Below are 57,671 nucleotides of genomic sequence, written 5' to 3' on the forward strand. Positions count from 1 at the left end.
TCCAGGTCACCCCGGTGCCCTGGGACCGGGAGGCCGCCGTAAGGCTGCCGGTGCGGGTGTGGCGGGAGATGATCGAGCAGCACTTCCCCGGGTGCGGCTGGCTGCGGCTGCCGGGCGATCTGATGGACGAACTGCTGGCCTTCCGCGAGCGGCGGGCGCTGCCGTCCTGGGAGGCCACGGTCTGCGCGCTGCTGGAGGCCGCGGACTCGCAGGAGGAGGCCGGGGCGGCGGGGGTGCGGGAGATCGCGGAGGGCGTGCGGTGACGCACGTCGGCACGCGCACCGAAGCCGGTGCCGGTTCCTTCGCCGTGGTGGACTTCCCGCCGGAGTTGGCCGAGCGGTTCTCCACGGCCCGGCAGGTCGCCGACGCCGTGCTCTTCGAGGGCTATGTGCTCTACCCGTACCGGGCGTCCGCCGCCAAGAACCGGTTGCGCTGGCAGTTCGGGGTCCTGGTGCCGCCCGCGTACGCGGCGGACGCCGCGGAGCCCGTGCACCAGCGGACCGAGTGCCTGGTCGAGCCGCGGTCCGGCGACCGGCTCGCGGTCGAGGTGCGGTTCCTGCGCGTCCAGCACCGGACGGTGCAGCGGGCCGCGGGCGAAGGGTCGGACCGGACGTTTCAGACCGTGCCGGAGCTGGAGCTGCCCGACCGGATCCTCGTGCCCTGGGACGAGGGCGTGGAGGAGCGCGTACGCCTGGTGGTGCCGGTGGCGGAACTGGCCGCCGGGGACGGGGTGCACCACCCCTTCGTCCTTCCCGCGTCCCACAGCGAGCAGGACGTCACCGACGGCGCGGGCCGCGTCGTGGGCAGGCTGACGCGCGAGCGCCAGGAGGTGCGCGGCACGGTCCTGCTGACCGCCCGGCCGCTCCCCGGGCCGTACGGCGCACTGCATCTGACCGCCGTGGTGGAGAACGTCTCGGGATGGCGCCCCGAAGCCGGCGCCCGCCGGGAGGACGCCCTGCCGTACGCGTTGGTGTCGGCGCACCTCCTGCTCGCCGTGGACCGGGGCTCCTTCCTCTCGGTGACCGATCCGCCGCGGTGGGCGGCCGGCGCGGTGGCCGAGTTGCGCAACGAACACGTCTGGCCGGTGCTGGCGGGCGACGACGGCCGCGCCGATGCCGTGCTCTCCTCGCCCATCGTCCTCGCGGACCATCCGCGGCTGGCGCCGGAGAGCCCGGGCGCCCTGTACGACGCGACGGAGATCGACGAGATCCTGGCGCTGCGCACCACCGCCCTCACCGACCGGGAGAAGCGGGAGGCCCGCGGCACCGACGAGCGGGCGGGCGCGGCGGTCGACCTCGCGGACTCGCTCCCGGCGGAGGTGTGGGAGCGGCTGCACGGGGCGGTGCGGGCGCTGCGCGAGGTCACCGGGGAGGACGCGGCGGCCGACGGCGAAGGAGGGGCGCTGCCGTGGTGGGACCCGGGCGGCGACCGGGACGTGGACCCGGCGCGGGACCGCGTGGTGATCGACGGACAGTCGGTCGGCGCGGGCAGCCGGGTGCGGCTCGGCCCCGGGCGGCGCCGCACGGACGCCCAGGACCTGTTCCTGCACGGCCGTACGGGCGTGGTGGAGGCGGTGCTGCACGACGTGGACGGCTCGGTGCACCTGGCGGTCACCGTGGACGACGACCCGGGCGCCGACCTGTGGCGCATCCAGGGCCGGTTCCGCTACTTCCAGCCCGATGAGCTGACCCCGCTGGGGGAGGCGTGACGCCCCGTCCGGTGCTGGTCGCCGGGGTCGGCAACATCTTCCTCGGCGACGACGGGTTCGGGGTGGAGACCGTACGGCACCTGCTGCGGCTGGGGCTGCCCGGGGGCGTCGACGGCACGGCGGACGTGGAGGTCGTCGACTTCGGGGTGCGCGGGGTCCATCTGGCGTACCAACTCCTGGACGGTTACCGCACCTTGGTGCTGGTCGACGCGGTCTCGCGCGGGGGTCAGCCGGGCACGGTGTACCTCATCGAGCCGTACGCGGACGGGGGCGACGGCGCCCCGGTGGAGCCGGGCGGGCCGATGGCCCTGGACGGACACGGCATGGGGCCGGACGCGGTGCTGGCGCTGCTGGGCGCCCTGAGCGCGGGCACGGGAGGCACGGCGCCGGAGCGGGTGGTCGTGGTGGGGTGCGAGCCGGCGTCGCTCGCGGAGGGCATCGGACTGTCCCCGCCGGTGGCGTCCGCCGTGCCGGAGGCGGCCCGGCTGGTGCTGAGCGTCCTGGCCGAAGGGCCCCCGTCGAACGCGCCGCAGGAGCCGGCCGGGTCGGCGAAGTCGGCCGACACCCGGGCGAGTTCCCGGGATGTCGAGCGCCATGAAAGTCACGAGAGCTTCAAGGGAAGGGCGACGTCATGTTGAAGACCCTGCTCGTCACGGCCGCCGGGGCGGCCGTCGGCGTGGTGCTCTGGCAGACCCTGCCGGACCTCAAGCGCTATCTGCGCATCTCCCGCATGTGACCGTGCGCATCGGACTGCTGCGAACGGGGTGCGCTCCGGTGCCGCGCCGGCGTGGCACCCCGTCCGGGCCGGCGCCACCGCGTCCAATGGAGCCGCGCCCGCGCCGCCGCCGCGCCGGCCGGACCCGCCCCGGCACCACGACCGCCGGGGAACTGCCGTACAACCGCCGTCGAACTGCCGTGGAATGAGGCGCGCCGATGCACGAGATGTCGATCGCGGCGGCCGTGGTCGAGCAGGTGGCGCGGGCGGCCGAGGAGCACGGCGCGACGGCGGTCCGCACGGTGCGCCTGGACGTCGGCGAACTCGCCGGCGTGGTGCCGAAGGCCCTGGACTTCTGCTTCGCACTCGCCTGCGAGGGCACCGTGCTCGCGGGCTCCGCCCTGCGGACGCGGACGGTGCCGGCGCGGGCCCGGTGTGCGCCCTGCGACGTCGAGTGGTCCCCCGGCATACCGCCCGACCTGGGCTGCCCGCGGTGTGCGGGCGGCACCCGGGTCACCCTGCTGACGGGGCGTGAGCTGCACATCCGCGGTGTCGAGTGGGCCGAGCGCCCCAAGGGCGCCGGCGGCTGATCGACGAGGCTTCAAGGAACGGGTCCCATGTGCCGTACGGCCGATCTCCGACGGGCGGTCCTCGCCCACAACGACGACAGCGCCCGGGCGCTGCGGGCCGCGCTGGCCGCCCGCGGAACGGTCGCCGTGAATCTGCTCTCCAGTCCGGGCAGCGGGAAGACCGCGCTGCTGGAGGGCGAGTTGGCGCTGGCCCGTGAGCGGGGCGTGCCGGTGGCCGCCCTCACCGCGGACCTGGCGACCGAGAACGACGCCCGACGGCTGGCCCGCTCGGGGGCCCCGGTGCAGCAGGTGCTCACCGACGGCCTGTGCCATCTGGAGGCCGTGATGCTGCGCGGCTATCTGGCGGGCTGGCTGCCGAAGGACACCCAGGTGCTGTTCGTGGAGAACGTGGGCAACCTGGTCTGTCCGGCCGCGTACGACCTCGGCGAGTCGCTGCGGGTGACCCTGGCGTCGGTGACGGAGGGCGAGGACAAGCCGCTGAAGTACCCGACGGCCTTCGGCCTCGCCCAACTGGTGCTGGTGACGAAGGCGGACATCGCCGAGGCCGTCGGTTTCGACGAGGTCGCCTTCCTGGCGAACGTGGCGCAGGTCAATCCGGGCGTGGAGGTGGTGTTCACCTCGGCCCGCAGCGGCTTGGGCACGGGCGTGCTGCTGGAGCGGGCCCTCGCCGTGCGCGACGGCCGCGAGGCGCACCGGCCGGTGATGGCCACTGCGCCCACCGCTTTCGACGACCCGGCCCCGGACGAGGCGTCCGACCACGGCCACCACCGGCACGAGGTCCCGCACGAGAACTCCCCCGTACCGGAGCCGGGTCGGGACCGCGACCACGGGCACGCGCGCGATCTGCTCGGTGCGGGTGCCCACGAGCATCCGGCCGTGGACTGTCCATGACGGTCCACCAGGGCCCGGCGCCCCTGCTGCGGCGTCGGGTCTCGGTCCGCGGGCTCGTGCAGGGCGTCGGCTTCCGGCCGTTCGTCCACGCGCTCGCCGCCGAGTTGGCCCTGTCCGGCCACGTCACCAACACCGGGGACGGCGTCCTCGTGGAGGTGGAGGGCGCACCGACCGCGGTGGACGGCTTCTGCCGCCGGCTGGCCGCCGAGGCTCCCCCGCTCGCGGACGTGGCCGGCGTCCACCAGGAGGACATCGCCACGACCGGGGCGACCGGCTTCGCCATCGCGCCGTCGGGCCCCGGGGCCGGCGCGTCATCGGGCGGCGGGGCGATGATCCCGCCCGACGTCGCGACCTGTGCCCGGTGTCTGGCCGAACTCGTGGACCCGACGGACCGCCGCTATCGCCACCCCTTCATCACCTGCACCGACTGCGGTCCGCGCTTCACCATCGTCACGGCCCTGCCGTACGACCGGGCGCACACCACCATGGCGCACTTCCCGATGTGCGACGACTGCGCCCGGGAGTACGCCGACCCGGCCGACCGCAGGTTCCACGCACAACCCGTCTCCTGTCACGCCTGCGGCCCGCAGCTCGCCCTGGTCGCCCCCGGAGCCCCCGCGCTCGACGGCGCCGCGGCCCTGGCGCGTACCCGGAGCCTGCTGGCCCAGGGCGCGGTCGTCGCGGTGAAGGGCATCGGCGGCTACCACCTGGTGTGCGACGCGCTGAACGCGGCGGCCGTGTCGTTGCTGCGCCGCCGCAAGAACCGGGGCGACAAGCCCTTCGCGGTGATGGCCCGGGACGTGGCGGGCGCGGCGGAGCTGGTGCACCTCGACGCGGCGGAGCGGGAGGTGTTGACGGGGTCGGCCCGCCCGATCGTGCTGCTCCGGCGCCGGGCGTCAGGCGACGACGGACCTTCGCAACAGGTCGCCGCCGCCCTCGACGCGGTCGCCCCGAAAGCGCCCGACCTCGGCGTGCTGCTGCCGTACGCCCCGCTGCACCATCTGCTGTTCGGGCTGGCCGGCGATCCCCCGGGGCCCGCGCTGCTCGTGATGACCAGTGCGAACCTCGCCGGCGAGCCGATCGTCACCGACGACGCCGAAGCGCTGGTGCGGCTCGCGGGCCTGGTGGACGCCTGGCTGACGCACGACCGGCCGATCCGGGTGCCGTGCGACGACTCGGTGGTGCGCGTCGTGGACGGTGCGCCGCTACCGCTGCGGCGCTCGCGCGGGCTCGTGCCCACGCCCGTACCGCTGCCGACGTCCGTGCCGCCGGTGCTCGCGGCCGGTGGCGACCTCAAGAACGCGTTCGCGATCGCCGAGGGCCGCCGCGCCTGGCTCTCCGGCCACGTCGGCGACATGGACGACCTGGCGACGCTCGACGCCTTCGACCGGGCGGTGGACCATCTGCGGACGGTCTGCGGAGTGCGCCCCCGGCTGGTGGCCGGCGACCGGCACCCCGGCTACCGGTCCGCGCGCCGCGCCGCCGCCCTCGGCGACGGACAGGGCCCGATCCGCGTCCAACACCACCACGCGCACGTCGCCGCGGCCATGGCGGAGCACCGGCGCGACGGCTCCCGGCCGGTCATCGGGGTCGCCTTCGACGGCACGGGGTACGGCGACGACGGCGCCGTGTGGGGCGGCGAGGTGCTGCTCGCCGACTACGCCGGCTACGAGCGCTTCGCCCGGCTGGCGTACGTGCCGCTGCCCGGCGGGGACGCGGCGGTGGCCCGCCCGTACCGGATGGCCCTGGCGCACCTGCGGGCCGCGGGCCTCGCCTGGTCGCCCCGGCTGGCCTGCGTCACGGCGTGCCCGGCAAACGAACGCCGCGCGCTGGAGCACCAGTTGGCGTCGGGGCTGCACTGCGTGCCGACGTCCAGCATGGGGCGCCTCTTCGACGCGGTCTCCTCGCTCGTCGGGATCTGTCACCGGGCCGGTTACGAGGCGCAGGCGGCCGTCGAGTTGGAGGGCGCGGCACGGGCCCACGGCCCGGTCGCCGAGGGCTACCGCTTCGCGCTGCACACCGAAGGCGGTGCCGCGCGTGAGGGCAGTGCGGGCACCGTGTGCGCCGACCCCGGTCCGGTGTTCGCGGCGGCCGTGGCCGACCTGCGGGCCGGGGCGGACGCCGGCCTGGTCGCGGCCCGATTCCACGCCGCGGTCGCCGACCTCGTACGACGGCTGTGCGCACTCGCCCGCGAACGGCACGGGCTGGCCGAGGTCGCCCTGACGGGCGGCGTCTTCACCAACGCCGTGCTGCTGTCCGGCTGTGCCCGCGGGCTCGCGGCGGACGGCTTCACCGTGCTGCGGCACCACCGGGTGCCGCCCAACGACGGAGGGCTGGCCCTCGGCCAGCTGATGGTGGCCGCGCACGCCGCGGGCCGAGAGGAGGGCGCACCATGTGCCTGGCAGTGCCCGGCAGGGTGATGGAGATCGCCGAGCGGGACGGCACCCGGATGGCCGTCGTGGACTTCGGCGGGGTGGTGAAGGACGTGTGCCTGGAGTACCTGCCGGACCTGCGGGTCGGCGAGTACGCCATCGTGCACGTCGGCTTCGCCCTCCAGCGGCTGGACGAGGAGTCGGCCCGCAAGACGCTCGAACTCTTCGGTGAACTCGGGCTGTTGCAGGAGGAGTTCGGGGATCCGTGGGAAGCGGCGGCGGCCGAGGCGGGCGTCCCGGATCCGCAGTCGGGATCGGAGGCGCAGCGGTGAAGTACTTGGAGGAGTTCCGGGATCCGGCGCTGGCGCGCCGGCTGCTGGACGACATCCGGGCGACGGTGACCCGGCCCTGGGCGCTGATGGAGGTGTGCGGCGGCCAGACGCACACCATCATCAGGCACGGCATCGACCAACTGCTGCCCGAGGGCGTCGAGCTGATCCACGGCCCGGGGTGCCCGGTGTGCGTCACCCCGTTGGAGGTCATCGACAAGGCGCTGGAGATCGCCGCCCGCCCCGGGGTGGTCTTCTGCTCGTTCGGGGACATGCTGCGGGTGCCCGGCAGCGACCGCGACCTGTTCCGGGTCCGCAGCGAGGGCGGTGACGTCCGGGTGGTGTACTCACCGCTGGACGCGCTGCGGATCGCCCGGCAGAACCCGGACCGCGAGGTGGTGTTCTTCGGCATCGGCTTCGAGACCACCGCGCCGCCCAACGCGATGGCGGTCCACCTCGCCCGCCGGCAGGGGGTGCGCAACTTCAGCATGCTGGTGTCGCACGTGCGGGTGCCGCCGGCGATCGAGGCCATCATGACCGCGCCGGACTGCCGGGTGCAGGGCTTCTTGGCCGCCGGGCACGTGTGCAGCGTGATGGGCATCGACGAGTACCCGCCGCTGGCGGCGCGGCACCGGGTCCCGATCGTGGTGACCGGCTTCGAGCCGCTGGACATCCTGGAGGGGATCCGGCGCACGGTGCGGCAGTTGGAGCGCGGCGAGCACGTCGTCGACAACGCGTACCCGCGTGCGGTGCGGCCGGAGGGCAACCCGGCCGCGCGCGCCGTGCTGGCGGACGTCTTCGAGGTCGGTGACCGGGCCTGGCGCGGGATCGGGGTGATCCCGGGCAGCGGCTGGCACCTGTCCGAGCGCTACCGGGAGCACGACGCCGAACACCGCTTCTCCGTCACCGGCATCACCACCCGGGAGCCCGCCGAGTGCCGCAGCGGCGAGGTGCTCCAGGGCCTGATCAAACCCCACGAGTGCGCGGCCTTCGGCACCTCGTGCACCCCGCGCACCCCGCTCGGCGCCACGATGGTCTCCACCGAGGGCGCCTGTGCCGCGTACTACCTCTACCGCCGTCTCGGCGCACCGGCCGCTCCCCTGGAGGCGAACCCCGTTGGCTGACACCCTCACCGGCGCCGCGCCGGACTTCTCCAACTGGAGCTGCCCCCTGCCGCTGCGCGACCACCCGCGGGTGGTGATGGGGCACGGCGGCGGCGGCGCGATCTCCGCCGAGCTGATCGAGAACGTCTTCCTCCCGGCGTTCGGCGGCGGCGCGCTCGCCGGCCTCGGGGACTCGGCCGTGCTCCGCGTCGGCGGGGCGCGGATCGCCTTCTCCACGGACTCCTTCGTGGTCCGTCCGCTGTTCTTCCCCGGGGGCAGCATCGGGGACCTCGCCGTCAACGGCACCGTCAACGACCTGGCGATGAGCGGGGCCCGGGCGGCGTACCTGTCCTGCGGGTTCATCTTGGAGGAGGGCGTCGAGACCGCCGTCGTCGGCCTGATCGCCGACGCGCTGGGGGCCGCGGCGCGCACCGCCGGGGTGGAGGTGGTGACCGGGGACACCAAGGTGGTGGAGGCGGGCCACGGCGACGGCGTCTATCTCAACACCGCGGGCATCGGGCTGGTCCCGGACGGGGTGGACGTCCGGCCGCAGCGGGCCCGGCCGGGCGACGTGGTCATCGTCAGCGGCGGCATCGGGCTGCACGGCGTGGCGATCATGAGCATGCGCGAGGGCCTGGAGTTCGGCGTCGAGGTGGAGAGCGACTGCGCCGCGCTCGGCGGGCTGGTGGCGGCGATGCTCGCGGTCGCCCCCGATCTGCACGCGCTGCGCGACCCGACGCGCGGCGGTCTCGCGGCCTCGCTCAACGAGATCGCGGCGGCGTCCGGTACCGGGGTCGTGGTGCAGGAGTCCGCCGTTCCGGTGCCGCCGCAGGTCGCGAATGCGTGCGCGGTCCTCGGCCTCGACCCGATGTACGTGGCGAACGAGGGCAAGCTGGTGGCGTTCGTCGCCCGCGAGGACGCCGATGCGGTGCTGGCGGCGATGCGGGCGCACCCGCTGGGCGCGGACGCCGCCGTGATCGGCGCGTGCGTGGCGGAGCACCCCGGCATGGTGGTCGCCCGCACCCCGCTCGGGGGGACGCGGGTGGTGGACCTGCCGCTCGGCGAACAGCTCCCCCGCATCTGCTGACGGCGCCCGGGCCGGGGCCGCGCAGCCCCGGTCGGGGCGGAGTACGGTGAAGGGAGCCGGGGTCGCCCCGGGCGCCCCGGGTGAAGGAGGTGCGCCCGGTCATGGACCAGGACCGCGCCCGCCGTCTGGTGGCGGCGCTGCGCAGCCGTCGGGTGATGGCCCACGTCGTCGAGGCGGGGGTGTACGAGTTCGGCATCCGGGTCGTCCTGGACCAGGACGTCGAAGCGCTGTGGGACGTCGACGGCGCGGCGGGGCTGGATGCGGAGATCGTCAGCGACGGAGTGCTGATCGGCTTCGTACCGCACGTCCCCGGGTCGGAGGGGTTCGGCGACGACCAGCTCGTGGAGGCCATCGCGACGACGCGCTACGACGCGGCGGGGCTGCATCCGCCCGCCGACGCGACGACGCCCCCGTCCCCTGCTCCGCCGACGGCTCCCCAGCCGCCGATCGCCCGGTACCAGCGCCGGGCCCACTGGTTGAAGCGGGGCGGGGGATGACGCGTCCGCCCGCGCCGTACGTCGCGGACGGCCCTCGCGACGCGGTCGACGTCATCCGCACCTCGGGCCTGCGCAAGGTGTACCCGGGCGCGGACTTCGCCGCGGTGGACGGGATCGACCTACGGGTGCGGCGCGGCGAGATCTTCGGCCTGCTCGGCCCCAACGGCGCCGGCAAGACCACCACGGTGGGCATGCTGACGGGGCGTGTGGTGCCCACCTCCGGCACGGCGCTGATCGGTGCGGTCGACGTGGTGGCGCAGCCGGCGCGGGCCAAGCAGATCATCGCCGCGGTCACCCAGGAGAACACCCTGGACCGTGCGTTGAACGTGCGGGAGAACCTGTACTTCCACGGGCTGCTGTTCGGGATCCCCGCCCGTGCCTCGCGCGAGCGGGCCGACGCGCTCCTCGACGAGTTCCGGCTGGCGCGCTGGGCGCGGTCCTCGGTGTACGCGCTGTCGGGCGGCATGGCGCAGCGGTTGATGCTGGCGCGCGCCGTCTTCCACCGGCCCGCGGTCCTCTTCCTCGACGAGCCGACGGCCGGGCTCGACCCGCAGGGCCGGCTGGCGCTGTGGGAGTCGTTGGCGCAGTTGATGGCCGACGGCCAGACCATCTTGCTGACCACCCACAACATGGAGGAGGCGGACCGCCTCTGCGACCGGGTCGCGATCATCGACCACGGCCGGATCCTGGCGCTGGACACCCCGGCCGCCCTGAAGCGGGGGCTGGGCGCCGACACCACGGTCACGGTCGTCGCGAAGGGGCCGGCGGCCGATCTGGCGGCGGCGCTGCGCCGGGACGTGCCGGGGGTGGTGCGCAGCCGGCTCACCGACGGCGGGGTGGAGCTCCAGGTCAAGGGCGGTGACCGGCTGCTCGCCCGGGTGGTGGCGAGTGCGGAGGCCGGCGGATTCGACCTGGTGGACCTGTCGTTGGCGCAGAGCAGCCTGGAGACCGTCTTCATCAGCCTCACGGGCAAGGAGCTGAGGGAGTGAAGCCGTGGTGATCGACGTCGTGCCGCCGCGGTCCACCGCTGCGGCGGCCCGCAGCGCGCTCTCCGCGCTGATCCGGCGTGACCTGCTGGTCCTGCGGAAGAACTTCGGCGAGTTCGTGGGCCGGACCGTGATGCAGCCGTTCCTGCTCGTCTTCGTCTTCCTGTACGTCTTCCCCGTCATCGGGCAGGGCGTCGGCTCGGCGGGCGGCACGGCCGGGGAGTCGGCGTTCGCGACCGTGCTGGTGCCGGGCGTGGTGTCCATCGCGGTGATGTTCCAGGGCATCCAGTCGGTGGCGATCCAGATGTCCCAGGAGTTCGGCTACACCCGGGAGATCGAGGACCGGGTCCAGGCGCCCTGCCCCATCTGGCTGGTGGCGGTCGCCCGGGTGCTGTCAGGGGCGGTGCAGGGCGTGATCTCGGCGGTGATCGTGCTGCCGATCGCGGCCGTGGTGCACGCGCCGGGAGTCCGTCCGGACCTGCACGTCCACTGGTGGATCGTGCTGACCCTGATCCCGCTGGCGTGCGTGGCGATGACCTCGCTGGGGCTGTTGCTGGGCACGACGTTCGAGCCGCGGAACATCGGGGTGATGTTCGGCTTCGTGATCCTGCCGCTGGTCTTCCTCGGCGGCACGTACTACCAGTGGACCGCGCTCGCGCCGGTACACATCGGAGGATTCCCCTGGTTGCAGTCGCTGGTGCTGCTGAATCCGCTGATCTACATCAGTGAGGGCATGCGGGCCGGGTTCACCGATCTGTCCCATCTGCCGCTGTACGTCATCTACCCCGTGCTGTTGGCCTTCTGCGGGCTCTTCCTGGGGCTCGGGCTGCGCAACTTCCGTCGTCGCGTGCTGTCCTGAGCCACGCCCCGGGGGCCGGTCCCCGACCTCCGTCATGACGATTGACGCCACGTCAGATGTCCCATGCGTGAAGCCTCGTGGGACAGATGCCGAAGAAGGGGGACAAAGGGCAGGCCGGGACACGGATGCCCTCTTGTTGCCCCACGTCCCGGTCCCCCACGATGACTAACGGTTCTTGACCCGTCCATGCCGTATGGGCGGGTCTTCCTCCTGCTCCACGCACGTTCCCTGCACCTTTACTCCGCGGCTGAACGCCGCCAGCGCTAGGGAGACTTCGTGGCACAACGGACCAAGGGCACCAGACGCACCAGACGCACCCCGCGCACCGGCCGCAGCCCGGCCCTGCGTTCGCTACGGCTGCTGTGCGCGGCCCTGACCGCACTCGTCCTCTTACCCGTCGGCCAGGGGACGGCGGCGGCCCTCCCGGCAGCCGACCCCTCACCCCCGGACCGCCGGGCGGCGGCCGAACGCAAGATCGAGCCCGAGCTCAGGGCGCGGCTCGACAGCGGCAAGGCCGCCTTCTGGGTCCAGATCGACGGCGCCGCAGACCTGAGCGCCGCCTCCCGGGCCCGCACCAAGACCGCCAAGGCCGCCGCCGTCCTCGACGCCAAGCGCGAGCACGCCGACCGCACCCAGGCCGGGGTCCTCAAGGTCCTTGAGTCGCTGCGGGTGGAGCACACCTCGTACTGGATCGTGAACGCGGTGCGCGTGGTCGCCGACCGCAAGGTGGCCGAGTCCCTCGCCCAGCGCTCCGACGTCACCCGGATCGAGGCCGAGGACCGGCTCGCGCTGCCGAAGCCCGCTCCGGGCGGCCCCGAGAACACGGTGAACGCCGTCGAGTGGAACGTCGACCGGATCGGCGCACCGCAGGTCTGGTCCGCACTCGGAGTGCGCGGCGAGGGCGTCGTCGTCGCCAACATCGACAGCGGCGTGGACGTCCAGCACCCCGCCGTCGCCAACCAGTACCGGGGCCGCGCCGCCGACGGCAGCGTCACCCACGACTACAACTGGTTCGACCCGGCGAACGTCTGCCCGACCAAGGCGCCGTGCGACAACAACAACCACGGCACCCACACCATGGGCACGATGGTCGGCGACGACGGCGGCGAGAACAAGATCGGCGTGGCGCCCGCGGCCCGGTGGATCGCCGCCAAGGGCTGCGAGACCAGCTCCTGCTCCCAGGCGTCGCTGATCGCCTCCGGCCAGTGGATCGTGGCGCCCACCGACGCGGGCGGGGCCAATCCGCGGCCCGACCTCGCGCCCGACGTCGTCAACAACTCCTGGGGCAGCGCCGCCCACAACCCCTGGTACAAGGAGATCGTCGCCACCTGGCGGGCGGCCGGGATCTTCCCCGCGTTCTCCAACGGCAACAACGGCCCCGCCTGCGCCACCAGCGGTTCGCCCGGCAACTACGTCTCCTCGTACAGCTCCGGCGCGTTCGACGTCAACAACGCCATCGCGAGCTTCTCCTCGCGCGGCGCCGGTGACGAGGGCGGCATCAAGCCGAACCTGGCCGCGCCCGGCGTCAACGTGCGCTCCTCCATCGCGGGCGGCGCCTACGGCTCCTTCTCCGGCACCTCGATGGCCTCGCCGCACACCGCGGCCGCGGTCGCCCTGATCTGGTCCGCCGCCCCGGCGATCCGCGGCGACGTCGCGCAGACCGAGGCGCTGCTCGACCAGAGCGCGATCGACGTCGATGCCACGACCTGCGGCGGCACCCCCGCCGACAACAACGTCTTCGGCGAGGGCCGGCTCGATGCGCTGGCCGCCGTGCGCGCAGCGCCGCGGGGCCCGGTCGGCGCCCTGGACGGCACGGTCACCTCGGCCGGCACGCCCGTCGCCGGCGCGCGCGTCGTCGCCAAGGGCCCGATCGACCGGACGGCCGTGACCGCGGCCGACGGCCGATACTCCTTCCCCGCGCTGTCCGCGGGCGACTACGCCCTGACCGTCGACAAGTTCGGCTACGCGTCGGCCACCGGCGCGGCCACGGTGACCGAGAACGTCACCGCCACCCGGGACTTCACTCTCGTCCAGGCCGCTTCGGGCAAGGTGACCGGCACGGTCGTCGGCCCCACTGGCCCGGCCGCCGGCGCCGCCGTCACGGTCGCGGGCACCCCCGTGACCGCGACGACGGACACCGCGGGACGCTTCGAGGTCACGCTGCCGCACGGCACCTACGACCTGCGCGCCAGCCACCCCTCCCGCTGCGTCACCGACGGCACCAGCCAGCTCACCGTGGCCGGGGACACCACCGCCACCGTGACGCTGCCGGAGCGCACCGACACCTTCGGTCACGCCTGCGCCACCGGTTCCGGCTCCTTCGCCACCGGCGCCACGGCCCTCGCGCTGACCGGCGACAACTCCACCGAGCGGGTGGAACTGCCCTTCCCCGTACCGCTGTACGGGAAGAACCACACCGTCGCCCACGTGGGCACCAACGGGACCTTGAGCTTCGGCGGCCCGCACACCGCGGACAGCAACGCCTCGATCCCGAACGCGGCCACGCCGAACGCGACGCTGTACCCCTTCTGGGACGACCTGGTGGTCAACGGCGGCGACTCCGCCGTGCACACCGCCGTCACCGGCACGGCCCCGCACCGCGCGTACGTGGTGGAGTGGCGCAACGTCGTCCACTGGTCGGCGCCGAGCGAGAAGTTCTCGTTCTCCGCGGTCATCGGCGAGGACGGCCGCATCTCCTTCCACTACAAGGGCACCGCGGGCACCGGGTTCAAGACCGGTTCCAGCGCCACCATCGGGGTGGAGAACGCCACCGGCACCGACGCGTTCCTCTACTCCTTCAACACCCCCGTGCTCAGCGACGGACTGTCGATCTCCTTCCGCACCACCCGGCACGGCGTGGTGCGCGGGCAGGTCCTGGACGCCAACGACGGCAAGGGGGTCGGCGGCGCCGACGTCACCGTGGGCACGGGCCCTGCGGCGGTCACCGTCACCACCGGGTCCGACGGCGGCTACCTCGCCCAGGCCCCGCAGGGCGCCCAGCCCCTCGCGGTGAGCGCAGCCGCCTACGAGCCGGCGCAGGGCACGGTCACCGTCGCCCCCGACGCGATCACCCGTGACACCCGCTCCCTGCGCACCGGAAAGGTCACCCCCTCGCTGCCGGCGCTCGACGTCGTCGCCCCCGGGGAGCAGCGGCGCACCCGTTCGCTGGAGCTGACCAACCCGGGCTCCGGGACCTCCTTCTCGGTCGCCGAGGACGCGCCCTGGCTGACCGTGAGCCCGGCCACCGGTGAGCTGGCGACCGGTGCGAAGCAGCCCCTGTCGCTGACCGTGGACACCGCGGGGCTCGCGCCCGGGACGGTGCTGAAGACGGAGCTGCGCGTCGAATCGCGTAGCGGGCGCGTCCCGGTGCTGTCGGTGCCGGTGACGGTCGTGGTGCCGCGGTACCAGGCCGCGTTGGACGTCGGCGCGAGCGCCGCCTCGGTGGACGCGCTCGGTGACGCCTGGGTCCCGGACCGCAAGTACTCCAGCGGCGCCTACGGTCACCAGGGCTCGTCCGGCGTGCGCTCCACCGGTCGGACGATCTCCGGCACGAGCGACCAGGCGCTGTTCCGCACGGCCCGGGAGGGCATGTACGAGTACCGCTTCGACCAGGTGCCCAACGGCGTCTACACGGTCGAACTCGGCTTCGCCGAGCTGTCGGGCACCCGCCCGAACAAGCGGGTCTTCGACGTCATCGCGGAGGGCACGCAGGTGCTGCCCGCGCTGGACGTCGCGCTGGAGGCCGGCTCGTACGCGGCGGTGCAGCGGTCGTACACGGTGACCGTCACCGACGGGACGCTGAACGTGCGCTTCGTCGCCCGCGCCGGCTACGGCAAGCCGATCGTCAACGCGCTCCGGGTGACGGACCGGCCCGACAAGGGCTGACCGCGCCGCAGGGGGAAGGTGGTCCCGCCCGGCCCGACGGTCGGGCGGGACCGCCGTCACTCCTCGATCCGTGCCCTGAAGCCGCGGGAGGCGGACGCGAAGTGCCCGACGCCCGGCCGGGGCGCGGCGCCCGGGACGACCCCGCCGCCGTTCGCGGACGGCGAGGACACCGGGCCGCCGCTGCCGCCGTGTTCGTTCTCCTTCCGGAACGCATCGGCGGCGACCGGGGCCGTGGCCGCCCGTGCGCCGTCGAGGGCGAACAGGGGTGTTGCGCATCGCATGGGTGACGCCTTCCTACGTTGCCTCGTCCGCCGCGGCCCGCTGCCGCCGCGGCGTTCGCCAACGTAGGACGACCGTGTCAGCGAACGCTCAACGAACCGTCAACGCGCCCGTGTCACCCGTGGCGATGCGGTTGCCAGGCAGGCGCGATCCCACCGTCATGAGTGTGCGGTGATGGCGTCGGCGACCAGCCCACCACCGAGCCGAGGACGCCACAATGGCCCAGCCGCCCACGGCGGGACCGCGCCCGCCGGGGCAACCGCATCGTCAACCGTCGACGGACAGGTGCGCGCCGATGGTCGCCGGGAGGGGATAGAGCCGCTCCGGCGGGAGGAGGCGCTGTGCCTTCGCGGACTGGCCCGACTGCACCAGCCGGCCGATCTTGACGGCCTGGAGCGTGATGTCCGTGATCTGGGTGACCCACTCCTCGGCGTAGGTGCGCACCAGGGAGCGGCCGACGCCGACCTGGATGCTGTAGTGGTTCAGCGCGGCTCCGCGCAGCGACCGTTCCGGGTCCCACTGGACGTGCACCTCGGCGTCCGCGAGGCGGGCCGGGTCGCCGGTGGTGAGCACGGCTCGCGCCAGGGCCTCCTCCCAGCCCTTACGGGTGATGCGCACCGCGAGGATGCGGGTCTGCCCTGACTTGCCGGCCCAGTTGCTGCGGTGCATCAACCACCGGAAGGAGGGCTTGATCCAGGTCATCCGGGAGAACGAGAACGGCGGCACGAACCGCTGGGCCCGTACGGCGGGCTCCGCGACGGCCGGCGCGTACGCCTGGTAGACGACGATCGTCCGGGCGTCGAAATCGGCTCGTATCTGACGCTGTGACACCATGCGCCGCACCCTGCCAGCGCTGGCGCCACCAGGGCGAACGAATTTTCGCGCCCGGCGGCGCGACGGCGGGCGGTGCAGCCCTTAGGGTCACCGCGTGACGGGAACAGTTCTGCCGTCGTCGCAGGTGGCGGCGGCGGGCCGAGGGAGAGCGGGCCGATGAACGACGGCTTCGCGTGTGCCGTGTCCGTGGTGCTGTTGGCCGTGGTCCTCGGCTGGGCCGTGGTCCGTCCCCGGGGATGGCCGGAGGCCGTGGTCGCCGTGCCGGCGGCGGGCGTCGTGCTCGCGGTCGGGGCGCTCTCACCGGCCGGCGCCGCCGCCGAAGTGGCGGAGTTGGCGCCGGTGGTGGGCTTCCTCGCCGCCGTGCTGGTGCTGGCGCACCTGTGCGACGAGGAGGGGCTGTTCCGGGCGTGCGGGGCCTGGGCGGCGCGTGCGTCGCGGCGACGGGGGTCCCTGCTCGGGCAGGTGTTCGTGTTGGCGTCGGCGGTGACGGCCGTGCTCAGTCTGGACGCGACGGTGGTGTTGCTGACGCCCGTGGTGTTCGCGACCGCCGCCCGGCTGGGCGCCCGGCCGAAGCCGCACGTGTACGCCTGCACGCACCTGGCGAACACCGCGTCCCTGCTGTTGCCGGTGTCGAATCTGACGAACCTGTTGGCGTTCACCGCGAGCGGGCTGTCCTTCACCCGGTTCGCCGCGCTGATGCTGCTGCCGTGGCTGGTGGCGATCGCCGTGGAGTACGCGGTCTTCCGCCGGTTCTTCGCCGCGGACCTGAGCGCTCCGCTCACGGGCCCCGGGCCCGCGGCGGACGAGCGGGTGCCCGTGCCGCGCTTCGCCCTGCTGACCGTGCTCGCCACGCTGGCCGGGTTCGTGGTCCTCTCGGCGCTGGGCGTCGAGCCGGTGTGGGCGGCGGCGGCCGGGGCTGCGGTGTTGGCGGCCCGGGCGCTCGTCCGGCGCCGCACGACCCCGCGCGCGCTGGTGGGGGCCGCGGCGCTGCCGTTCCTCGCGTTCGTGCTCGCCCTGGGCGTGGTGGTGCGCGGCGCGGTGGAGACCGGGCTCGGGGACGTACTGGGCCCCCTGGTCCCTTCGGGTACGGGTCTCACCGCGCTCCTCGGCCTCGCCGCCCTCGCCGCCGTCCTCGCGAACGTGCTGAACAACCTGCCCGCGACGCTGGTCCTGCTGCCGCTGGTGGCGCCCGCGGGCCCGGCCGCGGTCCTCGCGGTGCTGCTGGGGGTGAACATCGGCCCCAACCTCACCTATGCCGGGTCGTTGGCGACCCTGCTGTGGCGGCGGATCGTCCAGGCGCACTCCGCGGCGAGCGGCGTGAAGGCGGATGCGGGCATCGGGGAGTTCACCCGACTGGGGCTGCTCACGGTCCCCGCCGCGCTCGTACTGTCGACCGTGGCCCTGTGGGCGTCGCTGGCCGTGCTCGGCCCGTGATCCGCGGGCGCACCTGGTCAACACCCGATCGGAGCCGTGTGTGAGCGTCGTCCTCGTCTGGATCGTGGAGGGCACCTGGCCGGCGTGCGTGGACGCCGCGCGGGCGCCCGCGGGCGCGGCGGAGCGGACGGTGTTGCTGCACGTCACGGATGCGCAGACGGCGGAGGCGGCCCGCGGCGCGTACGCCGGTCTGCTGGGCCGCACACCGCCGCCCGGGCACCGTCCGCCGGGGCCCGCCGAGGAGGTCGCGGAGTTGGCGCTGGCCTCGTCGCGGCGGTTGCTGACCGCGGCGCAGGAGCGGTTGGGCATGCCCTGCACCCTGGTGTCCCGCACCGGCCGGCCCGAGCGGGAGGTGGTGGCCGCGGCCGAGGAGGCCGATCTGCTCGTCTGCGCTCGGGACGGCGGCCGGGACCGGCCCGGGCCGCACAGCCTCGGTCCCGCGACCCGGTTCGTCGTCGACCACGCGCCGTCGGCCGTCCTGTTGGTGTGGCCGGGCCCCCCGCCGGGCCGGCCGCCCGTCAGCCCCGGTTCACGACGTCCGTGAACGGTCCGGGGCGGGCGGCGAGTTCGCTCCAGGTGCCTTCCTGCACCACCCGGCCGTCGGCGAGGACCGCTATCCGCTCGGCCCGTCGGATCGTGGCGGGCCGGTGGGCGATCAGCAGCACCGTGCAGTGCGGCAGCGCCGCCAGGACCTCCGCGTCGCCCACCCCGTCGAGCATGGCCGTCGTCTCGTCCAGGACGAGCACCCGGGGCCGGGTGAGAAGGGCGCGGGCGAGGGCGACCCGGGCCCGCTGGCCGCCGGAGAGGGTGGCGCCGCGCTCGCCGACGACCGTGCCGTAGCCCTCGGGAAGTTCCCCGGCGATCCGGTCGACGCCGGTGGCCGCGGCGACGGCCCACAGCTCCGCGTCGTCCGCTTCGGGGGCGGCGAGCCGCAGGTTCTCGGCGAGGGTGCCGTGGAAGAGCGGGGCGTCCTGGCCGACGACGGCGACCGTGCGCCGCAGGTCGGCGTCGGCGACGTCGCGCACGTCCACGGCGGTGCCGTCGGCGGCGACGAGTTCGACGTGGCCGCGCGCCGGGTCCCAGAACCGGGCCACCAGGTGCGCACAGGTCGACTTGCCGGCGCCGGAAGCGCCGACCAGGGCGAGCCGCCGCCCCGCGGGCACGTGCAGGTCGACGCCGTCGAGGACCGGGCCCGTGCCGTACGCGAAGTGCACCCCGCGCAGCCGTACGCCGAGCGGGCCGGCGGGTACGGAACGGGGCTGGGGCGCCTCGGGGGCGAGCGCGGGCGCGCTCACCGCCGCCCGCACCCTGCTGGCGGCGGCGCGCAGTCCGCTCGCCTGACCGAGTGCGGCGCTCGCGTCGGCGACCGGGGCGAGGGAGCCCAGGGCGAGCGCCATCGCGGCCGGGGCCCAGGCCGCGCCGGCCCGGGCGTCGGCGGCGACGGCGACGACCGCGACGACCGCGGCCACCACCAGCAGGTCGCGCACGGCGCCCGCCTTCGCCTCCCAGGACTGCTCGGAGCGTTGGGCCGCGCCGAGCGCGGTGCCGTCGGCGCGCAGCCCCTCCCGCATCCGCCCCAGCGCCCCGAAGGCGAGGAGTTCCCGCAGTCCGTCGACGGCTTCGACGGCCCGGGCGGAGAGCCGGGCCGCGGCGGCCCGGGTGCGGGCCGCCCGCGCGGCCCGCCCGGCGCGTTCGTCGACGAGCGGCAGCAGTGCCAGGACCGCCGCGGCGAGCAGCACGGGCGGCACCAGGCCCGGTTCGACGGCGGCGATGACGCCCACTCCCCCGCCGAACACGGCTGCGGTGGCGGCGAGTTGGGCGACCGCGTGGGCGTAGAAGAACTCCAGCGCCTCCACGTCGGCGAGGGCGGCCGACGCCAGGTCGCCGCTGTCGCGCCCCTCCACCCGCGCCGGGGCGCTGCGGGCGAGCCCGTCGTACACCCGGATGCGCAGTTCGGCGAGGACGCGGTAGGCGAGGTCGTGCGAGAGGTCCATCTCCCACCAGGTCGCCACGGCCCGCAGCACGACCAGGCCGATCAGGGCGAGGACGGTGGAGGCGGCGGGCGCCTCCCGGTGGGCCACGGCGGAGCCCACGGTGTGGGCGGCCAGGGTGACCAGGGCGACGAGCGCCGCCTGGCCGAGCAGCGCGGCCAGCACGGTGCGGGCGGTGGTGGCCCGGTGGGCGAGCAGGACGGGCAGCAGGAAGCGGAGCGAGCCGCGCTGCGGTACGGGATCCACCGAGCGCGTCGGCGGCGCGTCGGTGGGGGCGACCGGGTGCGTCATGCCGCCTGCCCCGCCTTCGCCAGCCGGGCGTAGACGCCGCCGGCCGCCAGCAAGCCGGAGTGCTCGCCGGTGGCCTCGACCGTGCCCTGGTCGAGGACGACGATGCGGTCCGCGTGGCGCACCGACGCCAGCCGGTGGGCGACGACCAGACAGGTGCGGCCCCGGGCCGCGGTCAGCAACTCCCGTACGATCCCGGCCTCCCGGCGCTCGTCGACGGCGCTGGTCGCCTCGTCGAGCACCAGGATCGGCGCGTCGGCGAGCAGGGCGCGGGCGAGCGCGACGCGTTGGCGCTGGCCGCCGGAGAGCGTGGCGCCGCGTTCGCCGACGACGGTCGCGTACCCCTCGGGCAGCCGCAGGATCTCCTCGTGGACGCCGGCGGCGCGGGCCGCGGCGTGCAGCTCGTCGTCGCCGGCCAGGGGCCGGGCGAGGCGGAGGTTGTCGGCGACGGAGGCGTGGAACAGGTAGGTGTCCTGGGAGACGACGGCGATGCCGCGGCGCAGTTCGTCGAGGGCGTACGCGGTGGTGGGCGCGGAGCCGACCAGGACGCGGCCCCGGTCCGGGTCGCGGTGGCGCACCAGCAGGCCGAGGAGGGTGGACTTGCCCGCTCCCGAGGGTCCGACGATCGCGGTGGTGCGCCCGGCGGGGGCGGTGAAGCTGACGCCGGCCAGGGCGGGCCGGGCCGCGCCGGGGTGGGTGACGTGCACGTCCTCGAAGCGGACGGCGGGTGCGCTGGTCCACTTGGCGGGCCGGGTGCCGGCGTCGGGCACGCCGGCGCGGGCGGTGCGCAGGGCGGCGATGCCGTCGGCGGCGGAGACGCCGAGGTAGCCGGCGTGCCATTCGCGGGTGAGGTCGCGCACCGGCCGGAAGCACTCGGAAGCCAGCATCAGCAGCAGATAGGTGGTGGCGGCGGCGGTCTGCCCGGAGGCGGCGGACCAGCAGGCGACGAGGGCGGCGGCCACGGTGCCGCCCTGCACGGCGAGGTCCGTGATGCCGGTGTCGACGAGGGAGACGCGGAGCTTGGCGACGGTGGCCCGGTGCAGGGCGTCCGAGCGACGCGCGAGCCGGCCGCGGGTCCGCCCGACGGCGCCGGCCGCCCGAAGCGTCGGCATGCCCTGGAGGGCTTCCAAGTAGTCGGCGGAGAGCGCCTCGTACGCGCCCCAGTGCTGTTGGCCGCGCCGTGCGAGCAGGCCGTCCCACCAGCGGGGCGCGAAGAGCGCGAGGACGAGGGCGGGTCCGAGCGCGAGGGCGGCCCACGGCTCCACGGCGGCGACGGCGACCAGCAGCAGCGGCGGCAGGGCGAGGGTGACGGCCAGTTGGGGCAGATAGCGGGAGACGTACGCGTCGACGCCTTCGACTCCGTCGACGAGGACGGCGCGCAGCGCCCCGGCCCGGTCGTCGGCCGTGCGCGCCGGCCCGAGCGCGCCGAGCCGTTGCAGCAACTGGTCGCGCAGGGTGATCCGTACCGCCGCGCCCGCGGTCAGCGCCAGGTGCCGCTGCACCTGGGTGAGCACGGCGCGCAGCAGCACGCTCGCCCCGACGCCGGCGAGCAGGGCAGGCAGGCGACCGCTCGCGCCGCGGGCGATGTCGGCGAGCGCCAGCGCGAGGAGCACGGCCTGGGCGACGTGGGTGGCGGCCACCGCCACCAGCAGCGCCGTGGCCCGGGCGAGCGGGCGGCCCGCGGTGCGGGCGGCGCGGACGAGTTCAGGGTGGAGCATCATGCGGCGTGGTGTTCCTCTGCTGTCCGGGGGCCGGGGACGGCGGGGCCGTCGCGCCGGCTGACGTCGGGGACGGGGGCGGGGCTGCGTCGTCGTGGGGGCGCGCCGAGGGCGAGGGCGTGCAGCACCCAGCCGTCGCCGGCGGTCCCGCCGATGGCCGCGCCCAGGTCGGCGCACTGCCACGATCCGACGGGCCGGGCGGACAGGCCGAGCGCGGTGGCGGCCAGATGGGCGTGGCCCACGCCGTAGCCGGCGAGCAGGTGGTCCCGGCGGACGCGGGCGGGCGGTGCGCCGGTGGGACAGCCGACGGCCAGCAGCACGGCGCCGGTCCGTGCGAGCCATCCCTGTCCTGCGGCCCAGGCGGCGAGCGTCGGCAGGACGGGGCCGGTGGCGACGGTGCGCAGCCCGGCCGCTCCCCTGGTGCGGGCCGTCAGCAGCCCCGGTCGGTCGCCGCCGACGGCGACGTACCAGCGCGGCCCGCCCGTCGCCGCGGCCCGGGCCGCGGCGAGGACGTGTCCGAGGGCGTCGTCGTCGGGCCGGCGTGCGGCGGCGAGGGTGGTGAGCGGGGCGCTGCGGCGACGCAGGACCACCGAGAGGGGCGCCCGCGGGGGCGCGGTGCGCCAGGTGCCGTGCCGGCTGCCGGCCGCGGCCACCAGCGTCAGGGCGTCGCGGGCCTGCGCGAGGTCCGGGTGGTGGCCGTCGGCCGGGTGCCGCGCGGCGCCGGCTTGGCCGGCCGCGGCGCGGTTCGGCCAGGAGCTGAGGACCCCGGTGCGGGTGAGGCGGACGACGGCGAGGGGGACGGCGCCGGCCGTCTCCCCGAGGATGCCACCGCCTGTTCCGGTGGGTGCGGCCGGCAGGCCGTCGGCGGCCAGGTCGAGGCAGTACGCCGAGGCCCCGGCGGCGACGAGCGCGGCGACCGCGTGCCCGGCATCGAGCAGCGTCAGCGGCCAGGCCCGGTGGCGGTAGTGCGCGACGGTGGCTTCGGGCGCCACGCCGACGACCGCGAAGGCGCCCGGTGGCGCGGGTCGGGGTGCCGGCCCGAGGGGGTGGAGGTGGTGGGTGCGCGGGTCGTACGCGTACTGCCCGGGCGGCACTCCGGAGCCGCTGCCGGCCAACAGCCGTACGCGTACGGGGTGCAGCGCGCCCGCGGAGGGCACGGGTCGCCGCCGGCCGCCGGCCAGGGAGTGCCGCAGCAGCGGGTCCAGGGCGAGGGGCACGGGCAGCCCGCGCGGGGCGGGCACGGTCGCGGGGCGGTGCGGCAGGTCCGGTCCGGGGGCCTCGTGGGAGCGGGCCCGCAGCAGTGCGGCGGCGAGCGGCGTCGGCATCGTCGTCATCTCACATGTGGGGCGGTGGTGCGAGGGTGAAGTCCGCGGGGGCGATGGGGCGTTCGGTGCGCCAGCCGCGTTCCAGGGCGGCTGCGGCGAAGCGCGGGCAGCCGAAGTAGCCGAAGGCGGCGGGGGCGTTCGGCACCAGTCCGGTGACCAGGACGCGGGCCACCCGCAGTTCGGTGAGCGCCACGTCCTCGGTGGTCAGGTCGAGGGTGAGGACGCGGTGTCCGGCGGCGGCGAGTCGGGCGTCCAGCAGGGCGCGGCTGCCGGGTCGGACGGCGTCGACGGGCACGGTGCCGAGGGCGGGATCGGTGAAGCGGCGGGCGAGCGGTGCGGTCCGCGGGTCGAGCCAGACCTGCACGTGGGCGCCGAGGTCGCGGACGGCGGCGAAGTCCTCGCCGCAGGCGTCGAGGTAGCGCCGGTCGGGACGGTGGTCGAGGTACAGGCCGCGGGCCAGCAGCCCGGCTTCGACGGCCTGGAAGACCCAGCCGTCGGGCTCGGTGGTGCCCTGGGTGAAGACCCAGGTGTGCACGGCTTCGAGGACGGCCTTGCGGACGGCTTCGGCGGGGTCGTGGCGGCAGGCGAACCCGGCCGCGTACAGGCCCCGTTCGCGGTCGTGGACGAGGGCGGCCATGCAGGGCGCGAACTCGGACGGCATTTCGACGGCGTGCACGTCGAGGTCGCACCCCGCGAGGTCGTCGAGGAGCCCGGGCACCGAGGCGAGGTCGATGCCGCGGGTGGGTCCGTCCAGGTGCCACCACAGCTCCAGCGCGTCGCGCTCGACGACTTCGAGGAGGCCGCGTTCGACGGCGTCGGCGAAGCCCGCCCCGGTGGCGATGCCCGCGTAGTTGAGGTGGTGGGTGCGGGGCAGTCGGCGCCACTGCCCCTGCCGCCAGTTGAGGTGGGTGAGGGAGACCGGCGCCCAGCAGGGCTGCCCCGCGTCGTCCGCCGGCGCCCACAGGGCCTCGGTGTCGGGGGTGAGGGGGCGGTAGGGGAAGCCGGGCCGGTGGTACTGCCAGTCGGCGTACGCGGGCACCTCGCCGGGCCCGTACACCCGCCCTCCTTCGGCGGTGAGTTCTGCGGCGGTGGCGAGCCGGGGTGCGGCGGGGTGGCCGGGGGGCGCCAGGCGGTTGCCGCAGTAGCGCTCCACGGCCTCGGCGACGGCGGCGAGCCGGGCGCCGTCGGCGTCGCCGAAGGTGGTGCCGAGCGACACCCGGTCGGCGGGCCAGCCGCCGAAGCGGCGGGCGTCGGAGACGTTCGCGGTCATCGCGGTGTAGCGGGGCGGCGCCCCGTCCGGGTGCGGCACGGGGGCGACGTCGCGGACGACGCCGCAGACGGGGTCCACGAGGTGGTCGAGGGCGAGCGGCGGGTTCACGGGCGTGGTCGTCGTCATGTGCATATCTCTTCGCTGGGGTCGGCTACGGCGTCGGCGCGGTGCAGTCGGGCGGCGGGCAGCAGCAGCGCGCTGCCGCCGGTGTGCACGATGCGCCGGGAGGGAGCGAGCCGGACGGCGGTCACGGGGTCCTCCCCGGTGTGCGGGTTGCGGGCGTGGGCCGGGAAGTGGTGTCCGGCGACCTCGATCCGCAGCCGGGTGGCGATGGGCAGTCGGCGGGCGAGGAACCCCAGGTCGACGCGGACGACGCGGAGGGCCGCACCGTTTCGCGCGGGGCGTGCGGTGCGGGCGCTGCCCACGGCGACCGGTTCGGCGCGGCCGTTGGCGTCGAGGGCGACGAGGCGGACGAACCAGTCGGCGCACGGCGTGGTGGCCTCGGCGCGCAGCAGCGCGGACGCGGGCCCGAGCAGGTCCATGGGCCGGGTGAGCGGTTCGGTGACGAGCAGGGCCCGGTCGGCGCGGTCGGGGTCGATCCGCAGGTCGTCGGAGCGGACCGGGCGGTGGGGGTCCGCGAGGAACGTCGGGCCGTGCAGCAGGCGTACGCCGCGGGCGTCGTCGAAGCGGTACGCCCGGGCGTCGCCCACCGGTACGACGCCGTCGGCCCGGTACCAACGGGGGGTGCCGGCGAGCGCGACGACGCCGTGGGAGCCCTGCCGCAGGGCGCCGTCGCACGCGGCCCGCGCCCAGCGCGCGTACGTCTCGCCCACCGCGATGTGGTGCTGTGCGCCGGGCCCCGGGTCGGCGGTCAGCGCGTGCCCCCACGGGCCGACGAGGAGCCGCGCGGGCCCGCCCCAACGGCGCCACAGGGCGAGGGTGTCGGTGGCGAACGGGTCGTGGGTGCCGCCGACGGCGAGCAGGGGGACGCGGGCGGCGGCGGCGCGGGCGATCACGAGGTCCTCGCGGCGGGCGTCCCAGACCCCGCGCCAGGACGGCAGGGGCCGGCCGAGCCGGTCGGGCAGCGTCGCCACCGGCAGGTGCGCCAGCAACTCCGGGGCACGGGCCAGCCGTACGTCCAGCGCCGTCGGGTCGGAGTCGCTGCGGTCGCCGTGCGCCGCCCACCAGCCGGCGCGCCCGAGCAGCCGCTCCACGCCGGATCGTTCCCGGGCGACCTCGGCGGTGCCGAGCGCGGGCACGGCCGCGATGACCGCGTCGGGCGCCTCGGCGGCCGGCGGCGCGGGCGTGGTGCGGTCCCCCGTGACGGCGACGAGCGCGCAGTAGGCGGCGTACGACGCCCCGACGGCGACGATCCGGCCGTCGCTCCAGGGGCGTGTCCGCACCCAGCGCACGGTGGCGGTGCCGTCGGCGGCCTCGTGTGCGAACGGGCGCCACTCCCCCGGTCCGCCGCGGCGGGCGGAGCCGTGCCGGCCGCGGACGTCCTGGACGACGACGGCGAAGCCGCGCGCCGCCCAGGCGCACGCCTCCGCGGTGTGGCTGCCGCGGCCGTAGGGGGTGCGGATCACGACGGCGGGGTGCCGGCCCGCTTGCCCCGCCGGCGGCAGGTGGACGTCGGTGGCGAGCCGGCTCCCGTGCACGGGCACGTGGACGGTGCGCATCACGGCGCCGCCGCGGTGGCGGGCATCGGGGTGCACGCGGGCACCGGGAGGACGGGGTGGGTGGTGAGGGTGAGGTCCCGCAAGTCCAGTCGGCGGAGCAGGAAGCGTCGGGGCGCGGTCGCACGCCCGGCCGGGTCGTCGATGCCGGCGACGAGGTCGCCGACGAGCAGGGCGGCCGTGTACGCCGCGGTGACCGCGGTGTGTCCGGCCCCGTCGCGCTCGTGCGGCGCGGCCCAGTAGGCGTCGAGTTCACGGTGCGCGGGGGTCGCCGCGAGCCTGCGCAGACGGACGTCGGCCGAGGTCACCCCGTCGGCGTCGAAGGCCGCGGGCTCCACCCAGGCGTGGGCGCCCTCCCGGTGGCAGCGCAGCCACGCGACGCCGTCGCGGGCGAGCGCGTCCGCGGCGTCCCACAGTCCGGGGGGTACGGGCCGGTCCAGGCACCAGACGACGGCGCAGCGGGGGCCGGCCGCACGGGCGCGGGCGGTGAGGCGGTCGGGGTCGACGGGTTCCGGTCGTGCGCCGGCGTCGGCAGCGAGCCGGGCGACGGGTTCGGTCAACACCCGGTCGCCCAGCAGGAGGAGGGTGGTGCCGGCGAGCGGGGGGCGGGAGGCGGTGGGGTCGCGGGGCGGGTGCGTCGTGGCGTATCCGGCGTCCTGGAAGGCCGCCACCAACTGGTCGAGGGCGCCGGTTGCGTCGTGCGGTGCGTCGGCTTCACCGGCGCCGCTGTCTGCTTTGTCTGCACTGTCAGCGCTGTCAGCACCGGCGAACAGCCGCAGCAGATCCGCCGCGGGCACCTCGCCGGTGTCCACCCGCAGGAACGCCCCGTCGGGCGTCCGCAGCGCGAGGCCCCGACCGGGCACGGCCACCAGGGCGGCACCGGGGACGAGACGGGGGGTGTTCAACGCGGGACTCCTCAACTGAGACGGCGGGACGGAACTCAACGGCGTACGGGGGGGGTGGAACCGGGGCCGCCCGGGGGAAGCACGGCTGGGGCGGCCCCGGCGGGGTCCGGGTCGGGTCACCTGCGTCGGTGTCCAAGGACGGTCAGCCGTCCTCGGCGCGGCGTCCCGGCCCGGTCGCCGTTACTTGGCGGCGTTCGCCTCGACGGCCGCGTCCGCCTCGACGCCGTCCGCAGCGGCGTCGAACGGGTTGTCGACGAGCGCGTTGGAGTGGGTGGCGGACAGGTGGGCGAGCTGGGCCGGGTCGGCGACCGGGGCGAACACCTTGTGCTGCTCCATGAGATGGATCCCTTTCCGTTGTTCGTGCACCCGCGGTTGCGAGCACCCCTCGACACTAATGAATATGATTTTCATTCCGCAATAGCTGTTGGGTGCGGAAGGGAGTGATCCGGGTAACACACCGGCCACCCGCCACCGGGATCGGTGCCCACCCGGCCCACGACGCCGAAGACTTCGGCCAACAACTCGGGGGTGACGACCCGGGCCGGAGGCCCGTCGGCGTGCACCCGGCCGTCGCGCAGGGCCACGATCCGATCGCTGAACCGCGCTGCCTGACCCAGGTCGTGAAGGACCATCACCACGGTCAGGTCCCGCTCCCGGCGCAGCCTGGCCACCGTCGACAGCACGTCGAGCTGGTGCCGCAGGTCGAGATAGGTCGTCGGTTCGTCGAGCAGCAGCACCCGGGTGTCCTGGGCGAGCGCCATCGCCAGCCGTACGCGCTGCCGCTCCCCGCCCGACAGGGACTCCACCAGCCGGTCGGCCCAGTCGGCGACCCCGACGTCCGCCAGGGCGCGGGCGCAGACCCCGTCGTCGGCGTCGCGCAGCATCCCGAGCGGCCCGCGGTCCGCGTACCGGCCCTGGCGCACCAGTTGGCGCACCGTCATGCCGGCGACGGGCGGGGACGACTGGTGCAGCAGGGCGACGCGGCGGGCGGCCGTGCGCCGGGAGAGCCGGGCGAGGTCGTCGCCGCCGAGCAGGATCCTGCCTCCGGTGGGGCGCAGCAGGCCCGCGCACAGCCGGAGCAGGGTGCTCTTGCCACAGCCGTTCAGCCCGACCAGGGCGACGGATTCACCCGCCCGTACGGACAGGTCCACGCCGCGCAGGACGGCGCGGCCCGGGTAGCCGAACTCCACCGACTGCGCGCGGATCACCGCGGGTGCGTCCGTCCCGTGCGGCCCTTGCTCGTCCGGTACTTGCTCGTCCGGTACTTGCTCGTTCATCGTCCCGTTCTTCGTCACGTTCTTCCGTCGATGCGCCGTGGCGCGTGCCTCAAGGGCCCTGCGTTCGCTCACGTCCCCTCCCCCGTCGTCCGGCGGGCGACCACCAGCAGCACCAGTGCGCCCGCACACGTCGTCAATGCGCCCGTCGGCACGCTCAGCCGGTCCGCGTCCAGGACGTGGGTCAGCATCCGCGACAGGCCCTGTGCGGCGGCGTCCGCGCCGGTCACGACGGCGGCGCCCAGCAGCGCCGCGCCGGGCAGCGCCGTCCGCAGGTCCGCGCCGAACAGCGCGAACGCCAGGTGCGGCACCAGCAGTCCGACGAATCCGAGCGCCCCGACGGCGGCGACCGCACCCGCGGTGAGGGCCACCGCGCAGACCAGGGCGGCCAGTCGGGCACGACCGGGGCGCAGGCCCAAGGCCGCGGCCTGGTCCTCGCCCAGCCGCAGCAGGGTCAGCGGCACCGCCAGCGACCAGGCGGCGAGCAGCCACAGCGCGGCCCACGGCCACAGCAGCGTCCAGTGGTCCCAGACCCGGCCCTCGGTGGAGCCGACGAGCCACTGCACCACGCTGCCCAGCTCTCCCGGGGCGACCAGCAGCACCATCGCGGTGAGGCCGGTGAGCGCCGCGGAGACCAACACGCCGTGGATCGCGGCGTCGTGCGGATCGGTCCGCTGTCGGCCGGCGAGCAGCCACAGCAGGCCCGCGCCGGCGAAGCCGCCGGCGACGGCGGCGACGACCACGGAAGCCGGTGACCACCAACCGGCGAGCCCGGCCCCGGTGGCGGCGACCGCGCCGAGCACGGCGCCCGGGGTGACGCCGGTGACCTCGGGTCCGGCGAGCGCGTTGCGCAGCGCGGACTGGAGCACGATGCCGGCGACCCCGAGACTGGCCCCGGCGCCGAGGGCGACCAGTGCGCGCGGCAGCCGCAACTCCCCGACCACATGGCGGGTCAGCGCGTCGCCACCGCCCGTCAGCACGTCCCACACCTGCGCGGGGCCCGCGGCGCGCCCCACCACCAGATCGACGCACCCCACCAGGAGGACCAGGGCGCACAGCAGCACCAGCCGCTTCATACGGCGGCCCCTTCCGTGCTCTTGGCGCCGCGCGGGGCACGGCGTTTGAGCAGCAGGACGCCCGCGGGGACGCCGAAGAGCGCCGTCCAGGCGCCGACCGGGGTCTCCACCGGGGCGAGCGCGAGGCGCGCGGGCAGATCGGCCAGGGCCACCACCGAGGCGCCGAACGCCACCGACCAGGGCAGCAGCCGCACCGCGTCGGCGGTGGGCCGCAGCCGGCGGGCGAGCGCCGGCGCGAGAAAGCCGACCCAGGCGACCGGCCCGCAGACCGCGACGACGGGGGCGATCAGGACGACCGCGACGGCGAGCGCCGCGACGCGGGCGCGGTGCACGCGTACGCCGAGGGCGCGCGCGTCGTCGTCGCCGAGCCGCAGCACCGACAGCACGGGCGCGGTGAGCACCAGCGCGGGCACGGCGACCACCAGCCACGGCGCGAGCCCGGTGACGTCGTCCCAGGTGCGGGCGGACAGGCTGCCCAGCAGGTACCGGTAGATCAGCTGGAGGTCGAGTTGGTCGGCGAGGACCATCAGCACCAGCAGCGCGGACTGGAGCGCCGCGGTGATCGCGGCGCCGGCGAGCAGCACGGCGGACGGGCTGCGGGCGGCGCCGGCCGCGAGCAGGGTGAGCGCCCCGCCCAGGGCCGCGCCGCCGATCGCGAGGAACGGCTGGAGGGCCAGCGGCACCGAGAGGGCGAGCACCAGCGGGGCGGCGACGCCGAGCGCGGCCCCGGAGGAGACGCCGAGCAACTCCGGTACGGCGAGCGCGTTGCGCAGCGCCTCCTGGAGGACGAGCCCGGCGGCGCCGAGGCAAGCGCCGGCGACGAGCGCGAGGACGAGCCGGGGCAGCCGCAGCTCGGTCACCACGAACTCGCCGGCCAGCTCGGTCACCGGAACCTGCGGCGTACCGAGGGTGAGGCCGTAGCAGGCGAGCAGCAGCGCCCCGCCGACCAGGGCGAGGGCGCGGCTCACCGCAGTTTCGCCGTGGCCTCGTCGAGGACGATGCCGAGGGACCGGGTGCCCCGGCCCTTGGCCCAGACTTCCGCGTCGACCTCGTGGACCTCGCCGTTCTTGACCGCGGGGATGCGCTTCCACAGCGGGTTGGCGGCGAGCTTCTTCGCCAGGGAGTCGTCGGCGCCGGCGGGGCCGCCGAAGGTCAGCGTCTCCACGAAGAGCACGTCGACCTCGCGGGCGAGGATCTCCTCCAGGCTGTAGCCGCCCTCGACGCCGCGGCCCTTCCAGGGGTAGTGCGACAGCTTGGGGAAGAGGCCCGCGGTGACGTCGGTCCCGGGGGTGGCGACGCCGAAGTTCTCGTCGCTGCCGAAGATGATCAGGCTGGTGCGGTCGCTGGGCTTCTTCTCGGCGGCGGCCAGCTTCTCCCGGAACGCCCGTTCGGCGCCCTCGCCCTGCCCGGTGCGGCCGGTGAGGGCGGCGAGGTCCCGCAGGTAGCGCACGCTCTCCTCCCAACTGCCTGGCCGTACGGGCCAGAAGACGGTGGCACCCTTGAGCGCCGGGGCGAGCTTTCCGTGGGTGTCCGTGAGGCCGATGACCAGGTCGGGGCGGTGCGAGAGGACCGCTTCGACCTCGGGACTGAGGAAGCCGCCGGGGATCTTGGGGATCTTCGCCGCCGCCTCCTTGCCGAGGAAGCCGGGGTGGCCGAGCAGGTCGGAGTTGGTGGCGACGGGGGTCATGCCCAACTCGGCGAGCATGTCGTCGCAGAGCGCCACCAGGCACACCACGCGTTCTGGTGGCTTGGGCGTGCTCACAGTCACCTTGTGGACGTCCGTGACGCTGCGCGCCGCCGCTATCGGGGCGACGCGCACATCGGTCTTCTTCCCCGCCTCGGCCTTGCCGTCCTCGTCGTCGGTGGTGCCGCAGCCCACCAGCAGGCCCCCGATGACGGCCGTGGCGAGCCAACGGCGCACCGTCCAGGCACGTGTACGCACCATTCGCAATCCATCCCCTTCGCTATTTTTTATGTTTTTTGTCGGTTTTGTCGCATCGCGACATGACGGGTCGACCGCCACCACGACAATGCGCCACATGATAATCATTTCCAATAAATCTGTGTTCATCAGCCCTGGGGAGACTCACCGTGACCCGCACCGAAGCCCTACCGCCCCGACTCCTCGTAGCCGACCAACGCGCTGGCGGAATACGGGTGTTGGACCTGCCGAGCGGAGTGACGACCGGCTCCGTGCCGGGCCGGCACCTCGCGGAGCACGCCGGATTCCTCGCCCTGCCCGGGGACCTCAGCGCCTTCGTCGACGACCGGGCCGGGGAACTCGTCGTCCTCGATCCGTACGGCCCCGACCACGGCCGGCCCCTCGTCGCGGCCACCGCCCCCGTCGCCACGCCCGCCGAGCACCTGGCCGTCGACCCCTCGGGCCGGCTGGTCGCCGTCACCACGGGGCTCGGCCACAACGAGGAGCCGTGGAGCGATCTGCTGACCGCCGTGGACCTCGGTGCCGAGGACGGCCCCCGGGCGGTCCGGGTCCGCACCCGGGTCGGAGAGCCGGGCGTCACGCTGCTGGCCCCGCCCGATCCGTCGACCGCGCCGGACGCCCTCGTCGTCCTGCGCCACCGCGAGCCGGGCGCGCTGGCCGCGTACCGCTTCGGGGACCTGCTGGCGGCGGTCCCCTCCTGCCCGCCCGTTTCGCCCCTCGCCGAGGTGGCGCTGTCCGACGACGACGGCCACGGGGACGCCCACGACCCGGTCACGGGCCGGCTGTTCGCGGCAGCCGGCTCCGGTGTGCACCGCGCCCGCCGCACGCCGAACGGGCTCGCTCTGGAGCCCCCGCTGACCTGGCGCGGCCAGGGCCGGGGCTACTACCTGCGGCTGGACCCGGTACGGCGCACGCTCTGGTCGTGCGTCCGCGGCGGCCCCGCCGACCCCGGCGCATGGCCGCAGTGGTCCAACTGCGCCTGGTGGCACCAGCTGGACACCGGGCGCGGTGGGCGGATCCCCCTCGGCCCCGGGCTCGTCTTCCGTCTCGCCGTCACCGCCCGCCGCATCGCCTTCGCCCGGGTCCACCCCGACGGCGACGAGGTCGTCCTGGTCGACCCGGCGGCGGCGCGCGTCACCGCCCGGGTGCCCCTGCCGCCGATGGCCGGGGCGCCCCGGCCGGGCGGCACGCCCTGGGACGGGGTGCAGCGCCGGGCGATCGCCGCGTCACCGGCCCACGACCTGGTGGCCGTCTCCCGCGGCGGCCACGGCGAGATCCACCTCCTCGACGCGGCCCGCGCCACCGTGCTCGGCACGCTGCACGTACCGACCCCGCTCGACGACGGGGGCCACCTGGCGCTGGTGGCACCGGGCGACGGCGCAGCGGACGACCCGGTGGGCCGGTGAGCCGGGCCCGCGGGCGCTCAGCCGCCGCGCTTGCGCAGGCGCGACCAGCCGCGGGGCCGCGGCGGCTGCTCCGGCGGGGCCTGCGGAAGCTCCACTTCAGCCGCCAGCTCTGCGCGCTGGGCCGGGCGCAGCCGGTGCCCGTGCCGCAGGACGGCGTACGTCGCGTACTCCTTCAATCCACGGTCCACCAGTGCACGAACGAAGCTCTGGAGCAGTTCGGAGAACATCCAGCCGGCACCGTCGAGGACGCTGTGCGCGCAGGCGGTGAGACCGAGCCTGTCCAAGCGGACCAGCAGTTCGACGACGTCGGGCCACGTCCGAGACCGGGCGGGAGGCGGCGGCCCCCAGCAGGCGTTCCGCGTCCAGCGGGCGGCCCATCGAGCGCAGGGTGCGGACCAGTCCGGGGGTGCGGGCGACAGGGTGGCCGAGCGCTGCCGCGGTGAACAGCCGCAGCAGCGCGTCCTCGTGCCCCCGGGCGTGCAGCGCCTCGGCGAGGGCGCCGACCTCGTCGACGGAGAGGGTCACCGCCGCCCGCTCCAGCGTCCCTCTGGTGCGGTCGTCCATGCCGGCCGCCCACAGCGCCTCGCACAGCGCGGCGATCTTCTCGACCGTCGTGTACGCGTCGACGGCGGCCCGCAGCAGTTCGTCCGTGGCGGAGCGGCGGCCCGACTGCTCCATGACGACCAGCACCCGCACCAGTTCCTCAGGACTCAGGGTGACCAGGACGGAGTGCCGACCGTAGATGTCGAGGGCTTCCGTGACCCGTTCGATGGCGAGGAGCGCCTGTGCCAGCCGGACCGCCTCCCGCGGCGAGGGCGTCGGCGCGGCGGCGAGCACCCGTTGGGCCTGCTCGTCCAACTGGGCCGACCAGAGCGCGCCGGCGAAGCCGAGGATCTCCTCCGTCGTGCGCAGTTGGTCGATGGCGGCCGTCAGCACGACGTGCGCGTCGTCTTCCTGCTCGGCCGCCCGCAGGGCACGGATCACGCCGGCGACGTCCTCGGGGGCCCGGCTCGCGATCGCGCGCCGCAGGCGTGCCGCGTCCTCGGCGTCGTCCAGGGCGTGCAGCGCGCTGATGCCCGCGGCGAGGTCGACCGGGGCCCGCTGCTCGGCGGCCCCGGTCAGCACCGCGTCCGCCTCGTCCGCGCGCCCCTGCTCCCGCAGCACCCACACCAGGGTCGCCACCTCCTGCGCGGGACGGGTGGCGGCGGCCAGCTCCAGCAGTTCGGCGGCGGCGTCGGGGTCCGTGTCCCGCAGTCGGGCCGCGTGCTCGGCGAGTGCCCGGGGCCGGGCGTGCAGCGCGGCCCGCAGTCGCTCGGGCACCGCCGTCGAGGCCGGTGACGGCGGGGCCGGGCGGCGCGGGTCGACCAGACCGTACCTATTGCGGACGAAGGCCAGGGAGCGGCCCGTGTTGCTCAGCCGTTGCTGCGGGAGGGGGCGACCCTTGGCGCGCAGTTCGCCGAGCAGGTGGTCGTAGAGGGCGGGGGCGCCGATCACGGGTCCCACGCCGGGCAGGCCCCGGTCGAGCAGACGGATGAGTTCGCCCGTGAAGGCGGTGTGCCGCTCGCCCGGGGGTGACAGCGCCTGGCGGTTGGCCGCGCACGCGGTGAGCAGGTAGCTGCCGGCGATGCGGGTCTGCTCGGCGACGGTCACCCCGCTGCTGCCGTCCACGCCGTGGGAGCCGCCCATGCCGCCGGTCATCGCCACTCCGCCGTAGCAGCAGTCGAGGATGACGACCTTGTTCACCTTGCGGTCGGCTTCCAGCACCTCCCGGCGCAGGGCGTCGAAGTCGACCGACGTACAGGGGCGTTCGGGGTCGGTGGAGGACAGGGCGAGCAGCAGGCCGTCGACGTCGGGACCGCGCAGGCCGTGTCCCGCGTAGTACACGACCAGGGTGTCCGTGGCCCGTCGGGCCGCCGCGCGTACGGCGTCCAGGAACTCCCGGGACGAGGCGGGGTCGGTGAGTCGGGTGCAGTGGTCGGGCGGCAGGCCCCACACGGTGGGGTCCTCCAGGAGCTGTCCGAGGCCGTCGAGGTTCTGCGCCACGGCGGGCAGGTCCTCGAGGTCGGGTGCGGCGTAGGTGGCGGAACCGATGAGGACGGCGTACGAGCCCTGCGGGTCGGCGAGTTCCATCGGTCAGGGCGCCCCGGGGGCTGCCCCGTCGGGGGCCGCGGGGTCACCGGGGTCCGGTGCCGGTGCCTCTTCCGGCGGGACGGTCAGGGCGTCGACGAGCGCGCGGACCGTTTCGTCCGAGCCGCCGTCCACGGTCACGGTCAGCCCGTCGGAGGGCCGGGTGAAGGTGAGGACGGCGCGGCTGCGGCGGGCGGTGCGCCAACCGACGTACGCGAGCGCCAGGTTGGCCGCTCCGACGGCGTGGGTCAGGACCACGTTGATGACGTCCAGGCCGCTGCTCATGGCGCCCGGCACCGGTGCGGCGGCCAGACTCACCTCGCCGGGCACGTCTTCGTCGTCCCTGAGCCAGCGGAAGAGGTCCCGCAGCGCCGGGCCCTCGTCCGGGTCGGACACCTCGATCGTCAGCAGCATCCCCATGCCCCCCTGAGCACTTCCGGCCCGCCCGAACGGCCGCTTCCGTCGAGCCTGTCACACCGGCTCCCGGTGTGCGGGCGCATCGTGCCGATGGGTGGGCGGCGGCCCGGGCGCCCAAGGCTTCGCACCGTCGTGGTGATGGTCCAGTGGGGCGTGCGGGTCACCGGTGACGGGCGTGTGGTCGACGTGGACGGTGGCCGCGGTCAGCCGGGGCACCGCGTGGATCAGCGCGTGCTCGGCGGCGACCGCGAGGGCGTGGGCCCGGACGACGGTCAGGTACGGGTCGACGACGATGTCGACCTCGCCGCGCAGCCCGTGACCGACCCAGCGCAGCCGTACGCGCCCCACGTCGCGGACGCCGTTGACGGAGCGCAGCGCCTGCTCGGCATCGGCCACCAGACGGGGGTCGACGCGGTCCATCAGCCGGTGGAAGACCTCGCGGGCGGCGTCCCGCAGCACGAACAGGATCGCCAGGGTGATCAGCAGGCCCACGACGGGGTCGGCCCAGCGCCAGCCGAGGGCCGCGCCGCCCGCGCCGAGCAGGACGGCGAGGGAGGTGAAGCCGTCGGAGCGGGCGTGCAGTCCGTCGGCGACCAGGGCGGCCGAGCCGATCCGGCGTCCGGTGCGGATGCGGTAGCGGGCCACCCACTCGTTGCCCGCGAAGCCGATCAGGGCCGCGGCGGCGACCGCGGGGAGGTGGCTGACGTCCCGGGGGTCGAACAGCCGGTCGAGCGCCTGTACGGCGGCGAGCGCCGCGGACGCCGCGATCGCCAGCACGATCACGACGCCCGCGACGTCTTCGGCGCGGCCGTAGCCGTAGGTGTGGCTGCGGGTGGCCGCCCGGCGCCCCAGCAGGAAGGCGACGCCGAGCGGGACCGCGGTCAGGGCGTCGGCGGCGTTGTGGATGGTGTCGCCCAGCAGGGCGACCGAGCCGGACAGCGCCACGACGACAGCCTGGAGCGCTGCCGTCGCGCCGAGGACGGCGAGGGAGAGCCACAGGGTGCGCAGTCCTTCGCGCGAGGTCTCCATGGCGGGGTCGACGCGGTCGGCCGTTGCGTGGCCGTGCGGCGCGAAGAGGTGCGCTAGCCGGTGTCGCGTCCGATGGTGGTGTGCCGGGCTGCGAGGGGCTGCCATGGCACCACCATGGCAGGTGGACCCCGTTGCGGCTACTGCCGTCCTACCGGGGCTGACCAGGTGCGATGCGGTTGCAGTTGCCCGGTTTTCGTCAGCCGGCGGCGGTCAGCACGATGCGGCGCTGCTCGTCGTGGTGTTCGCGCAGGCTGGCGCGCAGTTCGTCGAGGTCGTCGGGGCGGCCCTCGTCGAGGGTGGCGAGTACGGGGTGCAGTTCGAGCAGGCTCTGGGCGGCGCCGGCGCCGGCGAACAGGAGCAGTTGCCCGGGGTCGGCGTCGGGCAGGGGGCGCACGTCGCGGTAGCCGGTGAGGAAGGCGTCGAGCAGCATCGCGTGCTCGGGTGCGGGCCGGCCGTGGTCGGTCAGGTCGCGGACGGCGTGCGCGACGTCGGCGGCGTACCAGGACAGGGCCGCCTCGTCGAAGTCGAAGGCGGTGGGGGTGTCGCCCTGCCAGGCGAGGTTGTCGAGTTCGAAGTCGCCGTGGATGACGCCGTAGCGCGTCGGGTCGCGCGGCAGGGCCGCGAGTCGGGCGGCGAGCCGTTCGACGGCGGCGGCCAGGTCGCGGTCGTCGGCGAAGAGCGCGGCGGCCCGGCCGATGCCGTCCAGGGCGTGCCCGAGTCCGTCGCCGAGGTCGGCGGCGGCGTCGTGCGTACGGGCGAGCAGGGCGCCCCAGGCGCGGGCCTGCGCTTCGGTGAGGTCGTCGAGGTCGACCTCGTCGCCGGGGGCGCCCTCCAGGCACATGGCGCGCATGGTGCCGAGCGGGGTGTCCACCGGCTCCACGAGCCGGCCGGCGCCGGAGCGTACGAGGGGGGTGAGGGCGAGCCCGCGGTCGTGGAGGCGGTCCATCAGGGCGGCGACGGTCTCGAAGCGGTGGAAGGCCGCGTACCGTTCGGGGACGAAGCGCAGATAGCGTTCCGCGTCGGGCTCGGGGGCGTCCGGGACGACGAACACGTGGGACGCGCTCGAACGCCACCAGCGCGCGGCGCCGGGCTCGTGACCCCAGCGGGCCGCAACCGCGTCGGCGACCGGCGATCGCCACTCCTCGTCCACCAGACGTGCAAGTCCGCTTATTTCGGTGAGTTGCATCATGCGTCCCACCCTTCAGTTGCACCCCGGGCCGTCGCAACGCATTTTCGACGGCCGTGGCGACGGCCCGGGGCGAACCGATCAGCCCGCGGCGAGGGCGCGGGCCTCCGCGGCGATCAGCGCGGCGCGGGCGGCGGACACGCCCCGGCCGGACTGGTTCTCGACCCAGCGGGCGAGTTGGGTGTGGTGTCCGTGCCCCAGCATCGTCGTCATGGTGGCGATGCGGTTGGCGTCGGCGCCGGAGGTGAGCACCAGGTGGGCGAGGCCGGTGCGGCTCGCACGGACGGTGAAGGCGGCATCGGCGGTGGTGGTGCCGCCGGGCCCGGTGGCGGTGGCCCGCAGACGGTGTTCACCGGCGGCGAGACCGCTGAGGTCCAGCGGCTTGCCGACGGACACGGGAGTGCCGTCCACGGTGAGGGTGACCTTCTCGGCGCCGGTGGACTGGACGGCGGTGACGGGGGCCTGGGCGCGGTCGAGGACGGCGCCCGGCGCGGGCGAGGTGATCGCGACCGCGGGGGCGGCCGGCGGGGCGGGCCGGTTCTGCTGGTGGGCGGCGTTCCACCCGGTCAGCTCGGCGGGCCGGTTGGTGATGATGCCGTCCACTCCGGCCTTCTCCAGGGCCCGCCAGCGGTCGGGGCTGTCGACCGTCCAGACCCACACGGCCACGCCTGCGGCGTGCAGGTCGGCCACGATGCCGGGGCGCTGGCGCAGCGCGTCGTCGGAGGGGTTGTACGAGGCGAGTCCCAGTTCGCGGGCGAGGGCGACCGGGTCGGCGTCGAGGCCGCCGCGCAGCAGGCCCAGCGGGAGTTCGGGGGCCAGTTCGCGGACGTGCTTCAGGGTCTCGACGTCGAAGCTCTGCACGAAGACCCGGTCGGCCATCTTGCGGTCGCGCACGGTGGCGACGACGGCGGCGACCTCGTCCCGGGTGTGCCGGCCCTTGATCTCCAGGAGCATGTCGCCGCCGCGGGTGCGCAGGTCGTCCAGTTGCGCGGCGAGGGTGGGGACCCGCGCTCCGGCGTAGGCGGGGGCGAACCAGGATCCGGCGTCCAGGCGGTCCAGTTGGGCCGCGGTCAGTTGGCGGATGGCGCCGGTGCCGTCGGTGGTGCGGTCCACGGTGGTGTCGTGCAGGACGTACGGGACGCCGTCCTTGCTCGGCTGGACGTCGTTCTCGACGTACTCGGCGCCGCCGCGACGGGCGGCCTCGTCGGAGACGAGGGTGTTCTCGGGGGCCGCGGACGACGCGCCGCGGTGGGCGATCACGGTCAGCGGGGAGCCTTCGGGGCGCAGATAGCCCCGGCCGGGCAGTTCGGTGACCTTGAGGTCGTCGAAGGAGACGGTGGCGCCGTTGACGACGAGGGCCTCCACGCCCTTCTCGGAGCGGGCGAGGCGGGTGGTGCGCAGGGCTTCCTTGCCGTCGAAGAACCAGCGGGCCTTGGTGCCGTGGACCTCGACGGCGAGCTTGACGTCCCGCCCGGTGCCGGCGGCGGTGGGCGCGGCGGCGGTGTCGGTGACGTTCCAGGCGCCGGCGGCGGTGCGCTCGGCGAACTCCAGGCCGTTGGCGGCGGTGCTGTTGCTGCGCACGGTGGCGACGGACCAGGGCACGGCGCCGTCGGCGGGCACGTCGAGGCCGAGGGCGGCCCAGCGGGCCGGGTCCTTGACGGACTCGAAGCGCGCGGTGACCTCGATGCGGAAGTTGTCGAGGTGCTCCCCGAAGGTGATCCGGCTCTGCTGGCCGGAGTCGGCGGAGGTGCCGTGCAGCCGGCCGTCCTTCACCTTCCAGGTGCCCTCCACGGCGCGGAAGCCGGCCGGCAGGGAGGAGCCGGAGAAGTCGGTGGAGAGCACCACCCGGGCGGCGTCCGCGCCGTCGGCGGACGCCGTGGCGGGCGCTGCGGAGGTGGGCGCCGCGGTCGACAGGGAGACGACGGCGGCGGTCGCCAGCAGCAGGGACGGGGTGCGCCGTGCGCGGCGGGCGCCGGGGGCGCGGCGGATGCGCGGCGAGAGGCGAGTTCTGAGCGACATGGCCGGCACCCTACGGAATGCACCCGAACATGTACGTACGGAGGGACGAATGTCCGCCGGCGCCGTCGTGACCGGGTGCCGACGGCGCGGTGAACGAGGGCGCGGGCACGAGGCGTACGGGGGTACGGGCCCGAAACGTCCGGGACCCGGGGCCGGCATCGCCGCCCCGGGTCCCGGACCCCTGACCACGGCCCGCCTTGGGCCGGTGTCGACGTCACACCGGAGAGGTCGTCACGTACCGCTTTCCGGCGGCGTTCTCGACGAAGACCTCCTTGACGTCCTTGCCCGCCACCGCCGCCGAGCCGTCGAGGTTGGCGCCCTTCTCCTTGCTGCCGACCACCCAACTGCCCGCGACCTCGCGCTTGCCGTCCTTGGCGACGACCACCAGCCGGCACAGCTCCCCGGCCGGGATGCCGCTCACGGCCGCGTTCACCCGTACCCAGTCGGCGGCCGGGGTCAGCCGAACCGCCATCCGGGCGCCGGTACCGGCGTCGGTGCCGGAGGCGAACTTGGTGTCCGGCACCACGGGCGGCGCGGAGACCGCCGGCCGCGGCGGCAGCGCCACCCTCTCGCCCTCGTCCGCGGTGCCGCGCCCGACGAGGAAGCCCGCTCCCAACACGGCCGCCGCGACGGCGGACGCGGCCACCCCCAGCATCACCCTGCGCCGCTTCTCGGACCGCGCGCGCTCGGCGTGCACGTGGCGCAGGGTCCGCTGGAGCATCAGATCACCGCCCTCCGGCGGCCCGTCGAGGAAGGCTTCCGGTGGCACTTCGCCGAGGGTCGCCTCCAGGTCCCGCAGGGCTTCCAGTTCCACCCGGCACCCCTCGCACTCGGCCACATGGCCTTCGATCCTGCGCTTCTCCTCCTCGTCGAGGGCGCCGAGCGCATAGGCGCCGAGCAGTTCGCCGTCGTGCTGCTGGATGCTCATGCCACCGCCTCCTTCAACACGACCAGCCGGCCAGTTCCGGGTTTCTCCGCGTACTGCTCTCTTAACGCCTTCAGCGCATAGTGTGACCGGGATTTGACCGTCCCGGCGGGAATTCCGAGGACCTTCGCCGCCTCGGTGACCGTCCGTCCCTGGAAGTAGATCTCCACCAGCACGTCCCGGTGGTCCGGGGACAGCTTGTCCAGGGCCTCCATCACCACCATGGAGTCGACCACCGCCTCGGCGTGGTCGTGCGCCACGGGACCGTTCGTCGGCGACTCGGCGACCTCGGTGGGGCGCGCGGCCCGCGCCCGGCTGCGGTCCGTGATGATGTTGCGGGCCACGGTGAGCAGCCAACCGCGGACGGAGCCCTTGCCGTTGGTGAGCACGTCCTGGTGCCGCCAGGCGCGGATGAGCGTCTCCTGGACCACGTCCTCCGCGGCGCTGCGGTCTCCCGTCAGCCTCTGCGCGTACGCGAGCAGGGCTCTGCCGTGTTCCTCGTACAGTGCCCGGACAAGTACCTCGTCGCTCGACTTCTGCCGAGTGCGCGACCACAGTGCCGCCATCCACTCACTCCGTCCTCCGCAGGTCCGATGCCTTCAACACGGGTGCGGGGTCGAGACGGTTCACCGGGGGCGGTCAGGAGCGGGCAGCCCGGCAGGTGCGGCCCTCGTTGAGGCAGTCGGCGACCTCGGCGCGCTGCCGGTCCGTCATGGCGTTGACGGACATGGCGTGGTCGGTCATCGGGTCGCGCCGCTGCTCGGGGAAGGAGTCCACCGCGAAGGCCACCCCGTCGGGGAGGTCGTACGTGAGGGTGATGCGCAGCTGGGGCACCGGGAAGGTGCCGGTGGGGCAGGCGCCGTTCCCGGCGGGGAAGATGATGTGCGCACGGTGTCCGTCACTGTCGGACTGGAGCCCGTTCCAGCAGTTGGGGAAGGTGAAGGTGCGCGTCAGACCGCTGCCGGACGGGCAGCGGGGGTACTTGGTGGTGGTGCGGCCGGGGGCGTTGGAGCAGCCCCACTGGGCCCGGACGTGTTCGTCGGTGGTGGTGGCCGCCACCGGGTCGCCGGTGATGGTCCGCAGCCCGGCGGGCTGGGGCACGACCTCGCTGACCGGACTGCCGTGGTAGACGATGCGCACTGCGGAGGGGACGACGATCTCGCCGGTGTTGCCGTGCTTGCCGCCGCCGTGGGCCTTCGCGTCCGAGCCTGCGCGGTCCAGCCGGCGCAGCACGGGCCAGAAGTACGCCGAGCGGTCGCCGCCGCGGCAGGTGGTGGGGGCGGCGGCGAGGCTGGCGTCGGTGGACAGGGCGTTGGTGGTGGTGTTGCCCACGTAGTCGTGGGTGTGGTGGGCGCCGCCCACCAGGCCGGGCGAGGTGACGACGTTGTCCGTGTTGTAGTGGCCGCGTTCGTTGCGTCCGCACTCCACGGCGTACGTGCCGGTGGAGGCGTCGGGGCCGGGGGGCGGCGCGGCCGGGGGCGCGGGGACGTCGGCCAGGGAGACGTAGGCGCTGTCGGGCGGCGCGTCGTCGGCACCGGCCGGGCGGTTGGCGACGATCGCGGCGACGAGGACTCCGACGGCCAGCGCGAGCACGGTCACGTTCCTCGTCAACTTCCGTTTTGCCGCTCGTAGTTGAATCGCCACTCAGTAAGCGTTTCACCTTCTGTTCGGCTGTTCAACAACTTGTGGTTGAACCTTTCATCCGGCTGAGCCGTGTGTCGGGCACGACGGGAGCGTCCCGTCGAGCCGGTGACGGGAGGGCAGATGGCCGAGATCGACATGCCCGGTGCGGAAGTGGAGAGCATGGGCGCTCTCCTGGCCCGGGTGATGGAGCTGATCGAGACCCGGGCCTCCGGTTTCGACGCGGTCGCCGTCGGCCCCCCGCTGGCCGCCGCCGGCCGGGAGTTCGACGAGCGCTGGAACGACGGGCGCTTCCAGCTCAAGCGGGAGTGCAAGGCGCTGCGGGAGGGGTGCGAAGCGATCGTGAAGGGCTTCGCCGACGCCGACAAGGAGATGGCGTCCGCGCTCAAGGACGACGGCGACGGAGGGACGGGGAAGTGAGCACGGACGACTCCACCGGACCCGGCGACGGGCGGGACGGGCGGGCCCGACCTCAGGGCGGCACGGACGCACGACCGGTCGACCCCGACCGCGCACCGGACTCGTTCGGCATCGCGGTGCCGGAGACCTGGACCTCCTACGACCTCGACGGGGACGCCCTCGCGCCGGTCCGCGCCGAGATGCTGCGCAACGCCCCGAGGAAGACCGAGCGCGACCTGATCAACGCCACCTTCCGCGACGCCCGGCGCATCCTGGCCACGGCCCGCCGGCACGGCGCCCTGTACGCCGCGGGCACCACGACGATGTACGAGGACGGCCTGTTGATGGCCGGCGTGATGATCTTCAGCCTGACGCAGCCGCAGGGCGAGAGCTTCTCCGCCCGGGACCTGGCCCGCCAGTTCTCCGCGACCGGGGGCCGCCGCACGCACAGCGGCGTCGAACGCCGGTTCACCACGGTGGAGTTGCCGGGCGTCGGGCGGGTCGGACGGCTGACGGGCGTGGAGCGGGGCGACCTCGCCCACGGGGTGTCGTACAAGATGCTGGTGATGCACACCGTGGTGCCGGTGCCCGGCTCGCGCCGGGTGCTGGTCATCACCTGCCACAGCCCCAACCTGCCGCTGGCCGAGCAGTTGTACGACGTCTTCGACGCGATCACCGGCACGTTCACCTTCGAGTACGCCGCGCAGGGCGAGCCCTCGGCGGTCGGCGGCTGAGCGATCGGGCGCGCCGAAGGGCCCGGACCGAGGAGCAGCGGTCCGGGCCCTTCGTCGTGCCGGCGCGGTGTCAGGCGGTGAGCGCCGCGCCGTGGTTCTCCGCCATCGGGGCGGGACGGGGCACCCGGACGGTCTGGTAGCGGCCGTCACCGAGGTGCACGTGGGCCCGGCCCGGCTCGCTGTCCGCGCCCAGGATGCCGTGCGGCACCCGTAGCCCCACGATCTCGCCGTCCGTGATCGAGCGCGGGGCGAGCAGTGCGCCGCACCGGTTGCGCCGCATCGTGGCCTGCCAGCCGGGCAGCGCGCTCAGCAGCGCCTCGTTGTTGCCGGCCACGACCAGGCCCCAGCCGTCGCCGGCGCTGCCGCGCGCCAGGGCGGCGAGGTCGCCGTCGATCTCGGAGTTCATCAGCAGTTCCCCGTCGTCGACGACCACCGCACCGGCCGGGCTGTCCACCCTGCCGAGCGCCCGGCGGAAGTCCGCGACGGTCAGGTCCACGTCCGTGAACACCTCGACCACCCCGTCCACGCCGGCCAGGTCGCGCAGCGGCGAGGCGAGCGGCGCGACCACCACGATCTTGGTGCCCTGGGCGAGCAGCGAGTGGGCGAGGGTGCGGGCGACCGTGCTGCGGCCGGACCTCGGCGGCCCGACGACCAGGAAGGACGGTACCCGGGACAGGTCCGTGCCGATCGCGGACAGCTCGTCGCCGCCGACGCCGACCATCGCCCACAGCGGGGACGTTCCGTGCGGTCGGCGCTGCCACGCCTCGGCGAAGCTCAACTCGTCCGGCAGCACGTCGACGCGGAAGGGTCGGTGGTCGGCGGGCACGTGCTCGTCGCGTTCGCGCACCCGGTCGGCGAGCGCGGTCAGCGCCTGGGCCTGGGCCGCGCCGGAGGCGTCCGCGGCGATGAGCGCGATCTGGGCGCTGCGGCCGGTGCGCACCTCGACGGCGCGACCGGGCGGCAGGTCCTCGGGGACGGTGCGCGGGCTCAGTCCGGCCATCGAGTAGTCGTTGCGTTCGTTGAACCGGGTGACCAGCTTGTCCTCGGTGCTGGAGGCGAACCGGCCCTGGGTCAGCACCCGGTCGCCGGTCACCACCACGTGGACGCCGGCGCTGGCGCCCTCGCGCAACAGGGCCACCAGCGCGTCCATCACGCTGCCCTGGTCGTAGCTGCCGAAGTCCCGCTCGAACGCCTCGAACCGGTCGATCAACACGACGACGTGCGGTGGGCGTTCGTCCTCGGGCAGATGGCGGCGCAGCTCGGTCAGGTCGGAGGCGCCGGCGCGGCCGAGCAGGACGCGGCGCCGGGCGGTCTCCTTGACGAGCCGGTCCAGCAGCCGGCCCACCCGTTCGATCTGGGTGCGGTCCACGACGGCGCCGCAGTGCGGCAGCCGGGTCAGCACCGTGAGGGCGCCGTTGCCGCAGTCCAGCCCGTACAGGTGGACGTCCGTGGTGCTGTGGGTGTCGGCGATGGCGGCGGCGAGGCTTCGCAGCGCCTGCGACCTGCCGCCGCGCGGCGAGCCGATGAGGTGCAGATGGCCCATGGTGTCGAGGTCGAGGACCAGGGGGCGGCGGGTCTGTTCGTCGGGCAGGTCGATCAGGCCGTACGGGACGGGGGCGAGGGCGCTGGGCACGGTGGCGCCCAGGTCGACGGCCGCACCGGCGGCGTCCACGGCCGGTGCGGGGAGCGCGGCGGCGATCTCGTCCAGGGTGAGCACCTCGGGCAGCGGCGGCAGCCAGGGGCGGCGCGGCGCGGCGGCGCCCGTCTGCACGGCGGCCTCGCGCACCGCCGTGACCAGCACCGCGAGGTCGGTGACGGGCTGTACGGCGGTCGGCTCACGCGTCGTCGCGCGCGGCGGCGGATCGCCCAGCAGCTCCCAGTGGACCTCGGTGAGCCGGGGCGCGGGTCGTTCGGTGGACGCCGCCACCTGTTGGGCGCGCCGGCCGCCGATGCGTCCGGTCTGGAAGGGCAGCAGCGCCGCGTGGCCGAGGCGCGCGTAGGCACGGCCGGGGGTGCGGGGCGAGAGTTCGCCCGCGTCGGGGCCGTCGATGATGTCGCGGCTCTCGCCGACGTCGGTGGTGCGCAGCGCGATCCGCAGGTTGGTGTTGGCGCGGATGTCGGAGGTGACGGCGCCGGAGGGCCGCTGGGTGGCGAGGATCAGGTGGATGCCGAGGGAACGGCCGCGCTGGGCGATGTTGACGAGCCCGGAAACGAAGTCGGGCAGTTCACGCACCATCGAGGCGAACTCGTCGATGACGAGCACCAGTCGGGGCAGCGGGTCGAGCCCGGCGACGCTGGTTGCCCGCTTCGCCAGGAAGTCGTCGATGTCCTTGGCGCCGGCGTCGGCGAGGATCCGCTCGCGCCGCTTCAGCTCCGCGCCGAGGGAGACCAGGGCGCGCTCCACCAGGTGCGTGTCGAGGTCGGTGACCATGCCGACGGTGTGCGGCAGCAGTTCGCACTCGGCGAAGGCGCTGCCGCCCTTGTAGTCGACGAGGACGAAGTTCAGCTCGTCGGGCCGGTTGGCGACGGCGAGGGAGGCCACCAGGGTCTGGAGGAGTTCGGACTTCCCGGAGCCGGTGGTCCCGGCGATCAGCGCATGCGGGCCGTCCGCTGCGAGGTCGACCGCGAAGGGGCCGTCGACGCCCTCGCCGAGCACGGCCCGGGTGCAGCGTCCGCCCAGGGCCCAGCCCGCGGCGACCGCTTCCGCCGTCGGCGGCTCCAGGCCGAGGACGTCCAGCAGTCGGGCGGAGGTCGGCAGCAGGCTCTCCTCCGCATCGTCGCCGACGTCGCGCACGGGGGCGAGCGCCCGGGCGACGCCGACGGCCCAGCCGCGGTCGGGGGCGTCCGTCAGCACGCCGGCGACCGGGTCGGCGGCGGCCTGCTCGACCCGCAGCCCCCGGGTGGTGGCCACGGCGACGGCCTGGCACTCCTCGGGCAGCATCCGGGCTTCGTCGTCGATGCACAGCGCGTACACGCCGTGGGCGGGGCCCTCGCGCAGCAGCGGGATCACCCCGGGCAGCGAGCGCAGCCTCCGGGCCCCGTCGAGCACCACGAGGATGTCGGGTTCGCCGACGGCACCGCCGCGCGGCGCCCGGTCGCCGGCCGTCTGCCGGGCGGCGACGACGGCGGCCAGTTCGGCGATCCGGCGCCCCACTGACTCTGCGGTCGGGCCGGCCAGGCTGTAGGTGTCCTCGCCGATCGGGGCGGTGTGCGGCAGCCAGTGCAGCCAGGACCAGCGCTCGGCGTCCCCGACCCGGTCACGGTTTCCCGACAGCACGCAGATCCGCAGGTCGGAGGGGCTGTGCAGAACGGCGCTCTGACCCACGAGCCAGCGCACCAGAGGGTCGGCCGCCATGCCCCCCGCGACCCCGATGACCCCCGCGGCGCGCAGGGACACGGACACCGGGACGGCGTGGGTGGTACGGGTCAGCATCCGGCGGTGCTCGGCCTCGGCGGGGTCCTCCAGCTCCACGTACGCCGGCCGGTCCGCCACGCCGAGGCGCAACAGCAGGAAGTCGTTGTCCCGCCAGCGCCGTTCCCACAGCCGTTGGCGGGGGCCGGTGGCGATCAGGGTGACGAGGGCGGGGTCGGGGCAGGCGGCGCGCCGGGCGCGCTGTTCGGCGAGGACGGCTTCGGCGACGTCCGCGTCGAGTTCGGTCCTGCGCTGCTCGTACTCCTGCATCTGGTCCTCGTAGTTCTCCTTGCCGCGCCGCTTGTTGGAGAGCTGGCTGGCGATCGCGATCACCGGGGAGAGCAGGCCGAAGACGAGGAAGCGGATGTTGCCGAAGACGACGACCGCGACGAGCGCCATCGCCAACGGCGCGAAGATCATCACGAGTTGGAGCGGGTTGCGCGGCGGCTTCGAGGGCGGCATCGGCAGCCGGAACTTGTCCCGTACGGGCGGCGGCAGCAGCCGGGGCGGCCGGTTGTAGTCAAGCCCGGTGCCGTCCTCGGAGGGCTGGAGGGCCGCGTCGGGCCGGGACGGCTCGGCGAGTTCCAGCAGGACGGGACCGGCGGTGAGGATCCCGCCGACGGGGAACGGCGTCCACTCGGGCACGGGCTCGTCGTCGAGTCGTACGCCCTCGGCCGCGGCGCGCACGGTGGCGGTGCCGTCGGCGGCGACCTTGAGGTGCGCCGCGGTCCCGGGTATCCCCTCGGCGGTCAGGTGCAGCGGGTGGTGCGGATCGGACCCCAGCGCGTACTCTCCCGGCGGCAGCCGGAAGACGGCGCCGGCGCCGGTCCCCGCGACGGCCCTGAGTTCGGCCACGCCGTCCGGTTCGGCCGCGGGCAGCGGCAGGGGCCCGCCGATGCCGAGCAGCCCTCCGGGCCGCAGCTCCAGCTCGCCGACGGGCCGGTCGCCGGGGAGCGGTTCGCTGCCGCGGTACAGCACGGGGCGCACCGGCGACGGTCGGCCGTGCAGTTGGTGGGCGATCTCCGCGGCGAGGTCGCCGGCCGGCACCGCGGGGTCGGTCTCGATCAGGAAGTCCGCGCTCTGTCCCTCTTCGGGGTCGACCGCGGTGACGGTCAGCCGCATGGCGCTCCTCACGCTCGCGTGGGCGGTACGGATCCGGGTCCGGGGCGGTGGCGGCAAGGGCCGGGACGGTCCGCCCCCCCGGGCGTCAAAGGCTCAGCCGCGGAGGCTGGCGCCGAGGTCGCGGTCGAGCTGGGCGAAGCCGTCGCCGACTCCCTTGACGTACTTGGAGACGCCCTGGAGGCCCTGGACGACCGAGTCGTACCCCTTGAAGAACTGCTCGCAGAAGTCGACGAAGTCGGTCTTGGCCGCCGGGGTGTTGTAGCCGTCGGAGACCAGGCCGCGCAGCTCGGTCTGGATCGCCTGGAGCTGGGCTATCGCGACGTCGTACTGGTTCATGGTGTTCGCCGCGGTCTGGTTGAGCTTCTCGTCGTTGACGATGTAGTCGGCCATGGCTGGTCCTTCGGGAGGTGGTGCCGGGTGGGGTGCGCGCCGGCCCGGGCGGGGGTCGAGGTGGCCCCCGGTGGCGGCAGCGCACTGTGAACACGTGTGGGTGTCCGGTGCGGTTCAGCGCTTTCTCAGGGCATCCGCCCCGGACGCCGGCGCGGACGGCGGCGTCAGGGCTCGGGGGTCAGGGCCGGGTCCGGGATCGGGTTGAGGTTCCCCATGTCCTGGTTGTTGTTGAGGTTGACGATGGTCTTGGTCGGGATGGCGGCGAACCCGGTCTCCAGGCCGTTGGTCTTGAAGCCGTACTGGTTCTCCAGCTTCTTGTTGGCCAGACCGTTGGCGAGGCCGTTGCCGATCTTCACTCCCGCGTTCTCCAGGGCGGTCTGGCGGTCCACGCCCAGCTCGTTGATTTGGTACCAGGCGGTCACGAGGTTGCTGATCGTGCCCTTGATGACGTTGGTGGCGGCCTCGTACCCGTAGTCCTGGTACTCGTTCACCGCCTTCGGCGCTCCCACGTTGGCGTCGTAGTCGTGGGAGGGCGAGTGCTGCTCGTGGAAGGAGCCGCCCGGGTCCAGCTCCACGGACTTCCCGGCGCCGTCGGTGACCTTCACCGCGCCGCTGTCGCCGGCGCTGACGGTGAAGCTGCCCCCGTTGTCGCCGGTGGTGGTGACGGAGCCACTGACACCGCTGTTGCTGATGGTGAAGGTGGCGTTCTGGCCGCCGTTGGTGTTCTGGAAGTCGGCCGTCCCGTTCGGGTTCTGGGTGATCGTGATCCCGTTGGCGGCGTCGGCGGTGGTCGCCGTCCCGTTGTTGGTGTTGAAGGCGAGGGTGCCGGTGCCGATGCCGGGCGGGGTGAAGGTGGGCGGGGAGCCCGCGGTCACCACGGCGCCGTTGCTGAGCGTGATCGTCTTCGGTGGGAGGGGGGCGCCCGCCGCGTCCGGCGCGGGCTGGACGACGCCGGGGCCGGAGAGGTCGCCGCTGTCGGTGACGGTGACGGAGTCGTTCGCCGCCCCGGTGCCGCCGCCCGGGACGGAGACCGTGAAGGAGCCGCCGCCGGCGCCCTTCACGTCGAAGGTGTCACCGTGCACGGTCGACGGCCCGCCCTTGGTGGGGATCTCGACGGTCGGCCCGTTGTTGTCGGTGCCGCCGACGGTGAAGGTGGGCTGGGCCTTGGGTGCGGGGTTGTGCGGGTTGTTCGGCCCGTCGAGGACGCCGGACTTCTGGCCCGCCGTGCCCGCGTTCTCCACGAATCCGTCGGGCGTCTTGTTGATGGTGGTGTTGCCGGTGTTCACGGTGGTGCCGCCGCCGAAGAAGCCGCTGTGTCCGATGCTGCCGGCGCCGCCGAACGCGGGAACGTTGATGGAGCCCTTGCCGTCGCCCGTCACGGTGCTGATGGACGTCTGGCCCGGCTGGTCGCCCACGGGCTTGCCCGCGGTGTCGATCACAGCGCCGTCGACCTGGTTGCCGGAGGGCTTCAGCTCGGTGAGGCCGCCGGGGGCGAAGCTGCCGGTCGCCGGGCCGTGGGTGACGGTGACGACGCCGTCGAGCCCGTTCGCCGGGCCGGTGTTGTGGGTGACCGTGCTGCCCGGGTCGAAGGTCGTGTGGGTGCCGGGGGTGGTGACGGTCGGTCCGTCCGGTCCGTTGGTGAGGGTGTTGCCGCCGCCGGCATACGTCGGGAAGCCGAAGGTGCCGGTGTTCGGCGGGGTGGTGACGGAGCCACCGGTGTGGGTGGCCGAGATGGTCGCGCCGCTGGGCGGCTTCTGCACGGTGACCTGGCCGTTGGGGTCGATGGTGTGGCCGGTGCCGCTCTTGTCGTGGACGGTGTTGACGGTCGAGCCGTTGTCACCGTTGGTGAAGGTGGTGGTGAAGCCGCCGCCCGCGACGGTGGTGGTGTTCCCAGCGGTGGCGATGGAGTCGCCGTTCCCGTCGGTGATCTTCACGTCGCCGGGCTTCGTACCGCCGCCGGCGTCGGCGGGCACGGTGCCGAGCGGGCCCACGTCGGCGTGGTTGCCGCCGGGCGCGTCAACCGTGAGCGAGCCGTCGTTGCCGACGCCGAAGGTGGTGGGCGCCCCGCCGCCGGTCGGGTTGGGGGTGATCTGGGCGTCGCCCGTTCCCGATGTGGTGATCGTGACGTCGGGGGTGGTGATGCCGCCGGGCGTCACGGTGGAGTTCGTCAGACCGCCGGCGCCGTCGGGGGTGCCGATGGTGACGGTCGGGGTGCCGTCCCCGCCCGTCCCGGTCGACAGGGTGGCCCCGCCGCTGTCGATCGTCTTGACCTCGTCGACGGTGAAGCCGCCGTCGGCGTCCGCGGCGCTGGTCTGGGTCGGGGTCTGGACGACGGTGGTGTTGTTGCCCGCGGGCGCCTGGCTGGTGGTCGTCGTGCCCCCGGGGCCGGTGTCGACGGTGGCGGACGCCGCGGGGGTGCCGTTCACGGAGGTCTGCGCGCCGTCCCCGCTCAGGGTGGACGCGCTGCCGTCGGAGGTGGCGACCGTGACCGGGGCGCCGTCGCCGGGGGACGGGACGGTGACAGTGGGGTTGCCGTCGTTGGTGACGGTGGTGTTCCCGTCCGGGCCGGTGGTCAAGGCGGTGGGGCCCTGGTTGACCGTGGTGGTGCCGTCGGGCGTGGTCGTGACGGTGCCGCCGGGGCCCGGAGCGCCGGGGAGCGCGGTGGTCAGGCCGTTGGTTCCGTGGACGGTGGTGAAGGGGCCGGAGGTGACCGTGGTGACGCCGTTGTCCATGGTCAGTACGGTGCCCTGGCCGGCGTTCACCGTGATGACGGGTCCGCCGGCGCCGTCCAGGCTGATCGTCGCGTCACCGAGCACCACGGGCTGTCCGGCGGTGGGCTGCTCGCCGTGGGGCACGGTCACGACCTGGCCGTCCTGGTCGCCCTGGACGGTGAGGACGCCGTCGTTGCCCACGGTCACGTCCTGGCCGTTGGCTTTGATCACGGTCCCGTCCGGGCCCGGCGGTGCGATCTTGGTGGAGTCCGTCTCGATGAAGCCGTCCGCCGACTTCTTGATGCCGCCGCTGTCGAAGGAGCCGTCGGGCTTGACGGTGAAGGACGAGCCGCCCGGTCCCGGGGTGGAGAGGGTGTGGCCCTGGGGGGCGAAGGCGACGGCGCCGTTCGGGCCGCCCAGGGTGCCCGTGCCGGGGCCGGTGCCGGTGGCGTCGCCCACGGCGACGTTGCCGGCCGGGTCGACGGTCACCCTGGGGCCGCTGCCGGGGGTGATGTCCAGGGTGCCGGCGGCGCCGTTGAACTGGACGGTGCTCCCGTTCGCACCGCCGGTGTCCACGGTGAAGCCGTCGCCGTTCAAGGTGGTGACGACCGGGTTGGCGGTGTCGTTGACGGTGGCGGTGCCGTCCAGGTGGATCGCGGCGGACGCGGTGCCGTCCTGCACCGTGACCGGGTTGGTGCTGCCCGGTGGCGGCAGGGTGACAACCTGGCCGTTGTCGGCGTTGGTGAAGGTGACCTTGCCGAGCGCGTCGATGCCCACGGCGTTGTTGTCCACGGTCACCGTGGAGGGCGCGTTGGTGTTCCCCGTCAGGGTGTGGTTGCCGCCCAGGTCCGTGGAGATGGTGCCGGTGCCGACGTCCACGGTGGCGAGGGGCGGCGCGGTGTTCGGCGGGTTCGGGACGCCGAAGACGGAGAAGGTGTTGTTCTGGTTGTTGATGGCGGCGGTGTCGGTGTTCACCGTGGTGAACTGGCCGTTGTTCCCGACGGTGATGATGCCGTCCGCGGTGCCGATGCCGTTGTCGTTGAGGACGAACTTGGGCGGGGCGGGCGCCGGGGGCTGGGCCGGCGCGCCCTCGCCGTCGTTCTGCGGCAGGTTCACGTCGGGGACGTCGGGTGCCTGGGCGTTCGGGACGGGTGCGTTCCCCTGGGGCAGGTTGGTCTGGCCGGCGTTCCCGACCTGGGGGTCGTCGGCGTTCGGAGCGAGGGGGGCGGGCAGGATCACGTCCGGGTCGTTGATGTCGACGCCGTCGGGGTTGTTCACGTTCGGCGCCCCCGCGTTGTTGCCGCCGGGGTTGCCGTTCCCCGCCAGGTTGACCTGCGGTGGGTCGGCCTGTGCGGCGCCGGTCTGCGGGGCGTCCGGGGGCGCGGGGCGCGGTCCGGCGATGGTCGTGCCGTCCGGCCCCTGGGAGATCTCGCCGAAGGGCCCCGAGGTCGTGAAGCCGTCCGGGGTCAGGGTCGTGCTCAGCGACGAGCCGCCCTTGACCGGTGTCTCCACGGTCGTGGTGGTGCCGTCGGAGATGACCTTGTCCCCGTCCGGGGACTCGATCGTGTTGGTGCCTCCGGTCGTCTCGGAGGTGAAGCCGTCGGGGGTCTCGGTCTTCGCGCTGATCACCGGCGCCGGCGCCGGCTTGTCCTTGGGCGGCTTCTGGGCTCCCGGGTCGGTCTTCGTCTCGGTCTTCAGCCCCTCGGGCGTGGTGATGGTGGTGGAGACCGCGCCGGTCTCGGCGTCCGTGGAGGTCTTGCCGTTGAGGCCGTGGAAACCGGTCTTCTGCGGGAAGCCGACGCCGTCCACGAAGAGGAGGTTCCCGAAGGCGAACTTCCCGTCGGGGCCGACCCCGAAGCTCTGCGTCGAGAACGCCTTGTCGATGTTGCTCTTGAACTTCCCCTTCACCGTGAACGCGTTCTTGATGTTGTTGGCGAAGGCCGTGCCGCCGAAGGCACCGAGGCCCCCGCCCACCGCGGCCCCGATGGCACCGCCGATCGCCGCCGCCTTGGCGTCGAAGCCCTTCTTCTCGGCCAGGGCGGTGATGCCCGCGGCGGCGAACCCCAGGGCGAACTCCGTACCGGCGTCGATGACGACCTTCCCCGCGAGGGCCGCGGCCGGGTTCAGCTTCAGTCCGGCGATGCCCTTGCCGAGCGGCCCGAAGAACTTCCGGAAGGCCGTCGAGCCGGTGAGGATCTTGCCGATGGCGGCCGAGATCGTCCCCGTGCCCTTGCCGATCTTGGACAGCAGCGGCACCAGTTTCGCCAGCTTGGCGAAGCCGGCACCAACCTTCCCCAGGGCGCCGAGCAGCACCCCGCCGGGGATCAGGGTGAGGATGCCGATGAGCAGTTCGCCCACGTCGATCTTGCCCTGGGTGACCATGCGGATCACCGAGAACGCCAGGAGCGCGGCCCCCAGGAGCAGCCCCACCACCGGCACGAAGATCGAGACGATGCCGATGATGATCCCGGCGATGATCTCCAGGATCGGGTTGTCCGCGAGGAAGTCGCCGATCTTCTTGAGGTCGCTGCGCTCCTCGATCGCGGCGTCGGCGGCGTCCCTGAGCGTGACGGAGGTCCGCCGGGAGGCGTCCTCGCGCAGGTTGCGCGCGTCCTTGCCGAGCGCGACGGCCCGGTTCATCTCCTGCTGGGCCTGCTCGACCCGGCCCTTCTCGGCGTCGTTCGCCGCGAGTTGCTCGGGCGTGGCGTCGGCGGCCGGGGTCGGCACCTCCGTCTTCGCCGCCGCCTCGTTGGCGAGTCCGACGTCGATGGCCCGGTCGAGGGTGTCCTGGGCCTGCTCCAGGTCGCCCGCGTACGCGTTGTACGCGTCGGCGGCCCGCTGGAAGGAGTTGCGGGTGGACTCCAGCATCCGCGGGACTTCCTTGATCCGCTCCCGCAGGGCGTCCATCGCCTGGCCCTTGCCGTTGCGGATACGTCCGTCCCCGCTGAGCAGGTTGAACGCCTCACCGGCCTTGTCGCCCAGTTCCCGGTACGTGCCGGAGAGGGTGCGGATGTCCTCGGGGCTCCCGGGGGTGGGGTCCTCGCCGAACCCCAGGATCTCCCATCCCGTGGTGTGTCGTCGCGCCATCTGTCGGCCTCCTGGCTCCTGGTCCGCTCACCGAGCCAGGCACGTACCGGGGCCGTCGAGCGGTTCAGCGGCCCGCCTCAGAGCTGTCGTACGGCCTGTGGCCCGTGCCCGTTGAACCGAACCGCGGGCGCCGCGCGTGTGGACCGCGACGCGCGCCGGCGGCGTGCGTCGGTACCTGGCGGAGGAGGAGACGGGAAAGATGCGAGACGCCCCCATGAGTGCAACCGGTCAGGGCACGGCGCAGCGGCGACACCGCCGTCGGCAGCGCGGCCGGCGACGGACGGCGGGCCCGGCGGTGGTGTCGGGTCTGATGCTGTGCACGGTGCTCCTGCTGCCGGGCCCGGCGTACGCGTCGGCGACCGGCGGTCTCCCGGCCCGGGTCGACACCCTCGCTCGGGCCAACGACCTCACCAAGTTCTACGTGGTCAAGTCGCCGGAGGAGAACGGCGGTCGGGTCGACGGCCTCGCCGACATCGCGGGCCGCACCCTCGGCGACCCGGACCGCTTCCAGGAGATCCTGGTGCTCAACACCGGACGTCAGCTGCCGGGCGGCGAGGTCTTCGTCAGCGCCGAGCAGGTGGTCCCCGGCTTCGCACTGCGTCTGCCCGTCGACGCGGAGGGTGCGGACGTGCGGGTCGGAGCGCTGCCCGACGAAGCGGGCCAGCAGGGCGGGCAGCAGCAGTCGGGGAGCGACGCCCAGTCCCCGAACGGCGCCGCGGCCCCGCTGACCAACCCCGGCCGGTCCGGCAACCCCCTGGAGAAGCTCGACGACCAGGTGCCCCTGCCGCTGCTGTTCGGCGGCATCGCCGGGGTCGTCGCCCTGACCGTGGCCGTCATCGCCCGACGCAAGCTGGCCCGGGGCCTACGGGCGTTCGGCCGCGGGACCGCCGCCGTCGCCCGGGTGCTGCGCCCGCGGCTGCCGCGTCCGCTGGCGCTCGCACTGCTGCGCCGCCGGCGGGCCGCGCTCGCCCGCAGGCTCGCCGCCGACACCCGTACCCCGGTGGTGATCCGCAGCGCCCTGGACGAGTTGGTCCGCACCGGCAGCCAGGAGTCGCCGACGCGGATCTACACGGTGCTCGCCGCATCGTCGGGGCTGACGGCGACGGTGTCGGGAGCAGGGCGGGCGCCGGCGCCCTGGACGGAGGTCGCGCCCCACGACTGGCGGCGCGATGGCCTGCCGTCGGCGCTCGCGTACGACGGCGCCGCCAAGGGAGACGGCGGACTCGGGGAGCGGACCTTCCTCGGAGCGGCTGCCGAGCAGACCGACGAGGGGGGCGCCGGGTCCCGGGCGGCGCAGCTCACCCTGCCGCACCTCGCCCGCGTCGGCGTCGACCCGGACGGCGCCCAGGTGATGGTGGGCCTCGGCCAGATCAACGGTGCCCTGAGCGTACGGGGCGATCTTCGGGTGGCCCGTGACACGGTGGCCGCGCTCGCCCACGGCCTGCTGGAACTGCCATGGCAGAACACGGTCGTGGTGGCGGTGGACCCCGATGCGAGCGCCCTGCCCGGGCTGCACGGCGTGGTCCGCGTCCGCTCGATCGCGGAGGTGCGGGACCGGGCGCCGGCAGCGGTGTTCGACGCCGCGGAGGGCCTGGGGCTCGGGCTGGTCCGCTCGGCGGCGGGCGGGGCCGAGGTCGCCGGCTTCCTGCTGGTGCTGCGGCCTCCGGACGGCGAAGAGGCGCGATCCTTGGCCGAGTTGGCCGCTCCGCGCGGCGGCTGGACGGTGCTCACCGTCGGAGACGTGCCGGGCGCGCACTGGCGCTGGTACGCCGAGCCCGAGGGCACGGTGGACCTCGGGGTGCTGGGGCTCCGGGTGACGGTGCCCTCTCCCCTGGCCGTGGCCGGCGGTCGGATCTGACACCGGTGCACCGCCAGTAGGGCCCTCTTTCACGCATGCACGGAATCGCCCCGGTGTTCCTTTTGCCGCGGGCGCATTCCGGCATGCCGAAATGGGCCGCGAGCACGCCGTGGAACACCGCCGGAAAACTCTTCTGGAATTCCTTCAGAAAAGCTGAACCGCCCGGCGCCCCGGGTCGTGTTGATGGCGAGACCGAGCAGGGAACGGCACGACAAGGCCGGACAGTGAACTCCGTCCCGGCGGCCGGCGGCCTCCTCCCCGGCCCCGGGACGGTCCCTGAAGAACCGAGAAGTAGCCATCGCAAGAATCGCGTCCCGCACACGGAATGCCCGGCGCCCGGCATGCCCACGGCATCCCGACTGCGTACACCCGACGAACGTGGCGCGGCGCACGCGGAAGACACCGAGAAGGAACTGAGGAGCAGTCATGTGGAACTGGCGGAGCGCTACGGTCACGGCGACGGGTACGGTGGCGGCGCTGCTGCTCACCGCTTGCGGCGGCGAGGACGGCGGCGACAAGAAGGCGGACTCGGTCGCCCAGACCCCGGTCGCCGCCCAGGGGCAGGCCGCCGGGGTGCGACCGGCGACGGCCGGGAAGCTGAGCATCTGGAAGAGCGGACCGCTCGGCCCCGTGGTGACCGACAGCGCCGGCTTCACCCTCTACCGCTTCGACGACGACACCGCCTCGCCGTCCAAGTCGACGTGTGACGGCGACTGCGCGAAGGCGTGGCCGCCGGTGCTGGCCGCGGACGCGGCGGCGGCCGAGGGCATGGACGCCAAGCTCCTCGGCAGGGTCACCCGCTCCGACGGCACCCAGCAGCTCACCTTGAAGGGGTGGCCGCTGTACCGCTTCGCCAAGGACACCCAGCCGCGGCAGACCAACGGACAGGGCGTGGGCGGCACCTGGTTCGCCGCCGCCCCCGACGGCAACAAGGCGACGGGCGCGGCGGCAGGCGCGACCACGGGCGGCGGATCGGGCGAAGGGACGGGTTCGGGGACGGGCGAGCAGGCGGGGGCCGCCCTTGCTCCGCTGTCGGTCCGAAAGGACGCCGAGCTGGGCCCGATCGTGCGGGACGCCAAGGGCCGTACGCTGTACCGCTTCACCAAGGACACGGACTGGCCGATGAAGTCCAACTGCACCGGCCCGTGCCTGGAGAAGTGGAAGCCGGCGAAGATGCTCGACAAGGCGGCTCTGAAGGGCGTCCAGGGCATCGACCCGAAGCAGGTCATCGAGTACGAGCGCCCCGACGGCACCCGTCAGCTGACCATCGACTGCTGGCCCCTGTACTGGTTCACCGGCGACAAGGCGCCTGGTGACACCAGCGGGCAGGGCGTGGGCGGCACCTGGTTCGCGGTCCGGGCGGACGGCAAGCTCGCCAGGTGACCTCGGGCCGGACGCGAGGGGCGGGGCGGTCTCTCACCGGGGAGACCGCCCCGCCCCTCGTCCGCGCCCCGCCCGAGTGGGGGTCAGCGGAAGACCTGGCCGCGGACCGCGCCCCGCGGGAAGTCCGCCGTGTTGAGCGTGACGTAGAAGCCGCCGGGCGCGGAGGCGAGGTCCCGCAGGGTGGCCGGGTCGGTCACCTCGGCGGCGCCCGAGACGGCGATCAGGGTGCGCGGCAGCGGCGTGGTGAAGAGCGGGACGGCGACCTCGCCGTTCTGTCCCAGCGCCCCCCGGTGGACCTGGGCGGCGGTGGGCGGTTCGAGGTTCACCCAGGCCAGGGAGTAGGTGAGGACGCCCTTGCCGGGGTTGAGGGAGACCGTGGTGTGCGCGTCCTCGTCCCCCTGGGTACGGGCCCCTTCGCCGCCGGACTCCTGGCGTCCGTCGGCGAGCGCCCGCAGCGCACCGTCCGGGATGACGCCGAGCGGGTCGACGGGCTGGCTGGACTCGGTGAGCGGGCCGCGCAGCACGCCACCGGACGCGGCTCCCTCCCCCGCCCGGCCCCCGGGGCCCAGGTCCACGGTGAACTCCCCGGGCCGGGTCCGAAGCCGCTCGGCCTGCGCCGGATCGGTGACGGTGATGCGTCCGGCGGCGGACCGCGCTCCTGCGGGCAGGCCGTTGCCGAACAGCTCCGCCACGGCCTGGTCGCCGCCCGCCCGTACGCCGGCGGACCGCGGCGGGCCCGTCCCGCTCCAGGTCAGCGAGAAGGTGACCCGGTCGCCGCTGATCTTGAGCAG

At 74.6% G+C, this 57,671-nt stretch carries 45 protein-coding genes (2 of these 45 cut by a window edge); 20 read left to right on the forward strand and 25 right to left on the reverse strand.

The annotated features are described in order from the left end of the window. The 13 genes from AB0E05_RS14040 to AB0E05_RS14100 all read left to right on the forward strand — a co-directional run. A protein-coding gene (locus tag AB0E05_RS14040) for a DUF6084 family protein (protein WP_361962815.1) crosses the window boundary here: on the forward strand, nucleotides 1–263 show its final stretch. The gene continues 418 nt to the left of window position 1, outside the view; the window shows 263 of its 681 coding nt (coding positions 419–681); its start codon lies off the left edge, out of view; its stop codon occupies nucleotides 261–263. 44 nt (nucleotides 264–307) lie between these two features. Next, entirely contained in the window at nucleotides 308–1,708 is a 1,401-nt protein-coding gene (locus AB0E05_RS14045; RefSeq protein ID WP_361963052.1) for a hypothetical protein, read from the forward strand. After that, nucleotides 1,705–2,346: a hydrogenase maturation protease gene (locus tag AB0E05_RS14050; RefSeq protein WP_361962817.1), complete on the forward strand. Its 642-nt coding sequence runs from the start codon at nucleotides 1,705–1,707 to the stop codon at nucleotides 2,344–2,346. Before AB0E05_RS14045 ends, AB0E05_RS14050 begins: the two co-directional genes overlap by 4 nt. A 295-nt stretch (nucleotides 2,347–2,641) precedes the next feature. Beyond that, on the forward strand, nucleotides 2,642–3,013 hold the full coding sequence (hypA, locus tag AB0E05_RS14055; protein WP_361962819.1) for a hydrogenase maturation nickel metallochaperone HypA: 372 nt from the start codon (nucleotides 2,642–2,644) through the stop codon (nucleotides 3,011–3,013). A 27-nt stretch (nucleotides 3,014–3,040) separates the two neighbouring features. Continuing rightward, nucleotides 3,041–3,904, forward strand: coding sequence for a hydrogenase nickel incorporation protein HypB (gene hypB, locus AB0E05_RS14060; RefSeq protein WP_361962821.1), 864 nt, complete (start codon nucleotides 3,041–3,043; stop codon nucleotides 3,902–3,904). Beyond that, nucleotides 3,901–6,324, forward strand: coding sequence for a carbamoyltransferase HypF (hypF, locus tag AB0E05_RS14065; RefSeq protein WP_361962823.1), 2,424 nt, complete (start codon nucleotides 3,901–3,903; stop codon nucleotides 6,322–6,324). The genes hypB and hypF overlap by 4 nt, the downstream gene beginning before the upstream one ends. Continuing rightward, nucleotides 6,297–6,608 (forward strand): HypC/HybG/HupF family hydrogenase formation chaperone, encoded by a 312-nt coding sequence (locus AB0E05_RS14070; RefSeq protein WP_361962825.1) that lies wholly within the window; start codon nucleotides 6,297–6,299, stop codon nucleotides 6,606–6,608. The genes hypF and AB0E05_RS14070 overlap by 28 nt, the downstream gene beginning before the upstream one ends. Continuing rightward, a complete protein-coding gene (gene hypD, locus AB0E05_RS14075; protein WP_361962827.1) occupies nucleotides 6,605–7,729 on the forward strand; it encodes a hydrogenase formation protein HypD in 1,125 nt (374 codons plus the stop codon). The genes AB0E05_RS14070 and hypD overlap by 4 nt, the downstream gene beginning before the upstream one ends. After that, entirely contained in the window at nucleotides 7,722–8,795 is a 1,074-nt protein-coding gene (gene hypE, locus AB0E05_RS14080; protein ID WP_361962829.1) for a hydrogenase expression/formation protein HypE, read from the forward strand. Before hypD ends, hypE begins: the two co-directional genes overlap by 8 nt. A gap of 101 nt (nucleotides 8,796–8,896) precedes the next feature. Continuing rightward, nucleotides 8,897–9,292, forward strand: a complete 396-nt coding sequence (locus AB0E05_RS14085) for a hypothetical protein (RefSeq protein WP_361962831.1) — start codon at nucleotides 8,897–8,899, stop codon at nucleotides 9,290–9,292. Beyond that, nucleotides 9,289–10,281 (forward strand): ATP-binding cassette domain-containing protein, encoded by a 993-nt coding sequence (locus tag AB0E05_RS14090; RefSeq protein ID WP_361962833.1) that lies wholly within the window; start codon nucleotides 9,289–9,291, stop codon nucleotides 10,279–10,281. Before AB0E05_RS14085 ends, AB0E05_RS14090 begins: the two co-directional genes overlap by 4 nt. Nucleotides 10,282–10,285: 4 nt before the next feature. Continuing rightward, the gene (locus AB0E05_RS14095) at nucleotides 10,286–11,137 is read left to right on the forward strand and encodes an ABC transporter permease (RefSeq protein WP_361962835.1); all 852 of its coding nucleotides are present in this window, start codon (nucleotides 10,286–10,288) and stop codon (nucleotides 11,135–11,137) included. Nucleotides 11,138–11,413: 276 nt separating this feature from the next. Beyond that, nucleotides 11,414–15,022 (forward strand): S8 family serine peptidase, encoded by a 3,609-nt coding sequence (locus AB0E05_RS14100; RefSeq protein ID WP_361962837.1) that lies wholly within the window; start codon nucleotides 11,414–11,416, stop codon nucleotides 15,020–15,022. Between the two features lie 56 nt (nucleotides 15,023–15,078). On the opposite strand, the gene AB0E05_RS14105 is transcribed toward AB0E05_RS14100, so the two are convergent. Continuing rightward, nucleotides 15,079–15,303, reverse strand: coding sequence for a hypothetical protein (locus tag AB0E05_RS14105; RefSeq protein WP_361962839.1), 225 nt, complete (start codon nucleotides 15,301–15,303; stop codon nucleotides 15,079–15,081). A 265-nt stretch (nucleotides 15,304–15,568) separates the two neighbouring features. Next, nucleotides 15,569–16,135: a DUF4291 domain-containing protein gene (locus AB0E05_RS14110; RefSeq protein ID WP_361962841.1), complete on the reverse strand. Its 567-nt coding sequence runs from the start codon at nucleotides 16,133–16,135 to the stop codon at nucleotides 15,569–15,571. Between the two features lie 156 nt (nucleotides 16,136–16,291). Between AB0E05_RS14110 and AB0E05_RS14115 the strand changes: the two genes are divergently transcribed. Together AB0E05_RS14115 and AB0E05_RS14120 are read left to right on the forward strand one after the other, a co-directional pair. Next, the gene (locus AB0E05_RS14115) at nucleotides 16,292–17,569 is read left to right on the forward strand and encodes an SLC13 family permease (protein ID WP_361962843.1); all 1,278 of its coding nucleotides are present in this window, start codon (nucleotides 16,292–16,294) and stop codon (nucleotides 17,567–17,569) included. 40 nt (nucleotides 17,570–17,609) lie between these two features. Then, nucleotides 17,610–18,113: a universal stress protein gene (locus AB0E05_RS14120; protein ID WP_361962845.1), complete on the forward strand. Its 504-nt coding sequence runs from the start codon at nucleotides 17,610–17,612 to the stop codon at nucleotides 18,111–18,113. Here the strand turns inward: AB0E05_RS14120 and AB0E05_RS14125 are convergent. From AB0E05_RS14125 to AB0E05_RS14175, 11 genes are all read right to left on the reverse strand, one after another. Then, nucleotides 18,088–19,851, reverse strand: coding sequence for an ABC transporter ATP-binding protein (locus AB0E05_RS14125; protein WP_361962847.1), 1,764 nt, complete (start codon nucleotides 19,849–19,851; stop codon nucleotides 18,088–18,090). The genes AB0E05_RS14120 and AB0E05_RS14125 overlap by 26 nt on opposite strands. Continuing rightward, nucleotides 19,848–21,569: an ABC transporter ATP-binding protein gene (locus tag AB0E05_RS14130; RefSeq protein WP_361962849.1), complete on the reverse strand. Its 1,722-nt coding sequence runs from the start codon at nucleotides 21,567–21,569 to the stop codon at nucleotides 19,848–19,850. The genes AB0E05_RS14125 and AB0E05_RS14130 overlap by 4 nt, the downstream gene beginning before the upstream one ends. Next, nucleotides 21,566–22,900 carry a nitroreductase gene (locus AB0E05_RS14135; protein WP_361962851.1) on the reverse strand — a complete coding sequence of 445 codons (1,335 nt, stop codon included), beginning with the start codon at nucleotides 22,898–22,900 and terminating at the stop codon, nucleotides 21,566–21,568. Before AB0E05_RS14135 ends, AB0E05_RS14130 begins: the two co-directional genes overlap by 4 nt. A gap of 1 nt (nucleotide 22,901) precedes the next feature. Then, nucleotides 22,902–24,287: a YcaO-like family protein gene (locus tag AB0E05_RS14140; protein ID WP_361962853.1), complete on the reverse strand. Its 1,386-nt coding sequence runs from the start codon at nucleotides 24,285–24,287 to the stop codon at nucleotides 22,902–22,904. Beyond that, a complete protein-coding gene (locus AB0E05_RS14145; RefSeq protein WP_361963053.1) occupies nucleotides 24,284–25,840 on the reverse strand; it encodes a CocE/NonD family hydrolase in 1,557 nt (518 codons plus the stop codon). The genes AB0E05_RS14140 and AB0E05_RS14145 overlap by 4 nt, the downstream gene beginning before the upstream one ends. After that, nucleotides 25,840–26,742 carry a hypothetical protein gene (locus AB0E05_RS14150; protein WP_361962855.1) on the reverse strand — a complete coding sequence of 301 codons (903 nt, stop codon included), beginning with the start codon at nucleotides 26,740–26,742 and terminating at the stop codon, nucleotides 25,840–25,842. The genes AB0E05_RS14145 and AB0E05_RS14150 overlap by 1 nt, the downstream gene beginning before the upstream one ends. A 180-nt stretch (nucleotides 26,743–26,922) precedes the next feature. Then, nucleotides 26,923–27,078: a streptamidine family RiPP gene (gene amiA, locus AB0E05_RS14155; protein WP_361962857.1), complete on the reverse strand. Its 156-nt coding sequence runs from the start codon at nucleotides 27,076–27,078 to the stop codon at nucleotides 26,923–26,925. Nucleotides 27,079–27,149: 71 nt separating this feature from the next. Next, nucleotides 27,150–28,019, reverse strand: a complete 870-nt coding sequence (locus AB0E05_RS14160; protein ID WP_361962860.1) for an ABC transporter ATP-binding protein — start codon at nucleotides 28,017–28,019, stop codon at nucleotides 27,150–27,152. A 68-nt stretch (nucleotides 28,020–28,087) separates the two neighbouring features. Then, on the reverse strand, nucleotides 28,088–29,092 hold the full coding sequence (locus tag AB0E05_RS14165) for an iron ABC transporter permease (RefSeq protein WP_361962862.1): 1,005 nt from the start codon (nucleotides 29,090–29,092) through the stop codon (nucleotides 28,088–28,090). Then, nucleotides 29,089–29,979 carry an iron ABC transporter permease gene (locus AB0E05_RS14170; protein ID WP_361963055.1) on the reverse strand — a complete coding sequence of 297 codons (891 nt, stop codon included), beginning with the start codon at nucleotides 29,977–29,979 and terminating at the stop codon, nucleotides 29,089–29,091. Before AB0E05_RS14170 ends, AB0E05_RS14165 begins: the two co-directional genes overlap by 4 nt. Nucleotides 29,980–30,056: 77 nt before the next feature. Then, nucleotides 30,057–31,037, reverse strand: a complete 981-nt coding sequence (locus AB0E05_RS14175; protein ID WP_361962865.1) for an ABC transporter substrate-binding protein — start codon at nucleotides 31,035–31,037, stop codon at nucleotides 30,057–30,059. Between the two features lie 146 nt (nucleotides 31,038–31,183). Between AB0E05_RS14175 and AB0E05_RS14180 the strand changes: the two genes are divergently transcribed. Next, nucleotides 31,184–32,440 carry a hypothetical protein gene (locus AB0E05_RS14180; RefSeq protein ID WP_361962867.1) on the forward strand — a complete coding sequence of 419 codons (1,257 nt, stop codon included), beginning with the start codon at nucleotides 31,184–31,186 and terminating at the stop codon, nucleotides 32,438–32,440. Between the two features lie 96 nt (nucleotides 32,441–32,536). Here the strand turns inward: AB0E05_RS14180 and AB0E05_RS14185 are convergent, their stop codons facing one another. The 8 genes from AB0E05_RS14185 to AB0E05_RS14220 form a co-directional block, all read right to left on the reverse strand. Further along, nucleotides 32,537–34,570, reverse strand: a complete 2,034-nt coding sequence (locus tag AB0E05_RS14185) for a caspase family protein (RefSeq protein WP_361962869.1) — start codon at nucleotides 34,568–34,570, stop codon at nucleotides 32,537–32,539. A gap of 3 nt (nucleotides 34,571–34,573) precedes the next feature. Continuing rightward, a complete protein-coding gene (locus tag AB0E05_RS14190; protein ID WP_361962871.1) occupies nucleotides 34,574–34,981 on the reverse strand; it encodes a hypothetical protein in 408 nt (135 codons plus the stop codon). 57 nt (nucleotides 34,982–35,038) lie between these two features. Then, nucleotides 35,039–36,118, reverse strand: coding sequence for a cation diffusion facilitator family transporter (locus AB0E05_RS14195; RefSeq protein ID WP_361962873.1), 1,080 nt, complete (start codon nucleotides 36,116–36,118; stop codon nucleotides 35,039–35,041). Between the two features lie 91 nt (nucleotides 36,119–36,209). Then, entirely contained in the window at nucleotides 36,210–37,202 is a 993-nt protein-coding gene (locus AB0E05_RS14200) for a phosphotransferase (protein WP_361962876.1), read from the reverse strand. Between the two features lie 78 nt (nucleotides 37,203–37,280). Then, nucleotides 37,281–39,218, reverse strand: a complete 1,938-nt coding sequence (locus tag AB0E05_RS14205) for a glycerophosphodiester phosphodiesterase family protein (RefSeq protein ID WP_361962878.1) — start codon at nucleotides 39,216–39,218, stop codon at nucleotides 37,281–37,283. A 214-nt stretch (nucleotides 39,219–39,432) separates the two neighbouring features. Then, complete coding sequence (locus AB0E05_RS14210; protein ID WP_361962880.1) at nucleotides 39,433–40,146, reverse strand: zf-HC2 domain-containing protein; 714 nt, start codon at nucleotides 40,144–40,146, stop codon at nucleotides 39,433–39,435. Continuing rightward, entirely contained in the window at nucleotides 40,143–40,709 is a 567-nt protein-coding gene (locus AB0E05_RS14215; protein WP_361962882.1) for a sigma-70 family RNA polymerase sigma factor, read from the reverse strand. Before AB0E05_RS14215 ends, AB0E05_RS14210 begins: the two co-directional genes overlap by 4 nt. Before the next feature lie 73 nt (nucleotides 40,710–40,782). After that, nucleotides 40,783–41,736 carry a DUF1996 domain-containing protein gene (locus AB0E05_RS14220; protein ID WP_361962884.1) on the reverse strand — a complete coding sequence of 318 codons (954 nt, stop codon included), beginning with the start codon at nucleotides 41,734–41,736 and terminating at the stop codon, nucleotides 40,783–40,785. Nucleotides 41,737–41,907: 171 nt separating this feature from the next. On the opposite strand from AB0E05_RS14220, the gene AB0E05_RS14225 reads away from it, so the two are divergent. Both AB0E05_RS14225 and AB0E05_RS14230 read left to right on the forward strand, forming a co-directional pair. Then, nucleotides 41,908–42,204: a hypothetical protein gene (locus AB0E05_RS14225; RefSeq protein ID WP_361962886.1), complete on the forward strand. Its 297-nt coding sequence runs from the start codon at nucleotides 41,908–41,910 to the stop codon at nucleotides 42,202–42,204. Then, complete coding sequence (locus AB0E05_RS14230) at nucleotides 42,201–42,917, forward strand: hypothetical protein (protein WP_361962888.1); 717 nt, start codon at nucleotides 42,201–42,203, stop codon at nucleotides 42,915–42,917. Before AB0E05_RS14225 ends, AB0E05_RS14230 begins: the two co-directional genes overlap by 4 nt. Before the next feature lie 70 nt (nucleotides 42,918–42,987). On the opposite strand, the gene AB0E05_RS14235 is transcribed toward AB0E05_RS14230, so the two are convergent. The 3 genes from AB0E05_RS14235 to AB0E05_RS14245 form a co-directional block, all read right to left on the reverse strand. After that, nucleotides 42,988–47,451, reverse strand: a complete 4,464-nt coding sequence (locus tag AB0E05_RS14235) for an FtsK/SpoIIIE domain-containing protein (protein ID WP_361962890.1) — start codon at nucleotides 47,449–47,451, stop codon at nucleotides 42,988–42,990. A gap of 93 nt (nucleotides 47,452–47,544) precedes the next feature. Next, nucleotides 47,545–47,841, reverse strand: coding sequence for a WXG100 family type VII secretion target (locus tag AB0E05_RS14240; protein ID WP_361962892.1), 297 nt, complete (start codon nucleotides 47,839–47,841; stop codon nucleotides 47,545–47,547). Between the two features lie 164 nt (nucleotides 47,842–48,005). Next, nucleotides 48,006–53,639: a hypothetical protein gene (locus AB0E05_RS14245; protein WP_361962894.1), complete on the reverse strand. Its 5,634-nt coding sequence runs from the start codon at nucleotides 53,637–53,639 to the stop codon at nucleotides 48,006–48,008. 214 nt (nucleotides 53,640–53,853) lie between these two features. On the opposite strand from AB0E05_RS14245, the gene AB0E05_RS14250 reads away from it, so the two are divergent. Both AB0E05_RS14250 and AB0E05_RS14255 read left to right on the forward strand, forming a co-directional pair. Further along, nucleotides 53,854–55,497: a hypothetical protein gene (locus AB0E05_RS14250; RefSeq protein WP_361962896.1), complete on the forward strand. Its 1,644-nt coding sequence runs from the start codon at nucleotides 53,854–53,856 to the stop codon at nucleotides 55,495–55,497. 426 nt (nucleotides 55,498–55,923) lie between these two features. Further along, nucleotides 55,924–56,880 carry an SCO0930 family lipoprotein gene (locus AB0E05_RS14255; protein ID WP_361962898.1) on the forward strand — a complete coding sequence of 319 codons (957 nt, stop codon included), beginning with the start codon at nucleotides 55,924–55,926 and terminating at the stop codon, nucleotides 56,878–56,880. Nucleotides 56,881–56,963: 83 nt separating this feature from the next. On the opposite strand, the gene AB0E05_RS14260 is transcribed toward AB0E05_RS14255, so the two are convergent. Continuing rightward, nucleotides 56,964–57,671, reverse strand: partial view of a CHRD domain-containing protein gene (locus tag AB0E05_RS14260; RefSeq protein WP_361962900.1) — the 3' portion only. 207 nt of this gene lie beyond the right edge of the window; only the last 708 of its 915 coding nucleotides appear in the window; its start codon lies off the right edge, out of view — the gene reads right to left on this strand; the stop codon is at nucleotides 56,964–56,966.

It is taken from the genome of Streptomyces sp. NPDC048057 (assembly GCF_040653095.1).
Lineage (GTDB): Bacteria > Actinomycetota > Actinomycetes > Streptomycetales > Streptomycetaceae > Streptomyces.

Bases quoted from the DNA above. Each gene is read 5' to 3' on its own strand.
- AB0E05_RS14145 (WP_361963053.1), bottom strand. From the start codon at position 25,840: ATGCGCACCGTCCACGTGCCCGTGCACGGGAGCCGGCTCGCCACCGAC.
- AB0E05_RS14165 (WP_361962862.1), bottom strand. From the start codon at position 29,092: ATGAAGCGGCTGGTGCTGCTGTGCGCCCTGGTCCTCCTGGTGGGGTGC.
- AB0E05_RS14195 (WP_361962873.1), bottom strand. From the start codon at position 36,118: ATGGCAGCCCCTCGCAGCCCGGCACACCACCATCGGACGCGACACCGG.
- hypB (WP_361962821.1), top strand. From the start codon at position 3,041: ATGTGCCGTACGGCCGATCTCCGACGGGCGGTCCTCGCCCACAACGAC.
- AB0E05_RS14090 (WP_361962833.1), top strand. From the start codon at position 9,289: ATGACGCGTCCGCCCGCGCCGTACGTCGCGGACGGCCCTCGCGACGCG.
- AB0E05_RS14235 (WP_361962890.1), bottom strand. From the start codon at position 47,451: ATGCGGCTGACCGTCACCGCGGTCGACCCCGAAGAGGGACAGAGCGCG.
- hypF (WP_361962823.1), top strand. From the start codon at position 3,901: ATGACGGTCCACCAGGGCCCGGCGCCCCTGCTGCGGCGTCGGGTCTCG.
- AB0E05_RS14085 (WP_361962831.1), top strand. From the start codon at position 8,897: ATGGACCAGGACCGCGCCCGCCGTCTGGTGGCGGCGCTGCGCAGCCGT.
- AB0E05_RS14105 (WP_361962839.1), bottom strand. From the start codon at position 15,303: ATGCGATGCGCAACACCCCTGTTCGCCCTCGACGGCGCACGGGCGGCC.
- AB0E05_RS14225 (WP_361962886.1), top strand. From the start codon at position 41,908: ATGGCCGAGATCGACATGCCCGGTGCGGAAGTGGAGAGCATGGGCGCT.
- hypA (WP_361962819.1), top strand. From the start codon at position 2,642: ATGCACGAGATGTCGATCGCGGCGGCCGTGGTCGAGCAGGTGGCGCGG.
- AB0E05_RS14070 (WP_361962825.1), top strand. From the start codon at position 6,297: ATGTGCCTGGCAGTGCCCGGCAGGGTGATGGAGATCGCCGAGCGGGAC.
- AB0E05_RS14205 (WP_361962878.1), bottom strand. From the start codon at position 39,218: ATGTCGCTCAGAACTCGCCTCTCGCCGCGCATCCGCCGCGCCCCCGGC.
- AB0E05_RS14140 (WP_361962853.1), bottom strand. From the start codon at position 24,287: ATGACGACGACCACGCCCGTGAACCCGCCGCTCGCCCTCGACCACCTC.
- AB0E05_RS14245 (WP_361962894.1), bottom strand. From the start codon at position 53,639: ATGGCGCGACGACACACCACGGGATGGGAGATCCTGGGGTTCGGCGAG.
- AB0E05_RS14115 (WP_361962843.1), top strand. From the start codon at position 16,292: ATGAACGACGGCTTCGCGTGTGCCGTGTCCGTGGTGCTGTTGGCCGTG.
- AB0E05_RS14200 (WP_361962876.1), bottom strand. From the start codon at position 37,202: ATGATGCAACTCACCGAAATAAGCGGACTTGCACGTCTGGTGGACGAG.
- AB0E05_RS14175 (WP_361962865.1), bottom strand. From the start codon at position 31,037: ATGGTGCGTACACGTGCCTGGACGGTGCGCCGTTGGCTCGCCACGGCC.
- AB0E05_RS14250 (WP_361962896.1), top strand. From the start codon at position 53,854: ATGAGTGCAACCGGTCAGGGCACGGCGCAGCGGCGACACCGCCGTCGG.
- AB0E05_RS14185 (WP_361962869.1), bottom strand. From the start codon at position 34,570: ATGGAACTCGCCGACCCGCAGGGCTCGTACGCCGTCCTCATCGGTTCC.
- AB0E05_RS14125 (WP_361962847.1), bottom strand. From the start codon at position 19,851: ATGACGCACCCGGTCGCCCCCACCGACGCGCCGCCGACGCGCTCGGTG.
- AB0E05_RS14210 (WP_361962880.1), bottom strand. From the start codon at position 40,146: ATGAGCATCCAGCAGCACGACGGCGAACTGCTCGGCGCCTATGCGCTC.
- AB0E05_RS14240 (WP_361962892.1), bottom strand. From the start codon at position 47,841: ATGGCCGACTACATCGTCAACGACGAGAAGCTCAACCAGACCGCGGCG.
- AB0E05_RS14215 (WP_361962882.1), bottom strand. From the start codon at position 40,709: ATGGCGGCACTGTGGTCGCGCACTCGGCAGAAGTCGAGCGACGAGGTA.
- AB0E05_RS14160 (WP_361962860.1), bottom strand. From the start codon at position 28,019: ATGAACGAGCAAGTACCGGACGAGCAAGTACCGGACGAGCAAGGGCCG.
- AB0E05_RS14190 (WP_361962871.1), bottom strand. From the start codon at position 34,981: ATGCTGCTGACGATCGAGGTGTCCGACCCGGACGAGGGCCCGGCGCTG.
- AB0E05_RS14135 (WP_361962851.1), bottom strand. From the start codon at position 22,900: ATGACGACGATGCCGACGCCGCTCGCCGCCGCACTGCTGCGGGCCCGC.
- AB0E05_RS14130 (WP_361962849.1), bottom strand. From the start codon at position 21,569: ATGATGCTCCACCCTGAACTCGTCCGCGCCGCCCGCACCGCGGGCCGC.
- AB0E05_RS14255 (WP_361962898.1), top strand. From the start codon at position 55,924: ATGTGGAACTGGCGGAGCGCTACGGTCACGGCGACGGGTACGGTGGCG.
- amiA (WP_361962857.1), bottom strand. From the start codon at position 27,078: ATGGAGCAGCACAAGGTGTTCGCCCCGGTCGCCGACCCGGCCCAGCTC.
- AB0E05_RS14110 (WP_361962841.1), bottom strand. From the start codon at position 16,135: ATGGTGTCACAGCGTCAGATACGAGCCGATTTCGACGCCCGGACGATC.